This is a genomic window from Pseudomonas sp. RIT778, assembly GCF_019718735.1.
In the GTDB taxonomy this organism is placed as follows: Bacteria; Pseudomonadota; Gammaproteobacteria; order Pseudomonadales; family Pseudomonadaceae; genus Aquipseudomonas; species Aquipseudomonas aphyarum.
Genome location: NZ_JAIHBA010000004.1, coordinates 57,672 through 115,342 on the forward strand (window position 1 = coordinate 57,672; position 57,671 = coordinate 115,342).

Sequence of the window (57,671 nt, forward strand, 5' to 3'; positions counted from 1 at the left end):
GCAACCGAACCCAGTGGGGCGATTTCCTGGGCGTAGAGACAGAACCGGTTTTCCTCCAGGGCCATGTGCAGGCGCTGCACCCAGGCCATTTCGCCGAAACGCAGGGACAGTTCCGAGTCGTCGGCGTGGTAGACCTGCACCCGGTTGCGGCCCTTTTCCTTGGCCATGTAGCAAGCCATGTCGGCGGCCCGCAACGAGGCCTCGAGGGTGGTCGGGTTCTGTGCGACGTGCACCAGACCAATGCTGACGGTGGTCAGGAACGGCCGTCCCTTCCAGACGAAATGCAGGTTCTGTACGGTCTGGCGCAAGCTCTCGGCGATCTTCTCGGCCGCCTCCGGTGCGCAGTTCTCCAGCAGGATGCCGAACTCATCGCCGCCCAGCCGCGCCAGGGTGTCGCCCTCACGCAAGCCCGATTGCAGCAACGCGCAGATATGCCGCAGTAACTCATCGCCTGCCGCGTGCCCGCAGGTGTCGTTGACCAGCTTGAACTGATCGAGATCGAGGAACATCAGCGCATGTCGCCCGGCCTGCCGCGTCAGGTTATGCAGGGCCTGTTCGAGGCGGTATTCGAATTCGCGACGGTTGGCCAGGCCGGTCAGCGCATCGTGGGTGGCCTGCCACGACAGATTGGCGATGTATTGCCGCTCCTGGGTCATGTCATGCAGCACCAGCACCGTACCGCTGACCTTGCCGGCATTGCGGATCGGCGCGCCGACCAGGGTCACCGACACGGTGCTGCCGTCCAGCCGCTGAATCAGCTTCGAGTGTTCGCTGCCGCCGGTGAGCTGGCCGCTGAGAATGTGTTCGATCAGGGTCAGCCCTTCGGTCTGGGCGTTGTCATCCAGCAGGTTGAACAGCGCCGCCAACGGCAGACCGGCAGCCTGCTCGGCCTTCCAGTGAGTCAACGCCTCGGCCGCCGGGTTCATGTAGTCGATCGCCCCGCTGACATCGGTGGTGATCACCCCGTCGCCAATCGAATGCAGGGTGACGTGGGCCCGATCCTTTTCCAGTTGCAGCGCTTCGGCGAAGGCATGCCGTTGCTTGAGCAACTTGCGGGTACGCAGCAGCGCCAGCACGATCAGGCCCAGCGCGGTGGCAAGGTTGGTGAACAGCAGCAGCCGCAGAATCATCCGCGAGCCTTCACCCAAGGCATCGCTGAACGCCTTGGCGGCCGGGGTCACGCCGTCATTGATTGCAAAGATTCGGTCTTTCCAGCGGTGGATATCAGCCTCGGTGGCGGCATTGGCAGTGATACGTTGATGCATCTCCTGCGCCACGCCGTCGAGTTCCACCAGATAGGCGTCGCCCAGCGTCCAGCGGTCGATGGCGGTTTCCAGATAACTGAAGTGACGAAAGTTCAGATACAGCCAGATCAGGCTGGAAACATCATCCGGGTGGTTGCCGCCCTTGAGAATGCCCTCACGCGCCGCTTGCAGGTCGGGCGGTTGCTTGTCCAGCGCCAGGCGCAATTGATGGCCGCCCTGAGGCACGGCAATGGCGTTCTGGTATTTAAGGTAAATCGCCTCGTCGCGACTGTCAGCGTACAGGTTGAGGTAATAGATCGCGTCTTTCTGGCCCTTGGACCAAAGGCTTTCACCAGCGACATAGCCGCGAACGGCCGACAGGACGTAAAGACTCACGCCCCCCAACAAGGCTTGAAACAACACGACGGCGATAAATGGCCAGACGATGCCCAGCAACCGAGGCGTTCCGAGAGTCCGCTTTTGCTTCATGGAGTTCCTTGCGTGGTCACTGCCTGATTGTCCGTCTCTATCAGACCAACCCCCAAAGACTAGGAGGCGTTCGGGGTTCCGGCAAGCGGCGGATCCGCCTCAGTTCAGGACAAACGCCGGATAGACATATGTACAGCCACGGTCGCTGGCGGCATCGATCTACTGGGCACTTCAGGCATCCAACCCTCTGTAACGGGAATGCCTTCACAAGGAGTGTGACATGCCCTCGACGTTTTCAGCTTCAACCGACTTATCGACAACCGCAGAAACCAGCGCCATCGAGGCGCTTGGACTGGATACCGGCCCGGATATCGAATCACTGATTCCCCAACCGACCGGCCGGGACCGCAAAAGGTTCAAGGCAGCCCGAGTCGCAACACCGGCTATTACACCCGCCATGACCCTCGAACAGTACCTGGCACAACGCATCAATGAACGAATGCTCGACACGGTCAAAACCTTTTTGATCGGCAAACCTTCGCTGATCCGTCATTTGAGTGGCGATATCCTGCGGCTCGCCGACACGGACGAACTGCGCGCGACCCCTTCGGTTTTCCTCCAGCGAGTACTGAACTCCCCCGAATCACTGGACCTGACAGAACGGCTGCTGAAAAGGCTCAAATGGTTCGGTGCATCCCCCGGCGAACAGACGCCGTCGTCCGTGCGCTATCAGTTGTCATGCAAAGCCATCTGCCTGCATTTGCATGCGCCGTCTCCCGACGAGTCGCAGGAGCTCGCCGGATTCCACTGGCAAGACCCTGCTCACTGGGGCAAAAGCTACCAGACCCTGCGCAGCGATTTCGAACAGCATTTGCTGCGTACCCGACGGGTTGCCACTACCAAAGAGGCGATCCTGCTGGCCCAGGTGTTTCAACATCGCCTGTCGAAAGACTTTGCCGTGCGCGATATCCCGCCCGAGCTTCGTTACAAGACGTCGATCGTGTGGGTGAACTTCATGCACGGCGTGCTGCTGGCCGAGGTGCTTGGCCTGGATCAGTCTCAACCCTTGTCTTTCCAGCAACTGGTCAGTCTGGCTCTGGAACGCAGTGCTGGCGCCTCCCCCGCAGAGCTGGAAACAATTGCACGACTGCGAATAGGCCCCGCCCTTGAATGGGCGGTGTGCACTGGCGTCATCCCGGCGCGAGCGGCATCCGGTCACGATCAGGAAGACATCAAGCGAGCGCTGACTGCGCTGGAAGAACAAAGCGAAAACCTGAACAAGGCCGTGATGACGCTGGATTCCACCCCGCCTGACCGGATACAGATGGCCAGGGACGTGCTGGCTGACCGGTTCAGTGGTTTTACATTCAACAAGGACGGACGCAAGTTGATGTCTGCCGATCCGAGCCATAGTCATTCAAGAGCACCACTGGACCAGAAGAATCAGCAGGGCCACGACTTTCTGGATGTCTATGCAGACGGCCAGCTCGATGGCGAAAAGCGATGGATTGTCTCCATGCCCGACGGCACAACGCGATCTACCACAGCACTCCGGCTGGATGAGCAGCGCGTCCTCTACGCCGAGCGTGAAAACTCGCGGGGTGGTTATGAACGGGTAAATGCAGATGACTACAGCTGGGCCGGCAAGTCCTTGCCGGATATCAATGCGCAGTTTGAAAGCGCCTTCAACCAATATCTGGCGACGATCAGGCCGCCCTATCAGACCTTGATCGCCAGCTTGCTGACTTCACTGCCAGCGAGCGAACGCCAGGCATTGGCAATGGGTGAAATCGAGTTGTTGGGGATGCGTCGAAAATCAGTACCCAACGAACCGCCGGATCTGACCCGGGCCAGGAAGGGCTTCGTTATAAAAGTGACCCACCAGGGAAATATTGCCTACTACGAGCTGATCCCGAGTGCCGGTGTCATTCGCCTTCGACCCACCTTGAGGTTTTCAACCGTCAATGGCGTTCGGACCGAGTTTGCCTTGCACGCCACCATCCCCGGGCAAACCTATTCACCCGAGCGTGACATCAGTACTTCGTTGCTGCTCGACTGGTCGGCCCATCTCCACGGCAGGACACCTGCCGCCCGGGGGGCCTGCATCGGCTACCTCGACACCGTGGGCACTATAGCCGCAGCCTCCATGGATACCGGGACCGATGCTGCGACGCTGACATCACGACTGGACGCACTGGCCAACTACATCGCGACAAACTACCTCTACGTCGATGAAGAACACCTGCGCCAGCAAGCCCGAGGCATGACAATCTTCGACAGGCACAGGGCGAAGATCGAGAAACGGCTGGAAGTATTCGTGACGATCGTCAAAGGGTTCGTTCCTTTCTGGGGCAGCATCGAGGACCTGCTCTCCGACGATGTCAAAAGCAAAGCCCTGGGCGGGGTCGGACTCCTGTTCGACCTGGCTTCGTTCCTTTACCCGATCGGCAAATTCATCTCGGGTTCGGTGCGCCTGCTCCGCGCCGCTGCCGGCACCACTCGCATGGTCGTCAATGCAACGCTGCCGCCGTTTTCGACATTGGCCCGCCATCTCCTCACCCGCTCACTGGCGAACCTCAACCCACTGGACGGTATTCCCTCGCTGCTCAAGGGACTGGGAAGCGGTGCCGGAAAAGGGCTGCTCTTCATCGGCGGAATGAGCGTAGTCGGCATCAGAAAACTGACGGGAAAGGCCGATGGCTTCCGCCTGGTCCAGAATCTGCCACAAGCCATCGATCCCGGGGACTGGAAGCCGCTGACGAACGGTGATCAGCTCGCGACGGTCAACGGTATTGATGATGTACTCCTGCGCCATACAGACTCTTCGGGACTGGAACGCTTTCATCTGGTCGACCCGATGACCTCCCTGCCCTACGGCCCGCGCCTGCGCAACAACGGCAAAAATCTCGCACAAGGTCGATCCGGCTTCAAGACATTGCCCCCGAGCGAAACCCACGTCGTTGCGCAAGTTCCAGAAAACGCCCATGTTCGTGAAGTGCTTGAGGTCGATGGTCGAACCACGCTGCTGATTGATGACATCCCTTATCGACCGGACGGCAACCAGCTGCGCCGCGCCGACCTGATCGATGATCAGTCGCTACTCAAAGCCCTGCCCTGCAGAGTGCGGCGCATGCCGGGGTCGGACGCCTGTAAAACGAGCTATGTCACCCGCAATCCGGCCCCCACGCCAGCCAACGGCACTTACGACACGGATAAAGGCTGGGCACCCTGGTTCGGGGACAGCATTTACACCCCGGCCACAGCGGGTCGAGCGATGCTGCTCAAGTCCCTGAAAAAGAAAAGCAGACACTTGGCGGCAATAGCGTTTCAAAAAGGGATTTACGGGAGGATCAAAGTGGATATCCCCTTCGGCACCCGGAATCAGTTCGACACCTTCGAGGCCGGCGCCATCATCGTCCCCGCTATCGACGACTCAAGGCACTATGTGTTCACCCGACTGGACACCGGATCCTTCTACGTCGCCGAACTGCCCAAAGGTCAGAGCCTCACCACTCCGTTGACGCTGCGCAAGGCCAATACCCTGCCTGCCAATCTGAAGGGTGAGCTGATGACGGTGTACACCGGGTCTCTCAACGCCAACAACATGGCGAGAATCTACGGTATTCCAGCCGTAGAACGTGCCCTCGAAACCATGGAGAAAATTGCCATTCGCATTGGTGGCCATGCGAACCCGCCCGACACGCTCAAACTGCTTAAAGTCGATACCAGCCCCGGTGAAGCGGTGTTGTTCGATCATTCCACGCGCATGATCGTCAGCCGGCTGCCGAATGGTGCTGCATCCTGGTCACGTAGCAGGGATGCTTCAGACAGCTTTCGCCAACGAACCGCCGATATCTTCGATACGCTGTTTTGCGAGAAAACAATCAATGTCCGGCAGCACGCAGATCTGAAAATCAATAAGGCGATGGACAAGCTTCAAGCGCTGCTCCCTCGCAGCTATCGAGCACAGAATTCGAGAAACATCGCCTATGCAGACATCGTGACCGCTACCGGAAACCGTGAGGTCTATATAAGCGTTTCCGGCTCGCAAGGACTGACTGGCGAACTGCCGCTTTTCAAGGCGCTGCCCATGTCAGACAAAGTGATCATCGGCGACACCACCTACTTCAATATCGACTTCGACCAGACCTTCAACAGAACCTCACTGGAAGTCTCGAGCAAAGGGCAATTGGTGGCGATTCCCCATACGATAAAGGACATCGACACCTACACGCCTGCGCTGACCCGTCGGCCGACCTCTCTGGACAGCGAGGCCAAACTGATCAGTGTGCTTCGCAAGAAATACCCCGAAAACCACATGATCGCTTCGATCGACGTGGCTACAACCATGCCTCCATGCACCAGTTGTTCAGTGATCGTCAAAGAGTTTGGCTACGACGGCACGGCCAACGCACTGGAGGTGCTATGGAAATGATCTATAACCTCTGCAAATGTCCATAAAGCTTGGCGTACAACCCGCCATCGGCAATCAGTTGCTGGTGGTCGCCGTCTTCGGCCACTTGCCCGCCGTCGAACACCAGCACCCGATCCGCCTGCTTCACCGCTGACAGGCGGTGGGCGATGATCAGCGTGGTGCGGCCGTGGAGAAAGCGCGCCATGGCCTGGTGCAGGTTGTATTCGGTGGCGGCGTCGAGGGCTGACGTCGCCTCGTCGAGGATCACCACTTTCGGCTCGGCGAGGATCATCCTCGCGATGGCCAAACGTTGACGCTGACCGCCTGACAGCCGCACGCCGGAGCGGCCGACGATGCTGTCCAGGCCGTCCGGCAAGGCGCGGATGGTGGGTTCGAGCTGGGCGATTTCCAGTGCCTGCCAGCAGGCCTCATCGCTGCGGGTGCGGCCCATGGTCAGGTTGGCGCGTACGGTGTCGTTGAACAGCGCCGGATGTTGCAGCACCACCGCGACATTTTCCCGAACCGTTTCCAGGCCGATTTCCTGCTGGGACGATCCGCCGAAACGGATCGTCCCGGCCAGGGGCGTGTACAGGCCCAGCAGCAATTGCACGAGGGTACTTTTGCCGCCGCCACTAGCACCGACAATCGCCACTTTCTCACCGGGGGCGATGGACAGGTTCAACTGATCCAGCACCAGTTCGTCGCCGTAACCGAAGCTCAGACCCTGCACCTGAATGCCGACGGTATCGCGGCCCTTGAACGGGTCGACGCCGCCGGGGTATTGCGGCTCGTCGGCGCGAGCCAGCAGTTCGTTGATCCGCGACAGCGCACCGCCCGCCGCGTAATAAGCGTATTGCAGGTTCAGCAGCTGTTCGACCGGGCCGATCATGAACCACAGATAGCTGAACACCGCGAGCATCTGGCCAATCGACAGGTCAGAGAACAACACCGTCAACATGGCCGCCGCGCGGAAGATGTCGATGCCGAACTGGAACAGCAGACCACTGGCGCGGTTCGAGGCGTCGGTCTTCCACTGCGAGTTAACCGCGTAGTTGCGCACTTCCTGCGCACGCAGACCCAACCGTCCGAGGAAAAAGCCCTGCCGGTTGCCGGCTCGCACTTCCTGGATTGCATCGAGGGTTTCGCTCAGCGCCTGGGTGAAGCGCGAGGTGCTGTCGTTCTCCAGTTTCTTCAGGTGCTTGACCCGCTTGCCCAACTGCACCGTGGCGTAGATCACCAACGGGTTGAACAGCAGGATCAGCAGCGCCAGTTTCCAGTGCATCCACATCAGGATGCTGGCGGTGCCGACCAGCGTCAGCATCGCCACCAGAAAACGACTGAGGGTTTCGCCGACAAACTTGTCGAGGGTGTCGAGGTCGGTGACCAGGTGCGTGGTGACCGTGCCACTGCCCAGGCTTTCGTATTCGCCGAGGGAGATCCGTTTGAGTCGTTCAATCAAACGCACGCGAATGCGATAAACGATGTCCTTGGCCAGCCGCGCAAACAACCGCGCCTGCAACACGCCAAAACACAGGGCACTGCAACGCAGAGTCAGCGTCACCACCAGCATCAGGCCGATGTAGCCCGCCGCCTGCTGCCACATTGAGGGCAGCACATGGTTCATGACTTTCAGCGCGGCATCACCGTGGCCGAGCAGGACCTCGTCCACCAGCAACGGCAGCAGCAACGGAATCGGCACGCTGCACAGCGTCGCCAGTACGGCCACGCCGTTGGCGATCCACAGGGATTTTTTGTGATGAAGTGCCAGTCGCCGGACTTCAGCCCAGCTCAGCCGGTCGACACGCTTGACGGCTGGCGTGTCATCGGCCGGGTCAGACACAGGCCGCGCGCTCCAGCCATCGACCGAGCAACGGCGACAGTTCACTGAGCGGCTGGTAGCCGTTGGTCAGCAACGCCAGTTGGCCGTTGCGTTCGGCGAGCAGGGTCGGGAATCCGGCGATGCCCAGATCCTGCACCCAACTGAAATCGGCCTGGGTCGCCTTGTGTTGATCGGCATGATCAAACAGGGCAGCAAATTCGATGCGCGGGACGCCGGCCTTCTCCGCCAGCTCCACCAGTACGCTGGCCTGGGTGACATCGCGACCTTCAGCGTAAAACGCGTGCTGGATCAACCCGACCAGTTTCCACGCGCAATCCGGTGCCAGGCTGCGCGCGGTGACGATGGCCCGGCAGGCTGGCTCGGTGTCGTAGACAAAGCCGTCCGGCAACGCGCCTTCCAGCTTGAACGGCTGGCCGGTGGCCTCGGTGACCGCCTGCCAGTGTTCGAGAATGTAGCGCCGGGTGGTCGGCTCCAGCGCCGCACCACTGCCGGTGCGCAACCCGCCGACCACCAGGTGCAGTTCCACCCCGGCTGCCTGCGCCTGCTCCACCAATGCCTTGGCGACCGGGGCAAATCCCCAGCACCACGAACACATCGGATCCATCACATAGAGCAGGCGTGCAGACATGATTAAGCCTCGGTGGATGCTTGCTTATAGTTGTAGCCGATCGGGTGCGGCATGTTGCGCGCTTTTGCCAGTTCGATCTGTTTCTGGCGGTCGATTGCGCTGCGGCGAGTCTTCTCGCTCAGGGTGTCCCAGCAGTGCGGGCAGCTGATGCCGGCCACGTAATACTCGGAAGCGCGATCTTCAACGCTGACCGGAGTGCGGCAGGCGTGGCACTGATCGTAGTCGCCTTTGCTCAGGTCATGGCGCACGGTCACGCGGTTGTCGAAGACGAAGCAGTCGCCCTGCCATTTGGTTTCTTCCTGCGGCACTTCTTCGAGGTACTTCAGGATGCCGCCCTTGAGGTGATAAACCTCTTCGAAACCTTCGCCGAGCATGTAGCTCGAGGCTTTTTCGCAGCGAATGCCGCCGGTGCAGAACATCGCGACCTTCTTGTGCACGGCCGGATCGAAGTGTTCTTTGATGTAGTCGGGGAATTCGCGAAAACTGGTGGTTTTCGGATCGATGGCGCCTTCGAAGGTGCCGATCGAGACTTCGTAATCGTTGCGGGTGTCGATCAGCAGCACTTCCGGGTCGCTGATCAGCGCGTTCCAGTCCTGCGGTTCGACGTAGGTGCCGACCTTCTTGTTCGGGTCGACGCCTTCGACGCCCAGGGTCACGATCTCTTTCTTGAGCTTGACCTTGGTGCGATAGAACGGCTGCTCGTCGCAGTATGATTCCTTGTGATCGATGTCGACCATGCGCGGATCGTTGCGCAGCCAGGCCAGCAGGCCGTCGATGCCTTCACGGCTGCCGGAAACCGTGCCGTTGATGCCTTCTTCGGCGATCAGCAGGGTGCCTTTGATGCCGTTGTCGACCATCGCTTGCAGCAGAGGCTCGCGCAGGTTGACGTAATCTTCGAGGGTGACGAACTTGTACAGTGCCGCCACGACAATCGGTTGTGTCATGGGTATTTCTCCAGGTGGCTACCCTCGTAAAGGGTGAACCGGATGCGAAAAAAAACGCGCCGGGTAAGCGGCGCGTTGCGGATTCTAGCAAAAAACCTCAGTTCATTGCTGCAAGACTCAATGCTTGCTGCCGCCGGCACAGGTCGGCGACGCCGGAGCGACGCCTGTCTCTGCCCATTCCTGCGGGGTGTAGGTGTGCAGCGCCAACGCATGGAACTCGCCCATCAGCTCGCCGAGCGTACCGTAGACTTTCTGGTGGCGCTTGACCCGGTTCAGGCCTTCGAACTGCGCACTGACCACCACTGCCTTGAAGTGGGTCTGCAACCCGCGACTGTGCATGTGGCTTTCGTCCAGCACTTGCAGATGCTCAGGCTGAAGCAGCGCCAGCGTCGATTCGATGCGTTGTTGCATGGTCATCACGAACTCCGCTTACTTCTTCTTGGCCGGAGCCGCGCCTTTCGGTGCCAGCTCGTTGGTCATGTCGTCCAGCAGCTTGTTGACCACCGGTACGGCGCTTTCCAGCTTGGCCTGGGTCATCTGGGCCGATTGCTGAGTCAGCTGCGGCATTTTTTCCAGGACTTTCTTGCCCAGTGGCGACTGGTAGAACGCGACCAGGTCTTTGAGCTCGGACTCGCTGAAGTTGCTGGTGTAGAGCTTGACCATGTCCGGTTTCAGCTTGTTCCAGCCAATGGCCTGATCCAGAGCGGCGTTGGCCTTGGCCTGATAGGTATCCAGTACGGCTTTCTTGGATTCCGGCGCCTTGGTCTGTTCAAAACGCTGGGCGAACATCTGCTGAACCTGCATGTACACCGGAGTGCCCAGCTTGTCAGCGTGTGCCAGGGTCAGGAAAGCTTCGGCACTGGCGTTGTGGCTGGCGGTATCGGCAAGCACCTGGCCGCTGGCGCAAACCAGGGCAACCGCGGTGCAGATGGCACGAAGACGAGTCATCGAGTTTCCTTTTCAGCTAGGCGAGGTAAAACCCCAAGGGCGACCATTCTGCGCCTGAATAACGCTGCGGCTCAACCCCCGGGCCTTGCCGCGCTTGATTGGCGGGGATTTGCCGGTCAACAATCGGCCGAAGGGAACCACCCGGGCCGGCACCGGCCTAAACTGCGCAAACAGACCAACAGGAGTGTGCACGATGAGCCGTATCGAAACCGACAGCCTGGGCCAGATCGAGGTCCCGGACGACGCTTACTGGGGCGCTCAGACGCAACGCTCGCTGATCAACTTCGCCATCGGCCAGGAACGCATGCCCTTGCCGGTCCTGCACGCCCTGGCCCTGATCAAGAAAGCCGCGGCCCGGGTCAACGACCGCAACGGCGACCTGCCCGCCGACATCGCCCGCCTGATCGAACAGGCCGCCGACGAAGTGCTCGACGGCCAGCATGACGACCAGTTCCCGCTGGTGGTCTGGCAGACCGGCAGCGGCACCCAAAGTAACATGAACGCCAACGAAGTGATTGCCGGCCGCGCCAACGAACTGGCCGGCAACCCGCGCGGCGGCAAGACGCCAGTGCACCCCAACGATCACGTCAACCGCTCGCAGAGCTCCAACGACTGCTTCCCCACCGCCATGAGCATCGCTACCGCGCAAGCGGTGCAGGGCCAACTGCTGCCGGCCATCGCCGAGCTGTCGGGCGGCCTGGCCGAGCTGTCGGCGCGGCACATGAAGCTGGTGAAGACCGGTCGCACCCACATGATGGACGCCACGCCGATCACTTTCGGCCAGGAACTCTCCGGTTTTATAGCGCAGCTGGATTACGCCGAACGGGCGATTCGCGCGGCGCTACCGGCAGTCTGCGAACTGGCACAGGGCGGCACCGCTGTTGGCACCGGGCTCAACTCGCCCCACGGCTTCGGCGAAGCGATTGCCGCTGAACTGGCGGCGTTATCCGGCCTGCCGTTCGTCACCGCACCGAACAAGTTCGCTGCCCTCGCCGGCCATGAGCCGCTGACCACTCTCTCCGGCGCCCTGAAAACCCTCGCCGTGGCGCTGATGAAAATCGCCAATGATCTGCGCCTGCTGGGTTCCGGTCCGCGTGCCGGTTTTGCCGAAGTGCGCCTGCCGGCCAACGAGCCGGGCAGTTCGATAATGCCCGGCAAGGTCAACCCGACCCAGTGCGAGGCGCTGTCGATGCTCGCCTGCCAGGTGCTGGGCAATGACGTGGCGATCGGTTTTGCCGCCAGCCAGGGTCACCTGCAACTGAACGTGTTCAAACCGGTGATCATCCACAACCTGCTGCAATCGATCCGTCTGCTGGCCGATGGCTGCAGCAACTTCCAGCAGCACTGCATCGCCGGGCTTGAGCCGGACGCCGAAGTCATGGCGAAACATCTGGAACGCGGCCTGATGCTGGTAACGGCGCTGAACCCGCACATCGGCTACGACAAGTCGGCGGAAATCGCCAAAAAAGCCTACAGCGAAGGCAAGACCCTGCGCGAAGCGGCGCTGGAGCTGGGTTATCTGACCGATGAAGAGTTCGATGCCTGGGTGCGGCCGGAGAACATGATCGAGGCCGGGGCCAAGGGCTGAGATCATCAGCGTCTGTAAGTCAGTCTTCGCGAGCAAGCCCGCTCCCACCGTTGACCGCACTCCCCTGTCAGGAGTGCGGTTAAAAGTAGGAGCGGGCTTGCTCGCGAAGAACGATGACTCGGTTAACCTGCTGCCATGCGCATCCGCCGGGCCTTGAGCCCGGCAATCAGCGAAGGCCCGAGCGCCACCAGCGCCGAACCCAGCACCACCAGCACTGCCCCGCCATACCCCAGCAGATTGATCTGCTCGGCATGCACATATTCAGGCCACACCCCGGCCGCCACGGCCACCGCACCGAACGTCACCAACGGCGTGATCGCCAGCGTCGCGCTGACCCGTGAAGCTTCCCAGTGCGCCAGTGCTTCGGCAAACGCGCCGTAGGCGATCAGGGTGTTCATGCAGCACGCCAGCAGCAGCCAGCCCTGCAGCGGGCTCAGCGACAGCGCCTCAAGCGGATGCACCCAAGGCGTCAGCAACAGGGCGCAGAACAGGTAGATCACCATCATCACCTGCAGCGAATTCCACACGGTCAGCAGTTGCTTCTGCCCCAGCGCGTAAAAGGTCCAGACCGTCGAGGCCAACAGCACCAGCAACACGCCGGCGGTGTAGTCAGACAAAGAGGTGAGCAATTCAGCCAGACGCTGATTGAAGAACAGCGCAAACCCGATCAACAGCACCGCCAGCCCAATGCCCTGACCGATACTGAAGCGCTCCTTGAACACGAACAGACTGGCGATCAGCAACATGATCGGCCCCATCTGCACCACCAGTTGCGCGGTGCCGGGGCTGAGCAGGTTCAGGCCCATCAGATACAGCACGTAGTTGCCCACCAGCCCGAGCACCGCCATCAGCACCAGCCAGCCGCCCTTCGGCCCGAGCACCTTGCGGCTCGGCAAGCGTTTGGTCGCCGCCAGATAAATGAACAGACAGCCGCCGGACACCAGCAGGCGAAACCAGGTCACCGTGACCGGGTCCATCACCACCAGCACCTGCTTGAGCTTGATCGGCAGGATTCCCCACAGAAACGCCGTCAACAACGCCAGGAACATGCCGTACACCCAACGACCCGATGAAACGTGCATGAGAACCCCAAGCGCCAGAGACAGGAGCGCTCATTCTAGGCGCACAGACCCTGCCCGACACAGGGACAGTTGCGCTCCAGCCGCAAATGAAACTGTGCAGGTCGCAGCAGAAAATTGACGATGGGCCGTTGATCGGCCGGCCGGGCAAGGTAAGTGGTTCAGGCATAAGCTTCTTGGATCCAGCCCGGGACATCAATCACCAAGGAGACCCCGTCATGTTAGGCATGCGCGCCCAGGACACCGCCCCCGCCACGCGCTTTCGCAGCGACCGCGTGTGCCGGGTCAACGGCGACCTGTATTTCAGCACCCGGGAAAATACCCTCGAAGGGCCGTTCGACAGCCCCGAGAAAGCCGAGCAGGAAATCCGCGCCTACATCGCGCGGATGCAGTTGCGGGATTCTGGCAGGTAGATCCGGTCGCCCCCTTCGCGAGCAAGCTGGCTCCCACATTCGATCACATTCCTTCAATAAGAATAGGGTCAACTGTGGGAGCGAGCTTGCTCGCGAAAGCTATCGAGAGAGCAAAACAAATTCCCGGACTTAACGCACAGCCTCAAACAACCCGGTCGCGCCCATCCCGCCGCCCACGCACATGGTCACGATCCCGTAGCGCAGATTGCGCCGCTGCAACTCGCGCACCAGATGCCCGACCTGCCGTGACCCGGTCATGCCGAACGGGTGACCGATGGAAATCGAGCCGCCGTTGACGTTGTACTTCTCGTTGTCGATTTCCAGACGATCACGGGCGTACAGGCACTGCGAGGCGAACGCTTCGTTCAATTCCCACAGATCGATATCCGCCACCTGCAAGCCTTTGGCCTTGAGCAGCTTCGGCACCGAGAACACCGGGCCGATACCCATTTCGTCCGGCTCGCAACCGGCCACGGTGAACCCACGGAAAAACGCTTTCGGCTTGAGCCCCAGTTGCAGGGCCTTTTCCAGGCTCATCACCAGCGTCATCGAGGCGCCGTCGGACAACTGCGACGAGTTGCCGGCAGTCACCGAACCGTCCTCGGCGAACACCGGTTTCAACCCGGCGAGGCTTTCATAGGTGGTGTCCGGGCGGTTGCAGTCGTCATGATCTACGACGCCGTCGAGGACCTGCACTTCACCACTGTTTTTGTCTTCAACGCGGTACTTCACCGCCATCGGCACGATTTCATCGCTGAACAGGCCGGCTGCCTGCGCCTGAGCCGTGCGGATCTGACTTTGCAGCGAGTAACGATCCTGCGCCTCGCGGCTGACACCATAACGACGCGCCACCACTTCGGCGGTCTGGCCCATGGTGTAGTAGATGCCCGGGGTCTGCTGTTTGAGCAACGGGTTGATCAGGTGATCGGTGTTGACGCTTTTCAGAGTCAGGCTGATCGACTCGACGCCGCCGGCGACGATGATGTCGCTGCAACCCGACGCGATCTGGTTGGCGGCAATCGCAATCGCCTGCAAGCCTGAGGAACAAAAACGGTTGAGGGTCATGCCCGCCGTGCCGGTGCCCAATTGCGAGAGCACCGCGACGTTGCGACCGATGTTGTAGCCCTGGGCGCCTTCGTTGGAACCGGCGCCGACGATGCAATCCTCGACGCTGGCCGGGTCGATGTCGTTGCGCGAGAGCAACGCATTGACGCAATGGGCCGCCATGTCATCGGGACGGGTCTGGTTGAACTTGCCGCGAAAGGACTTGGCCAGGCCGGTCCGTACGCTGTCGACGATCACCACTTCACGCATGGCATACCTCATTGTTGCAGTCGGTTGAGAGTGGACCGAGCATAAGTCCACCCAATCGCCGACCGCGACAATCATTCACCTCGCGTATGCGGGCCCATCGGTTCAGTCCTTGTGCTTCTTGGCTCGTTTGTCGGACTTTTCGAACGCTTCTTCCAGCGCCCGGTTGATTGTGCGCAGCACCTTGACCCGGGCCCAGCGCTTGTCATTGGCCTCGACCAGGGTCCACGGCGCGATTTCGGTGCTGGTGCGGTCGACCATGTCGCCGACGGCGGCGCGATAGGCGTCCCACTTGTCGCGGTTGCGCCAGTCGTCTTCGGTGATCTTGAAGCGCTTGAACGGAATTTCTTCGCGCTCCTGGAAGCGCTCCATCTGCGTGTCCTTGTCGATCGCCAGCCAGAACTTGACCACGATCACCCCGGCATCGGCCAGTTGCTCCTCGAAGTCATTGATTTCGCCATAGGCACGCATCCAGTCGGCGGTGCTGCAAAAGCCTTCGACCCGCTCCACCAGCACCCGGCCGTACCACGAGCGGTCGAACACAGTGAATTTGCCCCGCGCCGGAATGTGCCGCCAGAAACGCCACAGATACGGCTGCGCTCGCTCTTCTTCGGTCGGTGCGGCAATCGGCACGATGCTGTATTGGCGCGGATCGAGCGCCGCCGCCACACGACGAATCGAACCGCCCTTGCCCGCCGCATCGTTACCTTCGAACACCGCCACCAGCGCGTGACGGCGCATGCGCTTGTCACGCATCAGGCCGGACAGCCGCGCCTGCTCGGTGATCAATTGCTCTTCGTAGTCTTTCTTCTCCAGACGCTGGGTCAGGTTGAGGCTGTCGAGCAGGTTCAACTGATCCACCGACGAGCCCAGCGGCTGGGCACTGACATCGTGCGGATGCACATCGGGACGCTTCAGCGCGTTTTGCAGGCCTTCGAGCAGAATCTTGCCGACCGTCAGGCTGCGGTAGTGCGGGTCGACACCCTCGATGACATGCCACGGCGCGTAATCGCGACTGGTTCGACGCAACACGCGCTCGCCGTATTTGACGAACTTGTCGTAAGTTTGCGATTGCTGCCAGTCCAGCGGACTGATGCGCCAGCTGTGCAGCGGGTCATCGGCCAGGGCCTTGAGCCGCGCCTTCATCTGTTTCTTGGACAGGTGGAACCAGAACTTGAAGATCAGCGCGCCTTCATCGCAGAACATCTTTTCCATGCGCTCGGCGCCGGCAATCGCCTGATCCAGACGTGGATCCTTGAACAACCCGTGCACCCGGCCCTGCAGCATCTGGCTGTACCAGTTGCCAAAGAAAATCCCCATCCGCCCCTTGGCCGGCAGCATCCGCCAGTAACGCCAGGCCGGTGGCCGTGCCAGCTCTTCATCGGTCTGCTGGTCGAAGGTGCGCACTTCGATCAGGCGCGGGTCCATCCACTCGTTGAGCAACTTCACCGTCTCGCCCTTGCCGGCGCCTTCGATGCCGTTGATCAAAATGATCACCGGGAAACGCTTCTGCTGCTGCAACTCGAACTGGGCTTCAAGCAACGCTTCACGCAGGGCGGGCACGGCGGCTTCGTAGGTGTCTTTGTCGATGGCGTGACCGATTTCAGCGGATTCGAACATGGGACGGCTCCTTCCAGGATTCAGCAAGACTAGCGGATTGGGCTCTGACGCGGCACAGAAATTCCCGCCGGCGGCGGATTGTCCTTGAGTGATCGTCAGCAAGGCTTGCCATGGATCAAGCGCCGCCTGCGTGATCGGCTAGAATGGCCGCCTTGTCGTTGCCGAGCCTGCCATGAAACCTGTAATGCCCCACGCCCAACTCGACTGGGATGACCAGGGACGCCCGCGTTCGCGAGTGTTCGACGATGTGTATTTTTCCGACCAGTCGGGGCTGGATGAAACCCGCTACGTGTTTCTCGAACAGAACCGTCTTGCCGAGCGTTTTGCCGCGCTGCCGGCGGGTGGGCGACTGGTGATCGGTGAAACCGGCTTCGGCACCGGGCTGAATTTCCTCTGCGCCTGGCAGTTGTTCGAACAGCATGCGGTGGCCGGTGCGCGGCTGCATTTTGTCAGCGTCGAAAAATTTCCGTTGAGCCCTGCCGACCTGCAACGGGCGCTGGCGTTGTGGCCCGACTTGAAGCTGTTCTCCGATCAGTTGCTCAAGCATTACGTGGCAATTCATCAGGGTTTTCAGCGCATTGTTCTGGATAACGGTCGTGTGACCCTGACGCTGCTGATCGGCGATGCGCTGGAGCAGTTGCCGCAACTGGACGGCCAGATCGACGCGTGGTTTCTCGACGGTTTCGCCCCGGCGAAAAACCCGGAGATGTGGACTGCCGAACTGTTCGCCGAACTGGCGAGATTGGCGGCGCCCGGTTCGACCATCAGCACGTTCACCAGCACCGGTTGGGTACGGCGCCTGCTGAACGCCGCCGGCTTCAAGATGAAGCGCACGCCGGGCATCGGCCATAAGTGGGAGATCCTGCGCGGCCAATTTCTCGGCTGGCCCGAGGACGTTGCGCCCCCCGCCGCCGAAAAACCGTGGTTCGCCCGCCCGGCTCCGTTGAGCGGTGAGCGTCGCGCCCTGGTGATCGGTGCCGGTCTGGCCGGTTGCGCCACGGCAGCCAGCCTCGCGGCGCGGGGTTGGCAAGTCAGTCTGCTGGAACGGCATGACGCGGTAGCACAGGAAGCCTCGGGCAATCCCCAAGGCGTGCTGTACCTGAAACTGTCCGCCCATGGCACCGCACTGTCGCAGTTGATCGTCAGCGGTTTCGGCTACACCCGACGCCTGCTGGAAACCCTGCAACGCGGCACCGACTGGGACGACTGCGGCGTGCTGCAACTTGCGTTCAATGAAAAGGAACGCGAGCGTCAGGCGCAACTGGCGGCCGCGTTCCCCGAAGACCTTCTGCAATGGCTTGATCAACCCGAAGCGCAGGCCCGTGCCGGGGTCGGTCTGGCCCATGGTGGTTTGTATTATCCCGAGGGCGGCTGGGTGCATCCGCCGGCGCTGTGTCAGGCGCAATCCGCACAACCGGGCGTCACGCTGCTCACCCATCAGGAAGCCGTGGAGCTGCGCAAAATCGACGGTCAGTGGCAAGCCTTCGACGGTGAACGACTGATCGCAACAGCACCCGTCGTGGTGTTGGCCGGTGCTGCCGAAATCAAGCGTTTTGCCCAGAGTGCCGACCTGCCCCTCAAGCGCATTCGCGGGCAGATCACCCGACTGGCGCAGACCGCGCAAAGTCAGGCGTTGGCCACAGTCGTGTGCGCCGAAGGTTACGTCGCACCGGCACGGCTGGGCGAACACACCCTCGGTGCCAGTTTCGATTTCAACAGCGACGACCTGACCCCGACCACCGCCGAACACCTGGGCAATCTGGCGATGCTCGAAGAAATCTCCACGGATCTGGTCGCGCGCCTGCACATCGACGAACTCGACGCCGAACGCCTTGAGGGGCGCGCCGCCTTCCGTTGCACCAGCCCCGATTACCTGCCGATTGTCGGCCCGCTCGCCGATCGCGAAGCCTTCACCGAGGCCTATCGCGCCTTGAGCAAGGATGCCCGGCAAGTGCCGGACATTCCCTGCCCGTGGCTGGATGGCCTGTACGTCAACAGTGGCCATGGTTCACGCGGGTTGATCACCGCGCCACTGTCTGGCGAGTTACTGGCCGCGTGGCTGGACAACGAACCGCTGCCGCTGCCCAGAGCCGTGGCCGAGGCCTGTCACCCCAACCGCTTCGCCCTGCGCCAGTTGATTCGCGGCAAGTGAACCGGGCGCTCCGTCCAGACGCTGTCAGTCACCGGGCACGATGCAGGTGCCCCGCTCGATCTGCTCCGCGATACGCTGGGTCAAGCGTTGCAACAGGGCGTTCTCGGTCTGTTGCTTACGCGAGGTGCACAGACCCATTTCACTCAGGTAGTCGGCAGAAGTGAGTTCCTCAGCTTTTTCGAACAGTGCCTGAACTTCCTCATGGTGAGGGGCAATGGCGTCTTCGAACTGCTGCGCGAAACGGGTTTTCAGGTAGTCACTCCAGAACGGCTGGCGAACCAGAAACTTCACCCAGCTGGAGGACAGCTCAGCCGTCTGGATTCGGTGGAGCGCCGCTATCAATTCATCACCCGTCACATCAGCCAGTTCGCTGTAACGCATATGCGCCGCCTGCCCAGGCAGGTCGAACGCCCGTGCCAGCCCCGTGCGATACGCAAGGGTCACTTCCAGAGGGTCGGGGGATCCTTGATCCCGGGCGTGTTCCGCCGCTATCAAGTCGATTTGCTCAAGCCGGAACAAGCCTCGGGCAAGCTTCATCAGGACCGTCGGGGAGACCTGCCTCTCACCGGCAAAGCGCAATACATTGCGCACATGCACGGCGACCTCCAGATGACTGAAGTTCAGCGCTGCGCTATCCGTGCAATTGATCGGGTTGGCCGCCAGATTGAAAATCTGCTCGCGCAGTTCGGCGTTGGCCTGCGTCGCCTCAAGCACCGCCCAGACCCGCCTGGACATATCCTCTCGCACGAATTCGGAGTCAGCGGTATTGCCCAGCTCCGCCAGCAAATGAAACAGGCCTTCGGCCATCGGATCGTCTTTGATCGCGTTCCATGTTTGCAGCCGCCTGGAACCCACCGTCCCTCCGGTTTCGGTCAGCCAGATCGAACGTGCCTGGTGTTCATCCAGGCGCGCGATATCGTTTTCCAGATACCCCATGCCGACCCCGATTTTCTTGCGGTAGTTCTCCAGATGAGTACTGCTGAGAGCGGAAATCGGGTTGTTGCGCAGATTGATCGTTTCACTGAAGCGCCGCGGTGTTTCAAACAGCCACTGTGGTAAATCGCGAATGTCATTGTCGCGCAGATCTACCCGATCCAGGTTCGGCAAACGGTGCAACCCCTTGGGTAGTTCCGTGGTGCGGGTATTGCGCACGCTCAGGTCAGACAGTTCGAACATCCCGCTGACGTCCACCGTCGCCCCCAGAGGGTTTTCGCTGAGGTCCAGACTTTGCAAATTGCGCATTCGCGACAATTTCACCAGGGCATGCTCGGTCATCTGAAGACGGTTGTGCATCAGGCCCAAACGCCTGAGATTCGGCATGAGCGAGACCGCCTCCGGCAACTGGGTGAGCCTGTTGCGACCCAGCTCAAGTGTCTCGAGGTTCTTGAAGGCTTTGAGGAAATACGCGACATCATTGTCCAGCTGCATGTTTTGCAGTGACAGATGCCTCACGTGATCGAAGCTCAGCCCGGGCGGCAGGATCGGCAGCTTTCCGAACCGCATGCCATCGAGCTTCAGGCCATAGGCCGGACGGTAATACTCGTCGGGCAGTAAAACCAGCCGGCGAAAACTGTCTTCGATCTCGTACGCCACGAGATGCCGGCATTCGCGCACTTCACTCGATATCCCGCCCTGAGCCTTGATGGCCGCGGCATCGTCCATCCAGGTATCGAGCACCTCTCGCAGGCGCGCCAGGTCATCCTGCAATTGCCTGACCCGAAGTGCGCGTGTCAGATGGTCTGCGCCCAACTGATCAAGAAACTCCCGGGCCTGAATATCGGAAAACAAGGGGTAGAGTTTTTTCACCTTGCGCAACAGGCGTTGCGGATGATGCGTGGCTTCAGCGGGTGGATCGGAAAGCCTGCATGCCGGTTCAGGGGCCGGTGGCTCGAACCTGTCGCCGTTCAAGACGCGGTTACAGCCCTCACGCTCATCCAGAGCGGTGTCGAGTAACCGGCTTCGCAAACGCCAACTGTCTTCGGGCTTGGCCTCTGCCAGTCCAATTGCCTTGGCCTGCGCAGGAGAAAGGCCTTTGAGGATCGCCTGATAGAGGCTGTCCGTCCCCTGGGTTTTTCCGAGTGATCGAGCCTGGCTGTCAAACGCCTCATAGCCCTCATCGAGCCTGACCAGCGTCAGCGAATTTCCGGCAGTGAGCGGTTTCTTGCCGAGGGTCTCAAGCAGGTCTCCCTTGAGTGACTTCGCCCGTAGTTCCAGGTAAAGCTGCGGATCCCAACCCTCGAGTTGCGGCAACAAGCCGATGGCCAGTTTTTCGGTGTCGGCATTGGCGACTTCAGCCAGGTAGAACCCGGTCAGCGCCCGATCCAGGCGAACATTGTTGGTGGCCTCGCTCAACCGTTGCGCAATGCCCATGGGCACTCGTCCGGTGGTGCGCAGAAGCGTGCGCTCGACGCTCGAAGCCTGACGAATCAGTTCCCGCGCATAACGCGTCGGTACGTCGGGATACGCCGCTCTGATCTTGAGCACCTCACTGTCCAGGGTCAGGTCATAGCGCCGGTACAGGTGATCGAACGTCGAACGACGATCAGCCTTGACCGCCGCGCCGATGACTTTCGCCAGTTTCACCCCCCGATCGGTCAGCGCAACGTCAGCGCCGACCAGAGCCTCGACCTCTTTGGGGTACAGACCGTCGATGACGGTCTGCAGCAACTCGCCCTTCCCCAACTGATCGTTGCTGACAATGACGCTCAGGGTGTCATCTTCAATCGAGCCGGGAGGAAAGGTCTCGGTGATCTCCCCTTTTTCATCAACGACCTCGATGTAGCGATCCTGCGGCCAACCGGAAAGCCTTGGCAGCGCCTGCAACTGTTCCTGGACATGCCGTGCATCGGTCGCTTCGCCACGCTCCATGGCGGCAACGAAGTCACGCACCCGGCGCTCGAGAGCGAACCGCTCGATCATGTCTCGTAAACGAGGCGTTATTGGCAGACTGTCATCGCTCAGGCGATGCAGTTCGTCGAAGCGCGTATCGGTCAGCCGCCGGATCATCTCCAGGCGACTGTCGTCGAAACGCGCCAACCGCGGATCGATGCGTTTGAGGGTATAGGCGCCGGACCATCGCTCGCTCGGCTCCGAGGCATGACGCCAGCCGCCGTGTCGGCTGGGCTTGAGCGTCGGCGCATACGCCTGTGGACGGACAGGGTGCTGAATCCGCCAGATCTTCGAAGCCGGATCCAGCGCCACGGCATAGGTGCGGTCGTCGATACGGGCGAAAGTCTTGCCGTCAGCCTGATACAAGCCTGTCGCGTCCGGTTCGAGGCCCTCCTCGACAGGCAGAGGCTGTTCATAGGCGCTCAGTTGCGGCTTCCATAATCGGGACTGACCACTGCGGTCGAGAATGGCGGTAAAGGGCTGAAAGAAATCCGGGTGTTTTTGAACGGTCTTGATCGCCAGGGACTTCAAGACCTTGACGCCGGCACCCACGGCGGCCATCAGGGCAAGGTTTTCCGCAACACTGAGCAGGTGTGAAAAGGCTTCCTGGCGGTCGCCGCGATTCCAGTCCTCGATTCCCTCGTACACTTCGGCGAGCATTTGCCCGATCGCGACACCCATCATCAGTTGCCCCAGTACCGGAACGACGAACCCCGCCACGTTGGCGATCGTCATACCGACTTCCAGATACTGGATCAAACGTTTCTTGCGCTCCTCCTCATCGACATCGGCAGTCGGCACGGCAAGCGCACGGGCGTCGAGTTGCAGTTTGCCGACATGACTTTTGAGCATGAAATCGAACAGCGGGCCGGGCATTTCCAATTGTTTGACGTGCCCCAGGCTATCGGTCTCCGCAAACGTCTTGAAAAACTCGACCTTGTCGACTTCGCCGATGCAGTGGGTGAAGTAGCTTTTGTAACTGCCGACTCCCAGTTTGAACTCCAGATATGCGATGAACGCCGTGAAACTCGCGTACTCGTAGAGGGGCTGATCAGGTTCCCCGGGCATGTACACCAGACACCATTGATCCGGATCCAGCTCGACCGATTTTTCGGAGAAGACCACAACACCCCAGAGGCAACTGTCGAGCGCTTCAATGCCCTGCATGATCAGCGGTCGCCCCTTGAACTGAAGGCTTTTGGCATCAGCTATGCCACCGGCGTCGATCAGGCGCTGAACCGTCTGAAAACCGTCCCGGGAGACGTGTTCCTTCATCAGCGCCAGGTGCAGATCCAGTTGCAGCATCTGCTTTTTCATCACCGAAATATTGCGAACCATCGTACCGGTGGCGACCCGACTGCCATTGACTTCCCTGACTCCGAACACCTGCTGGAAATGCTCCTGATACAGCCGCCCCAGATCCAGCTCCCGGCAGAGCGCGGCGAACGCCGGCGGGGTCAGACCGGGGACGCCGTCAGGTGCGCTGGCAATGCGCACGAAGCTGCCTTCGGGGAAGTAATCGGCTTGCGCCTCGTCTTGCGTGAAGTTCTGCATCGCTGCTTCCAGCAGCGTCGGGGTAGCCGACGGCATGACCTTCGCTCCGCCGCCCGGTGGCGTTACCGGCTCGCAACCGCAATAGCTTCCCGGTAACTCGAGGTGGTCTTTCTCGACATCGAACACAGCTGACCAGCGTTTGGTCAGGGCGTATTTCAATTGCGCGATGCAAAAGCTTTTCAGCGACTGCAGCCGGCTCAAGTCTGTCTCGACCTGGGCCTGGATGGCGTGCAGGTCACAGGCGGTCTTGTCCAGTGCCGCCAATGTGTCGGCACTGGCATTGAGCAGCACGGAGGGGAAGTTTTTCTGCAAGGCCGTGGCGGTGTCCAGATCGCCGGTGGCTTCCAGCAAAAAGCTCAGTTTCTGTTTTTCCGTAAGGGCGATCGGTGCGATCGACGCGGGTGTAGTGGACATGGGCAATATTCCTTTATTGCTGTTGAGTCCCTTCCACCCTATCGATCCCGCCGCCGAATAAAAAACACGAATAACTGCCCGTTCGGGCCGGGAAACAACCAGCAATCCGTATGTTTCGAATATTTATCTACTACCTCCCCCTTCACCCAAGCTGTTAATGGGCCACCGGTCAGGCCAACACGCTTATAACTGATCGTTCTAAAACTCCCACATCCGCACCGGGTCAGTTTCTGGGTACCGGCCATTTCGGCGCGGTGCAGCGACACCCTCCCCAACGGAAAAACCGGTAAGGACTTTATGTGCGGATTAGCTGGCGAGTTACGTTTTGATCAACAACCTGCAGACCTTGCAGCCATCGAGCGAATCACCCATCACCTGGCGCCTCGCGGCCCCGACGCGTGGGGCTTTCATGCTCAGGGGCCGATTGCCTTGGGCCATCGACGCCTGAAAATCATGGACCTGTCGGACGGCTCGGCGCAGCCGATGATCGACAGCCAACTGGGCCTGTCCCTGGCCTTCAACGGCGCGATCTACAACTTCCCGGAACTGCGCGCCGAACTTGAAGCGCTCGGTTATGCGTTCTACTCCGGCGGCGACACCGAAGTGCTGCTCAAGGGTTATCACGCCTGGGGCGAAGCGCTGCTGCCGAAACTCAACGGCATGTTTGCCTTCGCCATCTGGGAGCGCGATGCCCAGCGCCTGTTCATCGCCCGCGACCGCCTCGGTGTGAAGCCGCTGTACCTGTCGCGCACCGGCCAGCGTTTGCGCTTTGCCTCGGCCCTGCCCGCGCTGCTCAAGGGCGGTGACATCAACCCGATCCTCGATCCGGTGGCGCTCAACCATTACCTGAATTTCCACGCCGTGGTGCCTGCGCCGCGCACCTTGCTGGCGGGCATTGAAAAGTTGCCGCCCGCGAGCTGGATGCGCATTGAAGCGGACGGCACCACCGAGCAGAAAACCTGGTGGACCCTGCCCTACGGCCCACACGACGACGAGAAAAACCTGACCCTGGAAGACTGGCGAGACCGCGTGCTCGACAGCACCCGCGAAGCCGTGGCGATCCGCCAAAGGGCGGCGGTGGATGTTGGTGTACTGCTTTCCGGCGGCGTCGATTCAAGCATGCTCGTCGGCCTGTTGCGAGAAGTTGGCGTGGAGAACCTGTCGACCTTTTCCATCGGTTTCCAGGATGCCGGTGGCGAGCGCGGTGACGAGTTCCAGTATTCCGATCTGATCGCCAAGCATTACGGCACCCAGCATCACCAACTGCGTATCGACGAAAAAGAGATCATCGAACAACTGCCCGCCGCGTTCCGCGCCATGAGCGAGCCGATGGTCAGCCACGACTGCATCGCCTTCTATCTGCTGTCCCGCGAGGTGGCCAAGCATTGCAAGGTGGTGCAGAGCGGCCAGGGCGCCGACGAGTTGTTCGCCGGTTATCACTGGTATCCGCAGGTCGACGGCGCCGCCGATCCGTATGCGGCCTATCGCGAGGCGTTTTTCGACCGCAGCTACGACGACTACGCCGCCACGGTGCAGCCGAAATGGCTGACCGCCAATGACGCTGCCGGTGACTTCGTGAAGGAACATTTCGCACAGCCCGGCGCCGATGCGGCGGTCGACAAGGCCCTGCGCCTGGACAGCACGGTGATGCTGGTGGACGACCCGGTCAAACGCGTCGACAACATGACCATGGCCTGGGGCCTGGAGGCGCGTACGCCGTTTCTCGACTATCGACTGGTGGAATTGTCGGCCCGTGTTCCCGGCAAATTCAAACTGCCGGACGGCGGCAAGCAGGTCTTGAAAGAAGCCGCGCGACTGGTCATCCCGAGCGAAGTAATCGACCGCAAGAAAGGTTACTTCCCGGTGCCGGGCCTCAAACATTTGCAGGGCGATACCCTGAACTGGGTGCGCGAACTGCTGCTCGATCCGAGTCAGGATCGCGGCCTGTTCAACCCCGCCATGCTCGACAAATTGCTGACCGATCCACAAGGCCAGTTGACCCCGTTGCGCGGCTCCAAGCTGTGGCAACTGGCGGCCCTGAATCTGTGGCTCAGCGAACAAGGAATCTGATCGATGAAACCTCACGCCACGGCTTACAGCCAACGGCTGCTGCGCGGTCAGACACCGTCCTACGAACGCTTGCAGGCGCGTCTGGCCGAGGACGGCAGCGAGCCGGCCGCCGAGCCGATTGCGGTGCATTGCGGCTGGGGCCGGTTGCTGATCGGCCACACTTTTCCCGATCCGGCCAGCCTTGCGCGGGAACTGCTCAACGAACAGCCGGGCGAGCGCGACATTTCCTTGTACGTCGCCGCGCCGCAGCAGATTCTCGGCCTGGAACCGACCCAACTGTTTCTCGACCCGTCCGACACTCTGCGCTTGTGGTTCAGTGATTATCGTCAGGCCACCCGGGTGTTTCGTGGTTTTCGCATTCGCCGTGCGCAAAGTGACGCGGACTGGCAGGCTATCAATCAGCTGTATCAGGCGCGCGGCATGCTGCCGATCGATGCCACCCTGCTCACCCCGCACCATCAGGGCGGCCCGGTGTACTGGCTGGCGGAAGACGACGACAGCGGCGCGGTGATCGGCAGCGTCATGGGCCTCAATCACCAGAAGGCTTACAACGACCCGGAAAACGGCAGCAGCCTGTGGTGCCTGGCGGTCGACCCGCAGTGCTCGCGTCCCGGTGTCGGTGAAGTATTGGTGCGCCATCTGATCGAGCATTTCATGAGTCGCGGTCTGAGCTACCTCGATCTGTCGGTGCTGCATGACAACCGGCAGGCGAAAAATCTCTACGCCAAACTCGGTTTTCGCAACCTGCCGACGTTCGCCATCAAGCGCAAGAACGGCATCAATCAGCCGTTGTTCCTCGGCCCCGGGCCGGAGGCGCAGTTCAACCCTTATGCGCGGATCATCGTCGAGGAAGCCCATCGGCGCGGCATCGACGTGCAAGTGGATGACGCCGACGCCGGGCTGTTCACTCTCAGTCACGGCGGGCGCCGGGTGCGTTGCCGTGAATCCCTCAGCGACCTGACCAGCGCCATCAGCATGAACCTGTGCCAGGACAAGAGCCTGACTCATAACGTGCTGAAAGCTGCCGGGTTGAATGTGCCGTCACAACAGTTGGCGGGGAATGCGGACGACAATCTGGCGTTTCTCGACGAGTACCAGCGCGTGGTGGTCAAACCGCTGGATGGCGAACAGGGCCAAGGCGTGGCGGTGGATCTGCAGACCATCGAGGACGTGCAGCAGGCCATCGAAGCCGCCAAACAGTTTGACACTCGCGTGCTGCTCGAAAGCTTCCACGAGGGCTTCGACCTGCGGATTCTGGTGATCGGTTTCGAGGTGGTCGCAGCGGCGATCCGCCGGCCGGCGGAAGTGGTCGGCGACGGTCATCATTCCATCGGCGCGCTGATCGAAGCCCAGAGCCGGCGACGGCAAGCGGCAACCAGCGGCGAAAGCAAAATCCCGCTGGACCACGAAACCCAGCGAACCCTGCACGCGGCCGGTTACGACTACAGCAGCATCCTGCCGGCGGGTGAGCATCTGTTCGTGCGGCGCACGGCGAACCTGCACACCGGCGGCACGCTGGAAGACGTCACGGCGATTCTGCACCCGACCCTGGCCGAGGCCGCCGTGCGCGCGGCCCGGGCGCTGGAAATCCCGATGGTCGGCCTCGACCTGATGGTGCCGGCGGCGGATCAAACGGCGTACGTGTTCATCGAAGCCAACGAGCGGGCGGGTCTCGCCAACCACGAGCCGCAACCGACGGCGGAGCGGTTTGTCGATCTGTTGTTTCCGCACAGTCAGCCGGCTGTCTCTTGATCACCTGGTGTCTGTATTGACGCCTTCGCGAGCAAGCTCGCTCCCACAGGGTATCGCTGCTTATGTGGGAGCGAGCTTGCTCGCGAAGAGGCCGAACCAGACACCACAAATTTCCCTCATCGAAACCGTCGATGCGCCCAACTCATCAGGAGTTTCCATGACAACGAACATTCCCGAACCGGATCTGAACTACCTGCAGAAAGTCCTGCTGGAAATGCTCGCCATTCCCAGCCCTACCGGATTCACCGACACCATCGTGCGTTACGTCGCCGAGCGTCTGGAGGAACTTGGCATTCCCTTTGAGATGACACGTCGCGGCACGATACGCGCCACTCTCAAGGGCAAGAAAAACAGCCCCGACCGTGCGGTATCGGCGCATCTGGACACCATCGGCGCCGCCGTGCGCGCGGTGAAAGACAACGGGCGACTGACCCTGGCGCCGGTAGGCTGCTGGTCGAGCCGGTTCGCCGAGGGTAGCCGCGTCAGCCTGTTCACCGACAACGGTGTGATTCGCGGCAGCGTGTTGCCATTGATGGCTTCCGGGCATGCCTTCAATACAGCCGTGGACGAGATGCCGATCAGTTGGGATCACGTCGAGCTGCGTCTGGACGCCTACTGCGCGACCCGCGCCGATTGTGATTCGCTGGGCATCAGCGTGGGTGATGTGGTGGCGTTCGATCCGCTGCCGGAATTCACCGAAAGTGGCCACATAAGCGCCCGCCATCTGGACGACAAGGCCGGCGTCGCCGCTCTGCTGGCAGCGCTGAAAGCCATCGTCGACAGCGGTCAGGAGTTGATGATCGATTGCCATCCGCTGTTCACCATCACCGAGGAAACCGGCAGCGGCGCAGCGGCCGCGTTACCGTGGGACGTCAGCGAGTTCGTCGGCATCGACATCGCCCCGGTCGCGCCGGGCCAGCACTCCAGCGAACATGCGGTGAGCGTGGCGATGCAGGATTCCGGCGGGCCTTACGACTATCACCTGTCGCGCCACCTGTTGCGCCTTGCCGGTGAGCACGAACTGCCGGTGCGCCGCGACCTGTTCCGCTATTACTTCAGCGACGCCCATTCGGCGGTCACTGCAGGTCACGACATTCGCACCGCCCTGCTCGCCTTCGGCTGCGACGCAACCCACGGCTACGAACGCACGCACATCGACAGCCTCGCGGCGCTCAGTCGCTTGTTGGGGGCGTACATTCTGAGTCCGCCGGTATTTGCCAGCGATGCGCAACCGGCCACTGGATCACTGGACCGCTTCAGTCATCAGATCGAACACGAAACGCAGATGGAGAGCGACACCCGTGTGCCATCGGTGGACAGCCTGGTGGGGCAACGCTCGGACAGTTGAGTCTGGCCCTCGGCGATCATTCGCCGTAGCATCCCGACATTGATTTAGCCGAGGTGCCCATGCTGATTCCCTACGACGCGCTCGAAGTCGACACCCTCACCCGCCTGATCGAGGATTTCGTCACCCGCGACGGTACCGACAACGGTGACGACACGCCGCTGGAAACCCGCGTACTGCGGGTTCGCCAGGCGCTGACCAAAGGCCAGGCGCTCATCGTTTTCGATCCGGAAAGCGAGCAATGCCAGTTGATGCTCAAGCACGACGTGCCCAAGCACCTGTTCGACTGAAAACGGTCAGCGGCCCTTGCCGCTGGCCTGTTTGCGCTGAATCCGTTCGTAGACCTCGGCGCGATGCACGCCGACCTGCTCCGGCGCTTCGACGCCGAACCGCACGCTGGAGCCGTTGACCGCCAGAACGCGCAGAGTGATGTTGTCGCCGATGGAAATCAGTTCACCGACAACACGGCTGAGTACAAGCATGGGGGGGGTGTCCTTCAAGGTTTGCGAGCCTTGAAGATGCGCGGGTTTCGACCGCCCTACAATGCACGCCGGGCAATTCAGTCATTCCCTACGCATCAGGTCGCGCAAGCCTTCAGACGTTTCCTTCAGGCCTGCAAGATTCAGCTCGCGGAAAACCGTGGCCCGAACAGGATCACACTGGCCCCGATCACACACAGCGCCACACCGATCCAGTCCGAACCCAACGGGCGGATGCGCTCGACCACCGCCAGCCAGCCAATCGAAGCAATGATGTAGATGCCACCGTAAGCGGCATAGGCGCGACCAGCGTAGGTCGCTTCGACACGCGTCAACAACAGCGCAAAGAGAGTCAAGCTGATCAGCGCGGGAATCACCCACAGGGCGCTCTTGCCCTGGCGCAGCCACATCCAGAACGCGAAACAGCCGGCGATTTCAAACAGCGCGGCGAGGAAGAACCACAGGTAATTAAGCATGCAAGACATCTCGTCAGGGTGACTGTTGCGGCCACCCTAACGATGCTGCGAACCCCGGGCAAGTTCAGCCGTTGTTCTGTCTGGCCTTGGCGCGCATCTTTTCAGCCATCGCGGTCATTTCGTTATACAGCAACTGCGGGTTTTTCTGTTTAATCGCCCAGGCCATACGGCCTTGTTCATGGGGCAGGATCATGAACTCGCCGGCTGCGACTTGCTGGTAGATGTAGTCGGCAATATCGCTGGCGGTGATGGGCGAACTTTCCAGCAACTTGCCGACCTGGGCTTTCATCGCCGGCGTCGGGCCACGGAAAGAATCCAGCAGATTGGTCTGGAAGAATGACGGGCAGACCACATGAACCCCGACTTCCTGTTGGGCCAGTTCGATCAACAGGCTTTCGGACAACGCCACCACACCGGCCTTGGCCACGTTGTAGTTGCTCATCGCCGGGCCCTGCATCAGTGCGGCCATCGAGGCGATGTTGATGATCTTGCCCTTGCTCTGTTCCAGCAGCGGCAGAAACGCCTTGCAGCCCTTGACCACGCCCATCAGGTTGATCGCGATCTGCCAGTCCCAGTCCTCCAGCGACAGTTCGCTGAAGAAACCGCCCGAGGCCACGCCGGCGTTGTTGACGATGATGTCGATGCCGCCAAGTTTCACTTCGCAGGCCTGGGCAAACGCGGTGAGCTGGCTGTAATCACGCACGTCGCAGCGCTGGATGAAACCGTCGCCGCCGGCTTCGCGGACCAGTTTCAGGGTCTCTTGCAAACCTGGCTCGCTGACGTCGGACAAGGCCAGTTGCCAGCCTTCACGCGCCCAGCGCAGCGCGATTTCGCGACCCAGGCCTGAGCCCGCGCCAGTGATCATCATGCGATTTTGCATAGCAGACAGCCTTGTTGTTCCGGGGAAGATGCGCGGAGTGTAGCGAAGGATCCGCAGCGACCCACGCTCCATCAGATTGCTGAATGGCGAGGGCAAACCGCGACAACAAACGAAATAAGCACGCGAGCCAAATACCTTAAAAAAACATTGAATTTTCTTTCATGCGCACCAGTCGGAATTTGTAAGCCGTCTGGATTTAGTTCAACTTCCAGCCGCCCTTGAACACCAAGACTTCACAGACACTATCAACAAGGAAATAGACATGGGCACAATTCTAATCATTATCCTGATCCTGTTGCTGATCGGTGGTCTGCCGGTCTTCCCGCACTCCAGAAGTTGGGGTTATGGCCCTTCGGGCATTATCGGTGTGGTGCTGGTAGTACTGTTGGTGCTGTTGTTACTCGGTCGGATATGACTGTTTGACCGACAAAAAAAAGAGGCCCTTCAAGGGCCTCTTTTTTATTGCGCCGAATGATCAGTCCGGCTTGCCGTTAATCACACCGGCGGTGTTGTCGATCAGGCTCTTGGTGGCCGTTTGCAGGAACGCTTCGAGCTTGAGTTTCAGCTCGGCAGTGCGCGGTGCATCCGGTACCACTTCGGCGTGCGGGTTCGCGCCCAGTTCGTACTGATAGATCTTCGGTGCCATTTCCTTCTCTTTCGGCAGCACCAGGATCTGGTCGGCGGTGACGATGGCGGTGGTCTGCTCGCTGCCCGACGGCTTGATCACACCGAAACCGGTGTCACCCTGCGGCAGGTTCAGCAGATCGCGGCCCCAGCACTGATGGCGCACTTCGCCGCCGAGGCGACCCATGATGGTCGGCACGATGTCGATCTGCGTACCCACGGTGTGGTCACGAGTACCGAATTTTTCCTGGATGCCCGGTGCGATCATCAGCATCGGCACGTTGAAACGGCCCAGGTCCATTTCGGTGATCTGACGCTCGTTGCCGAAGCCGTGGTCGCCGACGATGACGAACAGGGTTTCCTTGAAGTACGGCTCCTTGCGGGCCTTCTCGAAGAACTGACCCAGCGCCCAGTCCGAATAACGCATGGCGGTCAGGTGCTCGTTGAGCGGGCCACGGTCAGTCACGCGCTCGACTGGCAACGGCGTCGGCAAGGCATACGGCGTGTGGTTGGACAGGGTCTGCAGCAGCGCGTAGAACGGCTTGCCGTTTTCGCGCGCCTTGAGCTCCACCAGACCACGGTCGAACATGTCCTGGTCGGACACGCCCCAGGTCGGATCGGAGAACACCGGGTTCACGAAGTCGTTGCGGCCGACGAAGTTGGTCATGCCCTGGTTGCTGAAGAAACCGGACTGGTTGTCCCAGGCAAAGTCGCCGTTGTAGACGTACACGTCGTCATAGTCACGAGCGCTGAGCAACTGCGGCAGGCCGGACAGTTTGTGGCTGCCTTCCGGGGTCTGCATCAGGTATTCGAAACCCGGCAGGTTCGGGAAGCAGGCCATGGTGGCGAACATGCCCTGGTGGGTATGGGTGCCGTTGGAGAAGAAACGGTCGAACAGCAGGCCTTCCTTCGACAGCTTGTCGAGGTACGGCGTGATGTTGCCCGGCGCGCCCAGTGCGCCCACCGAGTGACCGGCCATGCTTTCCATCAGGATCACGACGACGTTCTTGATCGGCAGGGTCTTGTCGGCAGGCGGCGTGTATTCACGACGCACGGCGGCGATATCGGCATCCACCAGTTTGTCGTCCGACGTCATGAGCATTTCGCGAACCACTTTCTGCGCCTGATCCTGCGGCAGCGTGGCTTTCCAGATGTTGTCGCGATCCTCGCCCATCCGGTCCTTGGCCGCCGCGATCAGCGACAGCGTGCCGTTGAGGCCGAGCTGGTTGGCGAAGTTCGAATCGGTGGTGTACACGTCACCCCAGCGCAGTGGCGGGCCTTGACGCAGGGTGCCGCGAGCGGCGACCACACAAATCAGCAGGCACACCACGAACACCGCCAGACGCGCATACCATGGCGCCACTTGACGGGTGCCGACGTTGCCACCGCTGAACGGGCCACGCGGACGGGTCAGACGGTCGGCGCCCTTGAACGCCAGGGTCAGGATCAGCGTGCCCACGGCCCACGCCAGCAGGTAGCGCACCACCGGGAAACCGTACCAGAGCATGCTCATCACGGTTTTCGGGTCTTCCTTCACGTACTGGAACACCAGGCCGTTGAGGCGCTGGTGGAACTCGCGATAGAAGTCCATCTCCATCAGGCCGAGGAACAGCGCGATGCTCGAAGCGACGGTCAGCCACAGACGGAAGAACCCGCGCGCCGCCATGGCCCGGGCACTGAACAGCGCCAGCACCAGCGGAATGCAGACATACACCACCAGGCGAATATCGAAGCGCAGGCCGTTGGCGAAGGCTTCGAGGAAGGTCGAGGCCGGGGTGTCGAGGATCATCTCGCGGTTGTAGACCAGCAGCGCGAGGCGCAGCACGGAAAACATCACCATCATGACCAGCGCGCACAGGAGCGTGTAGGCCAGATGCGATTTGACGGTCGGTTGCAGCAGGCGACTGGAAGATCGCTGCTGACTCAGGGCGTCCGGGTTTGCCATGTCGTTTTAGGACCCATTGGAAGTTGAAGTTGCAAAAATTCAGCTGCGCCCTGCCCTCTGTTGGCCATTCCAGGCCCCGGGGCTTGCGCGGAGCGCAAATGTTGCACGATCACCGGCGGCATTGCCATTGATTAGTGCCCGTTGCCGGACGCTTTCATTCAAGGCACGGCGCACCGGGACAGGTGCAGACAGCGCGGGCGAATTGTCTTGGAGACTTTGTGAAAATTTCGTCCAACGCATATCTGGAAACACAATAAACCTGGAAAACAAAACGCCCCGAGTTGTTCGGGGCGTTTACAGATGAACGCGTTAATTACTTCTCGGCGCGTTCTTTCAAGGCTTTCAGGGTGTTGAACGGTGCATCGACCACAAACTTGTTGGCGATCATCGACGGCACGCTGCCGCCCGGCTCGGTGTGAACCTGATAGGTCACTTCAACCTGATCGCCTTTTGGTACGAACTTCCAGAAGCCTTTGACTTGAGCAACCCGCACAAAACCTTTTTCTTCAGGCAGGTACTTCGGCACGCCTTCCAGGTTACGGGTCAGGCTGCCATCGGCGCCTTCAACAGTGGTGACATGCAGGATCGAATCGCGCGGAGTCACCGGCCATGGGGTGTTGAACTGGGTGTAGGTCCAGCTCTGGTCGCCTTCGTGCTTGAGCAGTTTCTGGGTCTTGCATTCGTGAATCCAGGCGCAGGCACCGGAAACGTCTTCCTGCAAGGCGCGCAGTTTGGCGATGGTGGTCTTCATCACGGTCACGCCCTGATAAGACTTGTAGTCCGAACCCGGCACTTCGCTCAGGGAGACCTTGATGCCGTCCTCGTTCTTGGCGACTTTCCAGTCTTCAGCCTGGGCGGCCGAGGTGGCCAGCACGGCCGTCAAACCACACAACACAGCGATACGATGCAGCGAACCCATAGTCTTATTCCTTATTGTTGAAGTTCCGTTCGTTTGACACATCACGCCGCCGTCATCTGCTCCCACCAGCCGAGCAGTCTGATCGCGTCTTCCTGGCTGCTGCCGCAGACTTCGGGATCGGCCTTGAATCCTGAGCAGACCGCCGGACGTTCCGGTCGGCCGAAAATGTTGCACAGGTTATCGACCGACAACTGAACGCAGCGTTCACCGGCAGGTTTGCCATCGGGCATGCCTGGAATCGGCGAACTGATGGAAGGGGCAATGCAGCAGGCGCCACAGCCTTCACGGCATTTCATGACGACGCATTCCTCGCAGCGGGCAATGTGTTAAAGGGACGCGGAACAGGGTAACCGCTTAAACGGCTGTTTTAAATTGCCTGAACCGGGGTTTTTACGCAGAAACGAAAGTGACTGACCAGTCTCCGACAAAGCGTCTGGTCTGCGGGTCACCGACGGGGACGATTTATTGCTTGAACTCGAAATCCAGCGCCGCGCCTTCGACTTCCCGGCGCTCTTCGTTACGCAGCTGCAACTGCATTTCGTTGCTGAGCAAACGGCCGTTGAGCTGGAACCCGCTGTTCTTGTCGCCGAACATCTGCGGCAGGATCGGTTCGCGCTTGGGCAGCGTCACGGAGCCAGGAGGCTTCAACTCCTGAACCATGTCTTTGGGAAGACTCAAATCGAGCTTCGCGGACGGCAATGGCGTCTTGGCCACTTCTTTCGCCGACTTCGACTTGGAAGCGACCGGAGCGCGCTTCTTGGCGGGAGCAGCCTTTTTCTGCGGTGCTTTTTTCGCTGGAACGGTTTTCTTGGCCGTGACCGGTTTTTTCGCGGCGGCAGCGGCCGGCGTCTTTTCCTGAGCCGCGGCCGCCATGGCGCCAGGCACATGGCCCATCATCAACAGGCAGAGCACAACCCAGACGGCAGAAAATTTCGCTTTCATGAACCCAACGAAGCTAACGGCAGAGGGCCATATGCTCGCCTGTTGGACGCCACATGACAAGCTCCGCCATTGTTTCAAAATCCGCCGGCCATCTCCTGGCAGAGCTGTGTCGCCAGCATTCCGAGGGTCATCAGCGCCCGTTCCGCCTCGCGATTCCACGGGATGCCACAGTTCAACCGGATGCAGTGGTTGAACTGTTCCGTGTTGCTGAAGATCAGGCCCGGCGCAATGCTGATGCCCTGTTGCAGCGCCCGCACGTGCAATTCCTGGGTATTGACCCGCCCTGGCAGACTGACCCACAGAATGAATCCGCCGGTGGGCCGGGTCATCTGCGTGCCTTCGGGAAAGTACTGCTGGACTGCCAGTTGAAACGCGCTGAGATTTTTTCGGTACTCCTGGCGGATGTACCTTAAATGCCGGTCATAGCCGCCGTTTTCCAGGTACGCCGCGATGGCCATTTGCGTGACGCTGCACGCCGAATGGGTGCTGAAAGTCTGCAAGCGCTGGATTTCCTGCTGGTACTTGCCGGCGATCATCCAGCCGATGCGCACACCGGGCGATAATGTCTTGGAAAAACTCGAGCAGTAGATCACCCGATCGAGCCGGTCGTAGGCCTTGAGCGACTTGGTACGGCCCTGCTCGAACATCAGCTCGCCATAGATGTCGTCTTCGACGATCTGGATGTCGAAGTCCGAGGCCAGTCTCAGCAATTGCTTCTGCCGTTCTTCCGGCATGGTGCCGCCGAGTGGATTGCTCAGACGAGTGGTCAGCACCAGCGCCTTGATCGACCATTGGTTGGCCGCCAGTTGCAGGGCTTCGAGGCTCATGCCGGTGGCAGGATCGCTTGGAATCTCGATGACTTTCAGGCCCAGCAGGTCAGCCAGTTGCAGCAACCCGTAATAGGTGGGGGATTCGGCGGCGATCAGGTCGCCGGGGCGGGTCAGCACTCGCAACGACATCTGCAATGCGTCGACACAGCCGTGGGTGATCACCACTTCCGACGGGTCAACCACCACACCTGCATCACGCATGCGAATCGCCACCTGCCGGCGCAGCGGCTCGAAACCCGGGCTGAACATGTAGCTGAACGCCCGAGGGCTGTGAAAGCGGGTGACTTTGGCCAGTTGCTGATGCAGGGCGCGCACCGGCAGGTAATCGACACTCGGCACCGCCGCACCCAGCGGGAACACGCCTTCACGACGGGATTCGACCAGCACTTGCTGAATGATGCTGCTGCGGGTGACCAGGCCTGGCCGTTCGACCCGGGCGATGTCCGGCGTGGGCGCCGTCAGTGCGGGAGTCTGGTGCACGTAGTAACCGGACTGCGGCCGCGCGCGGATCAGGCCCTGATCCTCGAGGTTGGCGTAAGCCTGCAATACGGTGGCATGGCTGACGTTGAGCTGCGAACTCATCTTGCGCACCGAAGGCACGCGCTCGCCCGGTTGATAGACGCCACGGCGGATATCTTCGGCCAGCTGTTGAGCAATACGTTGGTAGAGCAAGAGATTGGTCATGACGCAGCACTCGATTTCACGGGCGTTTTATTCTTGTGTGAAACAATACCGGAACAGTTTGGAAGTGTACTGGGACAGTTGCCATATTAGTCAACCATACAGTGCTGTGTCGGTTAAATCTGTACTGCTTTGTGAGGTAATCGACAGACGTAAAAAAGCCCGGTGCTGCCTGACAGCCCGGGCTTTCCAGTAACGCCACCCTCAGCGGGCGGCGCCGAGCTGGCCTTTTTCGTCGGAGAACACGATTTCCACTCGACGGTTCTGCGCACGCCCACGCTCGGAAGCGTTGGCGTCCACCGGATATTCGTCGCCGTAGCCTTCGACCTGAATGCGTTTTTCGTCGATGCCCAGGTCCGTCAGCACGTCAGCCACCGACTGCGCGCGATCACGGGACAGCTTGAGGTTTTCCTGCTTGCCGCCGGTGCTGTCGGTGTAGCCCTCGATGCGCACGATGCGTTTCGGGTTGAGTTGCAGGAACTGCACGATCTTCAGCACCACGCGGTTGGCCGAGTTTTTCAGCTCGGCTTCACCGGTATCGAACAGCACGTCACCGAGGGTCATCACCAGACCACGATCGGTCTGGGTGGTGGCCAGCGCGACGATCTGCTCTTCCAGCCATTTGCCCTGCTGTTGCACGCTCAGCAGTTTGGACTCGCGCAAGGCCAGTTGCAGGCGCTGGCGCTCCAGCTCCAGCTTCGCCACACGCTCTTCGTTGAGCACCTGATTGGTGTGCTCACGGGCGATTTCGCTGTAGCGCTGGCTCAGGTAGGCGTAATGCACCACGTCCGAGCCACTGCCCCAGTACGTCGACAGACGATCGGCACGGGCCAGGGACTCACCGGCGCGGATCACGTCTTTCGGCGCGATACGCAGCACGTTGGAATCTTCCTTGACCTTCTGGAAGTCGGTGCTGGCCTGCTGCAATGCGGATTCGCTGTGCTGACCGGCGCAGCCGTAAAGACTGGCGCAACCGGCGAGGATCAGAGTGCCGAGGGCTTTGGACTTCAGGCTCATTGGGCATCCCCCAGTTGCTTGCGCAGTCGGACGATGCGGGTGTTGAGCACGTTCACTTGCTCTTCGCTCTTCTGGGTCAACACTTTGGCTTCCGCCAGACGTGCGTCGAGTTCGGCCTGTTCGAATCGCATCCGCGCATTCTTGTAGGACTCACCCGCCATGCTGCCTTTGGCCCGGTTGAACTTGTCTTCTGCCAGTTTCATTTCCGGCACGTCTTCGGCGGTGGCGCCCACGGCTTTGGCTTGCTCAAGGGCCTGCTCGGTCAGGCGCATTTGTTCGTTGGGTGCCGGATCGCTGGCGCAACCGGCCAGGGCCAGAACGGCCATGGCCGCGAAAAGAAGTCGATTACTCACTAAGAATCCCTACTGTTTTGGGGCGCTGACAGGTGGTTGCGGCGGCTGTTGCTGCTGCGCCTTCCATCGCTCGATGTTGCGTTGCAGCGCGGCTTCCGTCAGGCCGGACGCGGGCAATTCTGTCATCTTTTTGGCCAGCTGTCCGCGCAACCACGGATCGTTGCAGGCCGAGTTGTGCGAAACCGCGAGGAACAGACCGGGCCGGTCGATGGGTTGTTCAAAAGCCAGCAGATCATTGGCCATGCCCAGTGCCTGCGCGGCCGCCATGCCCGAGTAGCGACCGGCGAGTACATATTCCACCTCGCCCAGCAGAAGTTTCTGAAACGCCTGGGTCAGGTTTGCCGTACGGGTCAGGGTCAATTGCTGCTCGGCGAAAGTGCCGAATGCCGGGGTCATTCGAGACTTTTCCGACAAGCCTCCTTGATGGCCCTGGAGATCCTTCGCTTCGCTGTAGACCAGAGTCGACCCCTTGCGGGTCCAAACTAGATAGTCGTTTTCCAGCAACGGCGGGTGTATATAGTCGAGGTTTTCTAGCTCGTTGAAGGTCAGCGGCGCGTCAGCCAGCATGTCCATGCGCCCGCTGCGCACTTCGTCGAGGGCCTGGGAACGCTTGCCGGCGTACAGCAGATCGACTTTGATCCCCAGCTCTTTCGCCACCTGTTGCAACAGGTCGGCGCTGGCACCGATCAGTTGTTTGGGGTTCTGCGGATCCTGCCAGAGATACGGCGGTGCATCCGGGCTGCCGGTGACGACCAGCCGCTCGCATTTGCCCGCCGCCACCGACAGGCCCGGCAACAATGCCAGCCCCAGCAACCACGAGCAGCCCAACCGACGATGCAGATCCATGGCGAAACGCTCCCACTCAAATCCGAGACAAAAAAAAAGCCCGACCAAAAGGTCGGGCTCTTTATAAGTGAAGCGGCCGAATTAGACCAGCTTCTCCAGCTCAGGTACGGCTTCGAACAGATCCGCCACCAGGCCGTAATCGGCCACCTGGAAGATCGGCGCTTCTTCGTCCTTGTTGATCGCAACGATCACTTTGGAGTCTTTCATGCCGGCCAGGTGCTGGATCGCGCCGGAAATACCGACGGCGATGTACAGCTGTGGCGCAACGATCTTGCCGGTCTGACCGACCTGCATGTCGTTCGGTACGAAACCTGCGTCGACCGCGGCGCGGGATGCACCCACAGCAGCACCCAGCTTGTCGGCCAGAGCGTACAGGTGTTTGAAGTTGTCGCCGTTCTGCATGCCGCGGCCGCCGGAAACGACGATCTTGGCAGCGGTCAGCTCAGGACGATCGGACTTGGCCAGTTCTTCGCTGACGAAGCTGGAAGTGCCGGCGTTGTGAGCAGCGGCAACGGATTCAACGGCAGCCGAACCACCTTCAGCGGCAACCGGGTCGAAACCGGTGGCACGCACGGTGATCACTTTGATCGCAGCGGTCGATTGCACGGTAGCGATGGCGTTACCGGCGTAGATCGGACGCTTGAAGGTATCAGCGCTTTCTACCGAGATGATCTCGGAGATCTGGTCAACGTCCAGCTGGGCAGCAACGCGCGGCAGGATGTTTTTGCCGTTGGAAGTGGCGGCAGCCAGGATGTGGCTGTAGCCAGCGCCCAGCTCTGCTACCAGAGGAGCAACGTTTTCCGGCAGCTGATGCGCGTAGGCAGCATTGTCAGCGTTCAGGACTTTGCTCACGCCAGCGATTTTCGCGGCGGCTTCAGCCACGGCGCCAGCGCCCTGGCCTGCAACCAGAACGTGGATGTCGCCGCCGATTTTGGCAGCGGCAGCCACGGTGTTCAGGGTGGCCGGAGCCAGCACCTTGTTGTCGTGTTCGGCGATTACCAAGATAGTCATGATCAGATTACCTTCGCTTCGTTTTTCAGTTTCTCGACCAGTTCAGCCACCGACTTGACCTTGATGCCCGCGCTGCGTGCAGCCGGCGCTTCGACTTTCAGGGTCTTGTTGGTGGAGGCGGTGGAAACGCCCAAAGCGTCCGGAGTCAGCGTCTCGAGAGGCTTCTTCTTGGCTTTCATGATGTTTGGCAGGGACGCGTAGCGCGGCTCGTTCAAACGCAGGTCGGTGGTGACGATCGCTGGCAGTTTCAGGGAAACGGTCTGCGCGCCGCCGTCGATTTCGCGGGTCACGGCAACGCTGTCGCCGGAGACTTCGACTTTCGAGGCGAAAGTGCCCTGACCGTAGCCGCTCAGTGCAGCGAGCATCTGGCCGGTCTGGTTGTTGTCGCTGTCGATGGCCTGTTTGCCCAGGATCACCAGTTGAGGCTGTTCCTTGTCGACCACAGCCTTGAGCAGCTTGGCCACGGCCAGGGAAGTCAGGTCTTCAGCGGATTCGACGAGGATGGCGCGGTCGGCACCCAGAGCCAGTGCGGTACGCAGCTGTTCCTGAGCGGTGGACGGGCCGATGGAGACGACGACGATTTCAGTCGCAACGCCTTTTTCTTTCAGGCGTACGGCTTCTTCCACTGCGATTTCGCAGAACGGGTTCATCGACATCTTGACGTTGGCGAGGTCTACGCCGGAATTGTCCGCCTTGACGCGAACCTTGACGTTGTAATCCACAACGCGTTTGACAGCTACAAGAACCTTCATGGATTCCTCGTTACTCTCCGGTGAAAAGAAAGTCGCCTAGGCGAACCTGGCGGTTGATGCTCATCGGGCACAAGGGCACCTCTAAAAACGCCGGCTGAGCGGGATGACCGTTCGTCAGTCGTGACCGACGAGTCATGCCGCTTCGCGGTGTGTAAACTGCGCGCCGAACCTGCGCTGCGCATCACCGGTTACCGCCTACGCCCTGTCTTTAGAGGTGCTCTTGAAACCACCATTCAGCCTACGGCGAGCGCAAAACCGCCCGTATCTTGACCGGAACGCCCATTCTGGTCAATACGCCAAAATGCCCTGTCATAAGCCGCGCTTCTTTGATTTCTCTGGGCTGGAGCCGATTCAAACAAACGTTTGTATTGGACGCTAGGAGTGGTGTAGATATAATGCGCCGCCTAGAGAGAAAGGTGGTTTGCCCATTATTAGCCTTGACGTTAACGTAAAGGCAATAACGGATACGACACCGAACCTCCAAATTAGAAAAAAAACTGTTGAGCCTTGAGTAGGAGATAGCCTGTGGAACGCGAATACATGGAATTCGACGTGGTCATCGTCGGTGCCGGCCCCGCTGGCCTGTCCGCCGCCTGCCGTCTGAAGCAGAAGGCCGCCGAAGCCGGTAAGGAAATCAGCGTCTGCGTGGTCGAAAAAGGCTCCGAAGTCGGCGCGCACATCCTGTCCGGTGCCGTATTCGAACCACGTGCCCTGAACGAACTGTTCCCGGACTGGAAAGAACTCGGCGCTCCGCTGAACACGCCAGTCACCCGCGATGACATTTTCGTGCTGAAAAACGCCGAAAGCGCGCAGAAAATTCCTGACTTCTTTGTGCCCAAGACCATGCACAACGAAGGCAACTACATTATCTCCCTCGGCAACCTGTGCCGCTGGCTCGCTCAGCAGGCCGAAAACCTGGGCGTGGAAATCTACCCGGGCTTCGCCGCTCAGGAAGCGCTGATCGATGAAAACGGCGTGGTACGCGGGATCATCACCGGCGACCTCGGCGTAGACCGCGAAGGTCATCCGAAAGAAGGCCTGTACACCCCAGGCATGGAACTGCGTGGCAAATACACGCTGTTCGCCGAAGGTTGCCGTGGTCACATCGGCAAGCAACTGATCAAGCGCTACAACCTCGACAGTGATGCCGACGCCCAGCACTACGGCATCGGCCTGAAGGAAATCTGGGAAATCGACCCGTCCAAACACCAGCCAGGCCTGGTGGTGCACACCGCCGGTTGGCCGATGGACATCATGGGCACCGAGAACACCGGCGGTTCCTTCCTCTATCACCTGGAAAACAACCAGGTGGTGGTCGGTCTGATCGTCGATCTTTCCTACAGCAACACCTACCTGTCGCCGTTCGACGAATTCCAGCGCCTCAAGCATCACCCGGTACTCAAGCAGTACCTGGAAGGCGGCAAGCGCATCAGCTACGGCGCACGTGCAATCTGCAAAGGTGGCCTGAACTCGCTGCCGAAGATGGTGTTCAAGGGCGGCGCGCTGATCGGTTGCGACCTCGGCACCCTGAACTTCGCCAAGATCAAGGGCAGCCACACCGCGATGAAGTCCGGCATGCTCGCCGCTGAATCCGTGGCTGATGCGCTGTTCGCTGAAAAGGACGGCACCGAAGAGCTGACCACTTACGTTGACGCCTTCAAGAAGAGCTGGCTCTACGAAGAACTGTTCGCCAGCCGCAACTTCGGCCCGGCGATCCACAAGTTCGGCGCCATCGTCGGCGGCGGTTTCAACTGGCTGGATCAGAACATCTTCGGCGGCAAACTGCCGTTCACCCTGCACGACACCAAGCCTGACTACGCCTGCCTCAAGCTCGCGGCCGACTGCAAGAAGATCGACTACCCGAAACCCGACGGCAAGATCAGCTTCGACAAGCTGAGCTCGGTGTTCATCTCCGGTACCAACCATGAAGAAGAACAGCCGTGCCACCTGAAACTGACCGACCCGACTATCCCGCTGAGCAAGAACCTGCCGCTGTACGACGAGCCGGCACAGCGCTACTGCCCGGCCGGTGTGTATGAAGTGATCACCAAGGAAGACGGCGAGAAGCGCTTCCAGATCAACGCCCAGAACTGCGTGCACTGCAAGACCTGTGACATCAAGGACCCTTCGCAGAACATCACCTGGGTGACGCCGGAAGGCGCCGGCGGCCCGACCTACCCGAACATGTAAGTCGAATTGCTGAACATCAAGGCTCCCGAAACGGGGGCCTTTTTGTTGCCCGCGATTTGCTGAAGATCAAGCCGCTCGCTCATCCCCAGGGCTGCGCTCGAAATAGCGTTTGTACTCGCGACTGAACTGCGACGTGCTCTGATACCCCACCCGATGCGCCACCTGCGCCACTCCCAGTCCTTCGGCGATCAACAACGTCTGCGCCTTCAATAAACGTAAACGCTTCAGATACTGCACCGGCGACAGCAACGTGCTGCGTTTGAAATGCTCATGAAAGGTCGAAACGCTCATGTTCGCGCAACTGGCCAGCGTCTCGACGTTCAACGGTTCGGTGTAGTGCGAGTGCAAATGGCTGATCGAAGCCGCCACCCGGGCAAACTGACCCTGCTGCTCCACCAATGCCCGCAGCACATCGGCCTGGGGACCGCGCAAGGCTACGAACAACAACTCCCGCACCCGCGCCGGCCCGAGAATCTGGCACTCCAGCGGATCGTGCAGACAGCGCAGCAAGCGTTCGACGCAACCGCGCATGTCATCGTCGAGCACCACCGAAGTCATCGACTCCGGTGTCTGCGCCGGAATATGCCGCCCCGGCGCCAGCCCCATGGCCAGCACCAGTTCACCGAGCAGCACCCGGTCGATCGCCACCGACACGCCGAGCAACGGCGCGTCCGGCAACGCGTAGGTCTCGCACTCGAACGGCACCGGCAACGCCTGAATCAGGTAATGCCCGGCGCCGTACTCCATGGTGCGCGGCCCCAGATACGCCAGTTTGCTGCCTTGGGCGATGATCATCAGGCTCGGTTCATAAATGTGCGGACCACGGGCGACATCGCAACTGGCGCGCAACACCTGCACGCCCGGCAGCCCGGTCTGGCTGTAACCATCGCGCAGCGCCAGCGGTTCGATCAGCGAAACCAGGGTGGCGTTGGCATCAAGGTGACGGGTCAATTGCATCGGGTAGCTCTTCAGAAAAAATCACGAAAAAAGGGATGAAAGCATCATCGCAGATCCTTTTGCCAATGCGACCGATCAACCCCGCATGCCGGAGGATTAGGCATGACACCCGGAGGAATCGCCATGGCCGGACGACCGGACGGCGCCCAGAATGCGCCGCCTCACTTGTCACTGCTTTTGCGAGGTTTCACATGTACACCGCCATCGGCTATGCCGCTCAAACGGCCACCACGCCCCTCGCCCCGATGAAGTTCGAACGCCGCAGCCCACGGGCCGACGACGTCGCCATCGAAATTCTGTACTGCGGCGTCTGCCACTCCGACATCCACCAGGCGCGCAACGAATGGGGCATCGCCGTTTACCCGTTGATGCCCGGCCACGAGATCGTCGGAAAAGTCACCGCCGTCGGTGCGAATGTCACCAAGCACAAGGTCGGCGATCTGGTCGGCGTCGGCTGCATGGTCGACTCCTGCCGCACCTGCGAAGCCTGCCAGTCGAACCTCGAGCAATACTGCCTCGAAGGCCCGACCATGACCTACGCCACTCCGGACCGGGTCGATGGCAGCAACACCATGGGCGGTTATTCGGACAGCATCGTGGTCAGCGAGCACTTCGTGGTGCGCATTCCAGAGAAGCTGGATCTGGCGGCTGCCGCACCGATTCTCTGCGCTGGCATCACCACTTACTCGCCGCTCAAGCACTACGGCGTGAAGGCCGGCGACAAGGTCGGGATTCTGGGCATGGGCGGCCTCGGCCACATGGGCATCAAGTTCGCCAAGGCCATGGGCGCTGAAGTGACGTTGTTCACCCGCTCGGCGAGCAAGGCCGAGGAAGGTCGTCGTCAGGGCGCCGATCATGTGATCGTGTCCACCGACGAAGAGCAGATGAAAGCTGCAGCCGGTCGTTTCGACTTCCTGCTGGACACCATTCCGGTGCAGCACGATCTCAACCCGTACCTCGACACCCTGCGCTTCGACGGCGTGCACATTCTGGTGGGCCTGATCGAACCGATCGATCCGCCGGTTCACGCCGCGAAACTGGTGCTGGGTCGTCGCGTATTGGCCGGTTCGTTGATCGGTGGCGTCGCTGAAACCCAGGAAGTGCTGGATTTCTGCGCCGAGCACAACATCAGCTGCGACATCGAAATGCTCGACATCCGCCAGATCAACGAAGCCTACGCCCGCATGATCGCCGGCGACGTGAAGTATCGTTTCGTCATCGACATGGCGACTCTGAAGCTCTGATTCCTCAGACCTTCAAGCCTAGCTCCGCCGAGAGCCGGGCTGTGACCCCTTTGATCAGGGGAATCAGCTCGGCCATTTTTTCCAGCGGCATGTACGGCACGGTGCTGGCGATGCTGATCGCCGCGACGATGCGCTTGCTCGCGTCGCGGATCGGCGCCGCCACGCAACGGATCGACGGCTCGTTGTCTTCCAGATCGAACGCGTAGCCGCCGGCCACGTATTCGGTCATCCGCTGCTCCAGCTGCTCCCACGACTGCTGGGGATGCTGCGGCCAGAACTGACTTTTCCCACCCGCCGGCAGACTGATGTCGTACAGACGCTGCCAGTCCTGCGGCGCGTCATCCAGCATCAAGGCCTTGCCGATCCCGGTCCGCGCCAACGGCATGCGATGGCCGACCCGCGAGCGCATTTCCGGGCCGTTGCGTCCCGGATTCTTCAGCAAATAAAGCACCTCGTCGCCTTCGCGAATCCCCAAGTGAACGGTGTCGCCGGTCAGCGCCGACAACTCGTCCAGATACGGACCGGCCAGGGTCACCAGCGGCAACTCTTCGCGCGCCTGGAAACCCAGTTCGATCAGCTTCGGCCCCAGCAGATAACCGACTTGCGGCACGACGCGCAGGTAGCGCTCGTCCACCAGACAACTGGCCAGACGATGAGTGGTACTGCGCGTGGTACCGATCAGGCGGGCAATCTCTTTGAGATCGCGGGCGCCACTGGCGACGGCCTGCACCACACCCAACCCGCGAAGCAGGGTCTGGGTGCCGGTCGGCGCGGCGTCCTTGGCGGTTTTTGGGGCGTCTTCCTGCATATCCAGCCTTTAGCGTTGAGCGAGGGAACGGGCGGCATTATGGTCGCCCGGCATGGCCGACTACAACTCGATGCGCTCGACCTTGCCCACCAGCAGCACGTAGGACAAAGCACCAATCAATGCCAGAACCGCGATGTAGGTGATCGCCGGTGCGAACGAATCGCCGCTGGCCAGGAAGCCGATGACAATCGGCGTGGCAATCGCCGACAGGTTGCCGATGAAGTTGAACACCCCGCCGGTCAAGCCCAGTAACCGCGCCGGCGCCAGTGTCGAGACCAGAGACCAGGTGATCGACGCCAGCCCATTGCCGAAAAACGCCAGCGCCAAAAAGGCAATCACCAACGGCGTCGATTCGACGAAGTTGGCGCCGATGATCGAGGTGGAAATCAGCAGCCCGCCAATGATCGGCAGCTTGCGTGCAAACCCGACGGTGCAGCCGCGACGGATCAGGAAGTCGGAGAAGAACCCGGAGCACAGCACGCCGATGAACGCGGCGAGAAACGGCAGCGACGCCAGCAGGCCGGACTTGATGAAGTCCATTCCGCGATACTTCACCAGGTAGGTCGGGAACCAGGTCAGGAAAAACCACAGCGTCGAATTCAGGCAGAACTGGCCGAGGTAGATCCCCCACAACTTGCGTTTGCTCAGGACGATGCCGAGATCGGTCCAGCTGAATTTTGCCCTCACCTTGGCGGTTTCGGCGGCGATATCCACCAGCCCGCCGCCCTCGCGGATCAGATCGATTTCGCCTTGGTTGGCGCCTTTGAAATCACGCGGTTCGCGATACACCGCGTACCAGATCGCCGCCCAGACAATGCCCACCGCGCCGGTCGCGACAAACACCATGTGCCAGCCAAACTCATGTTGCAGCCACGCCAGCACCGGGGTCAGAAACGCCAGCCCGACAAACTGCCCGGAGGTATAGAAGCCGATGGCCGTGGCCCGCTCACGCTCGGGAAACCAGGTCGTCACCACGCGGCTGTTGATCGGATACGCCGGTGCTTCCAGCGCACCGACCGCCATGCGCAGCACGAACAGGGCGATGAAACTGGCGGCGAAACCGAGCATCACCGTGGCCAGCGACCACAACAGCAGCGCAACGCTGTACAGGATGCGCGGTGGCACCCGATCCACCAGCCAGCCGCCGGGGATCTGCATGGCGGCGTAGGTCCAGCCGAAGGCGGAAAAGATCAGCCCGACGTGCACCGGGTCGATGCCCAGATCCGTCGTCAGTGCCGGGGCGGCAATCGACAGGTTGCTGCGGTCGAGGTAGTTGATGACCACGGTGATGAACAGCAACACCATGATGAAAAATCGCTTGCGGCTGGGCGTGACTAACGTCGCTTGCCCGGTGAGGGTTTGCGGTTGCATGGGGAGCGCCTCTTCTTATGTTTATTGAGGTCGGGGGTTGTTGGCGAGATCGTTCCCACGCTCCGCGTGGGAATGCAGCCCGGGACGCTCTGCGTCCCAAGAGCGGACGCAGAACGTCCATTGAGGCATTCCCACGCGGGCGGTTCGACGCCTCGACGTGGGAACGATCTCTTAGAAGGAAATCAGCGACTCACCACTCGGCAAAACTGCCATCGGCATGACGCCAGATCGGGTTGCGCCAGCGGTGGCCGACCGCCGCGCGTTCGATCACGTATTCCTCGTTGATCTCGATGCCCAGGCCCGGGCCGTTCGGGATTTTCACGAAGCCTTTGTCGTAGTCGAACACCCGCGGATCCTTCACATAATCGAGCAGGTCATTGCTCTCGTTGTAATGGATGCCCAGGCTCTGCTCCTGGATAAACGCGTTGTAACAAGCGGCGTCCAGTTGCAGACACGCGGCCAGCGCAATCGGCCCCAGCGGGCAGTGCAGTGCCAGCGCCACGTCGTAGGCTTCAGCCATGTTGGCGATCTTGCGGGTCTCGGTGATGCCGCCGGCGTGGGAGGCATCCGGCTGGATGATGTCGACGTAACCTTCGCTCAACACCCGTTTAAAGTCCCACCGCGAAAACAGCCGCTCGCCGAGGGCAATCGGGGTGCTGGTCAGCGGTGCCAGTTCTTTCAGCGCTTCGTAGTTTTCGCTGAGCACCGGCTCTTCGATGAACATCAGTTTGTACGGGTCGAGTTCCTTCATCAGCACCTTGGCCATGGGTTTGTGCACCCGGCCATGGAAGTCGACGCCGATGCCGACGTTCGGCCCGACCGCATCACGTACGGCGGCAACGTTGGCAAGCGCCAGATCGACTTTTTCGAAGGTATCGAGAAATTGCAGCTCTTCGGTGCCGTTCATTTTCACCGCTGTGAAACCACGGCCCACCGCCTCTTTCGCAGCTCGCGCGGTGTCCGCCGGACGGTCGCCGCCGATCCACGAATACACTCGGATCTTGTCCCGCACCTGGCCGCCGAGCAGGTCGCTGACCGACACGCCCAGCGCCTTGCCCTTGATGTCCCACAGCGCCTGATCGATGCCGGCCAGTGCGCTCATGTGGATTGCGCCGCCGCGGTAGAAGCCGCCGCGATACAGCACAGTCCAGATGTCTTCGATATTGCGTGGGTCTTTGCCGATCAGGTAGTCGGACAATTCCTCAACCGCTGCGGCAACCGTGTGGGCCCGACCCTCGACCACGGGCTCGCCCCAACCGGTCACGCCCTCGTCGGTTTCGACTTTCAGGAAGCACCAGCGCGGCGGGACGATGAAGGTGGTGAGTTTGATGATTTTCATCTGCTTGTCTCTCTTGTTAGATGCAGCGCACGCAGCGCCGGAAAAGTCTTAGCGAAGGGCTTTCCAGGCCGCCACGTAGGCCTTGGCATTGACCGCCACTTGCTCAGTCGTCAGGCCCGGTTTGAACAGCCCGGACCCGAGGCCGAAGCCTTTGACGCCGGCGTCGATGAACGCCTGCATGTTGTCCGGCGTGATGCCGCCGACCGGCGCCAGAATCGTCCCGACCGGCAACACCGCCAGCCAGGCTTTCACCACCGCCGGGCCCATCTGTTCGGCCGGGAACAGCTTGAGAATGTCCGCGCCCTCCTCCAGTGCCGCGAAGGCTTCGGTCGGTGTGGCGACGCCCGGCGACAGGTACAGCCCCGCCGCTTTCGCTGCCCGCAACACCTTGGCATCGCTATGAGGCATGACGATCACCTGGCCGCCGGCCTCCTTTACCAATTCCACTTGTTCCGGGGTCAGCACCGTGCCGGCACCAATCAGGCAATCGGCGGGCAAAGTCTTACGCAGGATGCGAATACTTTCGTACGGTGCAGGGGAATTGAGCGGTACTTCAATGACGCGAAATCCGGCCGCATACAGGACTTCTCCGACAGCGGCCGCTTCCTGCGGATGCAGGCCGCGTAGGATCGCGATCAGACCGTTTTGCGCCAGTGCTTGCTTGAGCATGTCAGGCCTCCAGTCAGGGTTAACGGGATGAGGAATCGATCAGTCCGGCGGCGAGCGCCAGTTGCCACAGACCACGTTCGGTGGCTTGCTCGGCCAGGGTCACCCGGGCGAAACCGCAGGCGTCGAGGGCACGGCTGTAACGGGCGCACAACTGCGCGTTGCCGATGAGGATGATCGAAGGAAGATGTGTGCTGTTGCGCCGACGTCGTTGCACGGCGGCCAGCGCCGTCAGTTCATGGCCGATCAGCAGGCCGGACAGATAGTCCGGTTGCGCGGTGGCGCCGAGTTCACCGGTCAGGCCCAGGCTGCGGGCGCTGAACAGGGTCGACAGCACGCCGATTTCGCCTTCTGCCGACAACGCCACCTGCACGCCGCGATCAAACGCCTCGGCATCGAACGTCGCGCTGTGCTGTTGGGTACGGCCGAGAATGCTGTGTTCGCTGAGTACGGCGAACACTTCGCCGGTCATGAAGGTGTCGAAACGGGTGATGCAGCCGTCGGCCACTTCCACCCATTTCGAATGACTGCCCGGCAGGCCGATCAGCAGATCATTGCCCGCCTCGACCGGCAGATTCTGCAGGACGCCGAGTACCTGGGTTTCTTCGCCGCGCATCACGTTCGGCAGCGTCGAGCGCTGAATCACACCCGGCACGATGTGCACATCAACACCGCGAAGACTGCGAACGGTTTGCAGGGATTTTCCGAGATCGGCCACGTTGGCCGGCGTATCGCGGTAGGACGCTTCGCGCCAGCCCTGGGCGCTGCCGACCATGCCGCAGGCAATCACCGGCAAGTCGGGCTGCGCGTCGAGCCAGTCGCCACAGGCCTCGTCGAACGCCAGTTCAAAACCGTCGGAGCATTCACGACCGTTGATGACCCGCGGCGTCTTCGGCAACTGCATGATCCCGAACGACAGCGACCGCTGCGCCAGCACCTGCCCGCCCGCCGCGAGTTTGTAAGCACGTAGTGAGGTCGTCCCCCAATCGAGCGCGATCAATTGCGCCAGCATCGCTTCACCTGTTTTGTTATTGGCAGTGAGTGAGCTGGACTATAGACCCGGGCACAACAAAATCTCAATATATAAATATCATTCCCACATTATGGGGCGCTGGCAAAAAAATATCGCAGGCAGAAACAGTGCCTTCAGAGAAATTCAACTTCCCTGCAGGAGCCGTCTCGGGCTGCGATATTCCTGGCGCGGCTCAGTTGCCCTCGGCAAACTCGCGCAACACCTTGCCATCCATGCGGTAACGCACCCACTCTTCCTGCGGCTGGGCACCAAGGGATTTGTAGAACTCGATGGCTGGAGTGTTCCAGTCCAGCACGCTCCATTCGAAGCGGCCACAGTCGTTGGCGCAGGCGATTTTCGCGAGGTGACGCAGCAGGGTTTTGCCAGCGCCGCCGCCTCGTTGTTCGGGGGTGATGTAGAGGTCTTCGAGGTACAGGCAGTTGCTGCCCAGCCAGGTCGAATAGCTGAAGAAGAACACCGCAAAACCGATCGGTACGCCGTCGCGCAGGCAGATCAGACCGTGGGCGGTGGCGCCTTCGCTGAACAGGCTGCGCTCGATGTCGGCAACGCTGGCGATGACTTCGTGACGGGCCTTTTCGAAGTCTGCCAATTCGGTGATGAACGCGAGGATTTGCGGTGCATCGCTGGGGGTCGCCGGGCGGATTTCGATCGTCATGGACGGGCCTTGTCGGAAAAAGGAAAACGCCATACTAAGGCGGCGCGCGGCGCTCGTCACATGGCAATCCACGGATTAGGCTAGCGCGGCCGATGACTCGCAAGGACTCCCATGAACAATCTCGTTTTTTCACATCTCACGGAGCTCGCCGCCGAACTGCTGCCCCACGCGCTGGAACCGTCGGAAGACGGCGCTCATGATCTGTCGCATCTGCAACGGGTCTGGCACAACGCGCGCACCTTGCAGGCCGAGGAAGGTGGCGACCTTGAAGTGCTGCTCGCTGCAGTGTTGCTGCACGATTGTGTGGCCGTGGAAAAGAACTCGCCGCTGCGTTCACAGGCATCACGCCTGGCAGCGGAAAAAGCCTCGAAGGTGCTGGCGAACATGCATTGGCCCGAAGCCAAAATCGACGCCGTTACCCACGCCATCGAGGCCCACAGCTTTTCCGCAAACATCGCCCCGCTCACCCTCGAAGCGCGACTGGTGCAGGACGCCGACCGTCTCGACTCCCTCGGCATGCTCGGCGTCGCCCGCACCTTTTACACCGCCGGACGCATGGGCAGCGCGCTGTACGACCCGCAAGATCCCGAGGCCCGGGAAAGGGACTACGACGACAAGCGATTCTGCCTCGACCATTTCCAGACCAAACTGCTGCACCTCGCCGACGGTTTCCAGACCGTTGCCGGTCAACGTCTGGCACAGCTCCGTCATCGACGCTTGAAAGGTTTCATGGAGCAATTCAAGGAAGAGATCGGCCTCGAAAGCGCTCAGCCCTTCTGAACCGTTCGTCGATCATCAGGCACCAATCTTTCACGAGGGCAGACCAAAAGGAGGTAAGGATTTCAATCACTGGAGACACCCTATGATCTCGTCAAGGTTGACTGCACTCGTATTCGCTACCCTCCTCAGCCCGGCGGTATTCGCCGCCTCGACCACCGCTGCCGGTACCGGGCCGACCGATCCGGTTACCCAGCCAAGAGCCCCCGCCATCAACAGTGCCCCCGGTATGAATACCGACGGTTCGGGTGTACCGCTGATCAATCAGCCACCCGCGACGGGAACCGATCCTCGCACCCAGGGCAGCGATCCCGGTCGCCAAGGCGGCATGAACACCCCCGACGCTCCGGCCGCCCCCGACAACGCCGGCCCCGGCGTCGGCTCGAAAACCACCACGGGTGGTTCGGGCTCTGAAGGCGCAGGACAGTGATCCGTGCTTCATCCACGCAACGTGTCTTATCCACTTCCTTGAAGAGGTAACCATGAACGTCGATAAAAACCTGGAAAAAGAAGTCCTCACCCGCCTGTTGCATGCCCACCCAAGCGGCCTCGGCAAAGAGGTGCTGGACAATTATCGCGGCGAGAAAGTCGTGGCCAGTGCCCTCGCCGCCCTGCAGGAGCGTGGACTGATTCACCACGGACACATCACTTGCAATGAAGCCGGAGAGCATTCGCTGAATCTGCCGATCAAGCTCAGCGCTGCAGGGGTGGAAGCGGCGCGCAAGCTCGATACCTGACGCTTGCGGTCACTGGCGCAGGCAGTGTTCGAATGCATTGCCTGCGCCGGTTCATACCGAGATTCATCCAACCACCAGGAGACTCGCCATGCCTCGTGGAAGCAAAGCCAAATACACTGAAGAACAGAAGCGCAAAGCCGAACACATCGAAGACAGCTATCAAAACAAAGGGATGTCCAAGGACGAAGCCGAGGCCCGCGCCTGGGCGACAGTGAACAAACAGTCCGGCGGCGGCGAGAAGGCCGGAGGTTCCGGGCGTCGGAAACCGGCCAATGCCAAGGCCGAGGATCGCAAGGAATCAGCGCGGCGCGCGGCGGTGAGTCGTGAGGGACATTCGCGCGATAGCAAGGCTTCACGCGAAGTGCAGACGGTCGACAGTCTGCGTAAGGAGGCCCGGGAGCGGAAGATTCCCGGGCGTTCGTCGATGCGTAAAGATGAGTTGATTGCGGCGTTGCGCAGAGCCGGCTAGGTCCAGACTGGACGTAACGCCTGAAGGCCTTATCGCTGGCAAGCCAGCTCCCACAGAAATCAAAGTGCTCGCAAAAACTGCGCCCCCTACTGAAACCTGTGGGAGCTGGCTTGCCAGCGATTGCGATCGTTCAGTCAGTGCATTTTTTGCTGATCAGCACATCAACCTCCGCAGTGCCAGGAGCGGTCGCCGGGCCCCAGCGAGTGACCGCTAACGCAGCCGCAGCGTTGGCGCGCCGGGCGGCTTCGTGAGCGGCCAGTCCTTGTGCCAGCCCGGCGACGAATACGCCTGCATGCGCGTCGCCCGCGCCGTTGCTGTCCACCGCCTGCACCTTGAAACCCGGCACATGCTGGCGTTCGCCGCGCTGATGAATCCAGCAACCCTGCGGGCCATCGCGTACCACCATCAAAACTTCCTGTGGCAGATGCACGGCCAATCGGTCCAGCGCGGTTTCAATGTCAGCCGCGCCCGTGAAACGCAGCGCCTCGACGCGGTTGCTGGTCCACACATCAATGCGCGGCAGTAACGCCTGCATCATCGGTGAGTCCGGCGATTCCACCAGCGGACCTGGATCGAACACCACGTTGATCGTCTTCGGCAGCGCCAGCGTCCAGTCCAGCAACGCCTGGGCCTTGCCGCTGTGCAGCAGGCTGTAACCGCTGACGTAGACGTAGTCCCCCGTCTCGGCGGCGACGCTGTTCAGCTCCGCTGCCGTCACCTCACCTTCCGCGCCGATGTAGGAGATGAAACTGCGCTCGGCCGACGCATCGGTCAGCGCCACGCAGATGCCGGTGTCACGTTCTGCAGGTTGTTCGATGCCGATGCGGATGCCTTCGGCGTTCATCGCCTGCCGCGCCAGATCGCCGAATCGGCCGCTACCGTGGCGACCGAGATAGACCACCGGCAAGCCATTACGCGCGGCGGCAGCCATCACATTGAAGCCGCCGCCGGCTTCGAAACTGGCGGACTGCGCCAGCACGTCGCCGCCGATTTGCGGCAGCGCATCCACGGCCATGACCAGGTCGATGATGACCTGGCCGGTGTGCAACATCTTAGGCATGAGCATTCTCGGATTGCGCGGCGCGGCGATCTCTCGCCCCGCCGAGTACGAAGTAAATGCCGCCGGCGACCACGAACGTCACGATCCAGCCGAGGCCGTTGTGGCCCAGCCACGAATCGGACAGGAAGCCCTTGAACCAGACGTTCTCGGCGGTGGTGCCGATGGTGGTGAAACTGAAGCCCAGCACGATCGCGATTGCCCATGCGCCGAACGCGCGCCATTCGATGCCGCCGCTGTACCAGTAGGCGCTGCTCGGGCTGACGTCGAGCAGGTCTTTCGGGCTGTAGTAGTGACGGTGAATCAGGTCGACCACGAAGATCCCGACCCACGCGGTGATCGGCACTGCCAGCAGGGAAATGAAGGTGATGAACGGGCCGTAGAAGCTGTCGGCGATCAGCATGAAGTAGATCGAACCGGCGAATATCGCAACGATGTCGACCACTACCGCGTACACGCGCTTGACCTTCAGGCCGAGGGTCAGCGTGGTCAGGCCGGCGGAGTACACCGACAGGTTGTTCGACAACAGCAGGCCGCCGAATGCGGTGATCAGGTACGGCACGGCCATCCAGGTCGGCAGCATGTCGCGGATCGCCACGATCGGGTCAGTCGCCGACGCCAGGTCGTTGTTGCCCACCGACAGCAGGCCGCCGAGGGTGATCAACAGCACCAGCGGAATCCCCGCGCCGAACGCCGCCGAAGCGACCAGGCGCACGGCTTTGACGCTGCGATGCTGATAGCGCGACATGTCGGCGCCAGCATTTGCCCAGCCGATCCCGGTGCCGGCGGCCATGGTGCCGATGCCGATGATCATCGCGCTGATCGGCGCTGGTGTGGCGTTGAACACCGCGCTCCAGTCGATGGTCGCGCAGAGGAAGCCGCCGACCAGAATGTTCAGCGCGCCGAACACGTAGGTCGCCCACTTCTGGATCACCAGCAACGTGGCGTGGCCGAGGCCGGACACCGACAGGGTCAGCAGCACGAAAATCGCGATGAAGATCAGGGTCAGCACCGGCGCGCTTTTGGCTTCCACCGGCGAGCCGAACAGGATCGAGCACAACGACAGCAGCACGAATGCGGCCGTGGTGGTGTTGACGGTTTCCCAGCCCAGGCGCGACATCAGCGAGACCAGCGTCGGGCCGATATTGCCGCGCACACCGAAGATCGCCCGCGACAGGGTCAGGCTCGGCGCACGACCGCGACGGCCGGCAATCGAGATGATCCCCACCACCGCGAACGAACCGGCAGCGCCGAGAATCGCGACAATGATCGCCTGCCAGATCGCCAGGCCGCGAAAGGCAACCAGCGTGGCGCCCAGCGGCAGGCCGAGGATGGAAATGTTGGCAGCGAACCAGACCCAGAACAGTTGCAGCGGATGGCCGTTGCACTCGCCTTCCGGCACCGGCTCGATGCCCCGGGTTTCCAGTTGCCCGGCGCTTTGCCCGGCGTTCGATGAACTCATGAAAAATGCTCCTGTTTGCCTTTATTGTGGTTGTGGCAATGACGCAGAACGACGAGACATCCCGCCCTTCCTGGGCCTGTCTGCGCGATCCATTGCGGGTGAATATTCAGGGTTTGTGGTGCGCCTTTCGCGAGCAAGCTCGCTCCCACATTTTAATTTGTGGTGTTCACACAGCCCCTGTGGGAGCGAGCTTGCTCGCGAAGGCGTCAGTCCAATCAGCGCAAGGCCAAAAGCCCTGTCACCAACGGTTCCAGCTCCAGACCATTGACGGCCTTCACCGTCTCGATCATCGGCGCCGGCCAGCTCTGCAGACCCAGGCAGGCCCCGAGCATGGCGCCGAGAATCGCGGCGATGGTGTCGGTGTCGCCACCCAGGCTCGCGGCCATGCACAGCGCATCAAATGGCGTCATTTCACCGACCGCGACTTGCTGCGCGAGGGCGAACGACACCACCACCGATTCCTGCGACGCCACCGAGGTGCCGATCACGTCGTACAGCAGATCCGCGAGCAACACCGGGTCGCTCTCGACACTGATGCTGCGCGCCCAACTGATCCGCGAGGCGATGCGCCCGCCGGCCACCCAGTGGCCGTGCGATTCAGCTTGCTGGGCGATCTGCTGGCCGAGGTTCAGCGCCTCGCCCAGATCCAGACCGTTGATGCCGGCCGAAACCACCGCCGCCACCGCCGCCGCGCTGGAAATCCCCAGCGTGGTGTTGTGAGTGACCTGACAGGCCTGCACCACCGCCGCGATAAAGCGTTCGGGGTCGGCGACATCCGCCGCGATGCCCACCGGGGTGATGCGCATCGCTGCGCCGTTGGTGGTGCCATAACGCCCGGCCTCTTCCGGCGAATGGCCGGCGAGGATCATTTCGATCGCACGTTTGGTCGACGGGCCGAGCAAATCCTGCGAGCCCTTGGCCTGCATCTCGGCTTCCCATTCGATCAGCCGTTGCGCGAGCACCGCCGGTTCGATCCGGCCCTTGCCTTCAACCAGCAACTCGCCGACCAGAATCGCCTGTTCGGTGTCGTCGGTGATCGAGCCTTTGGGCATGTTCGCGGCAATCGGCTGCAAGGGGCCGGCGTCCTGCAGGTCGGTGATCTGGCCGAAGCGCTGCTTGATGGTTTCGCGGTTCAGGGATTGGGTCGGCATGCCCAGCGCGTCGCCGAGGGCCAGGCCGTAAAACGCGCCCAAGGCACGGTCGAGGGCGGTCATTTCGATTCTCCAAATTGCAGGTGCAGGCGGAAATGCACCGGGTCGAGCAGGCTTTCGACCTGTTCCATGAAACGGTTCTGCCGGTCGTAGGTGGTGCGCAATGCCTTGAGGAACACCGTGCCTTCTGGGCGGCCGAGCAGTTCGGCGTCCACGGCGTTGAGCGGTTCGGCACCGATCCACTGATCGCCGCGCTCGCCGATGTAACCGTAGGCGGCCAGGGTGATGGTCAGGGAGTTATCGATCAGGCCCACTCGCGGCAGGCTTTCCAGGCCTCCGCTGGCGGGCATCAGAGAGCGTTCAAGGGACACCGCCGTGCCGTCGTTGGAACGGCGGCGACGTTCGAGAAGAATGAATTGATCGGAGCCGAAACGCGCAAGCAGATCCGCACGTGTCACGGCCTCCAGACGCAGCACGTCGGTATTGATCATCGCCCCGCTGTCGGCCAGGGCCTGGGCCCAGCCGCTGCGCTGGTCGAGCACCACCCCGTCAAACGTGACGATGGAGCCGACCCCGCTTTGCGTGGCGATGTAATTGCGCCGCTTCAGTTCGGCCAGCGCTTCGCGCAACGTGCCACGGCTGACGTTGAATTCCTGAGCCAACTGATGCTCGCCGGGCAACAGAAAGCCGTCCTCCATGAGACCGCTTTCGATGCGTCGGACGAGCTCGTCGACCACCCGTTGTTTCTTGTCAAATCGTACCTGTCTAATCATGTACAAAGTGATACCCGAAACAAGACAGGGCGAGCAAGGAGTATTTATCTGGAAGTGACGGAAGGTTCGGTAGACAGGATGAACTGTGGGAGCGAGCTTGCTCGCGATAAGGCCTGCACATCCGACATCAAAGTGTCGGATCTACCGCTATCGCGAGCAAGCTCGCTCCCACAGGGTATTGCGGATTACCGTTGCTTGAGTCGGTCGATAACCACAGCCAACAACAAAATCGACCCTCGAATCACATACTGATAAAACGTGTCGATATTCTTCAGGTTCATCGCATTCTCGATAATCGCCAGAATCAACACCCCGGCAATCACATGCCGAATCATCCCGATCCCGCCACTCAGCGACACCCCGCCCAACACGCAAGCCGAAATCACCGTCAGCTCAAAACCCTGCCCGATCATCGGCTGACCCGAAGTCATCCGCGAAGCCAGAATCACCCCCGCCAGCGCACCGATCACCCCATGCACTGCGAAGATGATGATCTTCGTGCGATCGACATTCACCCCTGCCAGCAGCGCCGCTTCCTGGTTGCCGCCGATGGCCATGGTGTTGCGTCCGTAGGTCGTGTAATTCAGCAACCA

50 protein-coding genes (2 of these 50 cut by a window edge) are annotated in these 57,671 nt (G+C 61.0%); 15 read left to right on the forward strand and 35 right to left on the reverse strand.

From position 1 onward, the window contains the following. On the reverse strand, positions 1–1,733 hold the 5' portion of the coding sequence (locus tag K5E37_RS03370) for an EAL domain-containing protein (RefSeq protein WP_007950901.1). Its footprint begins 730 nt before the window's first position; the window shows 1,733 of its 2,463 coding nt (coding positions 1–1,733); its start codon is at positions 1,731–1,733; the stop codon falls past the left edge of the window. Between the two features lie 220 nt (positions 1,734–1,953). On the opposite strand from K5E37_RS03370, the gene K5E37_RS03375 reads away from it, so the two are divergent. Next, positions 1,954–6,108: a deaminase domain-containing protein gene (locus K5E37_RS03375; protein ID WP_221533140.1), complete on the forward strand. Its 4,155-nt coding sequence runs from the start codon at positions 1,954–1,956 to the stop codon at positions 6,106–6,108. Between the two features lies 1 nt (position 6,109). On the opposite strand, the gene K5E37_RS03380 is transcribed toward K5E37_RS03375, so the two are convergent. From K5E37_RS03380 to K5E37_RS03400, 5 genes are all read right to left on the reverse strand, one after another. Next, on the reverse strand, positions 6,110–7,927 hold the full coding sequence (locus K5E37_RS03380; protein ID WP_108562942.1) for an ABC transporter ATP-binding protein: 1,818 nt from the start codon (positions 7,925–7,927) through the stop codon (positions 6,110–6,112). After that, positions 7,920–8,522 (reverse strand): DsbA family protein, encoded by a 603-nt coding sequence (locus K5E37_RS03385; RefSeq protein ID WP_176504858.1) that lies wholly within the window; start codon positions 8,520–8,522, stop codon positions 7,920–7,922. The genes K5E37_RS03380 and K5E37_RS03385 overlap by 8 nt, the downstream gene beginning before the upstream one ends. A gap of 35 nt (positions 8,523–8,557) precedes the next feature. After that, positions 8,558–9,499 carry a rhodanese-related sulfurtransferase gene (locus tag K5E37_RS03390; protein ID WP_221533141.1) on the reverse strand — a complete coding sequence of 314 codons (942 nt, stop codon included), beginning with the start codon at positions 9,497–9,499 and terminating at the stop codon, positions 8,558–8,560. Positions 9,500–9,616: 117 nt separating this feature from the next. Beyond that, positions 9,617–9,916: a BolA family transcriptional regulator gene (locus K5E37_RS03395; RefSeq protein WP_007950896.1), complete on the reverse strand. Its 300-nt coding sequence runs from the start codon at positions 9,914–9,916 to the stop codon at positions 9,617–9,619. A 12-nt stretch (positions 9,917–9,928) separates the two neighbouring features. Next, on the reverse strand, positions 9,929–10,447 hold the full coding sequence (locus K5E37_RS03400) for a DUF2059 domain-containing protein (protein WP_007950895.1): 519 nt from the start codon (positions 10,445–10,447) through the stop codon (positions 9,929–9,931). A gap of 193 nt (positions 10,448–10,640) precedes the next feature. Between K5E37_RS03400 and K5E37_RS03405 the strand changes: the two genes are divergently transcribed. Continuing rightward, complete coding sequence (locus K5E37_RS03405; protein ID WP_085607253.1) at positions 10,641–12,035, forward strand: class II fumarate hydratase; 1,395 nt, start codon at positions 10,641–10,643, stop codon at positions 12,033–12,035. 122 nt (positions 12,036–12,157) lie between these two features. On the opposite strand, the gene K5E37_RS03410 is transcribed toward K5E37_RS03405, so the two are convergent. Next, the gene (locus K5E37_RS03410) at positions 12,158–13,117 is read right to left on the reverse strand and encodes a DMT family transporter (protein WP_221533142.1); all 960 of its coding nucleotides are present in this window, start codon (positions 13,115–13,117) and stop codon (positions 12,158–12,160) included. 215 nt (positions 13,118–13,332) lie between these two features. Here K5E37_RS03410 and K5E37_RS03415 point away from each other — a divergent pair, with 215 nt between their 5' ends. Beyond that, the gene (locus tag K5E37_RS03415) at positions 13,333–13,527 is read left to right on the forward strand and encodes a DUF6316 family protein (RefSeq protein WP_221533143.1); all 195 of its coding nucleotides are present in this window, start codon (positions 13,333–13,335) and stop codon (positions 13,525–13,527) included. Positions 13,528–13,656: 129 nt separating this feature from the next. Here K5E37_RS03415 and K5E37_RS03420 read toward each other — a convergent pair whose 3' ends face one another. Both K5E37_RS03420 and pap read right to left on the reverse strand, forming a co-directional pair. Next, positions 13,657–14,841 carry a thiolase family protein gene (locus K5E37_RS03420; RefSeq protein WP_221533144.1) on the reverse strand — a complete coding sequence of 395 codons (1,185 nt, stop codon included), beginning with the start codon at positions 14,839–14,841 and terminating at the stop codon, positions 13,657–13,659. 102 nt (positions 14,842–14,943) lie between these two features. Beyond that, positions 14,944–16,458, reverse strand: coding sequence for a polyphosphate:AMP phosphotransferase (gene pap, locus K5E37_RS03425; protein ID WP_221533145.1), 1,515 nt, complete (start codon positions 16,456–16,458; stop codon positions 14,944–14,946). Between the two features lie 172 nt (positions 16,459–16,630). Here pap and mnmC point away from each other — a divergent pair, with 172 nt between their 5' ends. Next, positions 16,631–18,610 (forward strand): bifunctional tRNA (5-methylaminomethyl-2-thiouridine)(34)-methyltransferase MnmD/FAD-dependent 5-carboxymethylaminomethyl-2-thiouridine(34) oxidoreductase MnmC, encoded by a 1,980-nt coding sequence (mnmC, locus tag K5E37_RS03430; protein ID WP_221533146.1) that lies wholly within the window; start codon positions 16,631–16,633, stop codon positions 18,608–18,610. Positions 18,611–18,634: 24 nt separating this feature from the next. On the opposite strand, the gene K5E37_RS03435 is transcribed toward mnmC, so the two are convergent. Continuing rightward, the gene (locus tag K5E37_RS03435; protein ID WP_221533147.1) at positions 18,635–23,467 is read right to left on the reverse strand and encodes an NEL-type E3 ubiquitin ligase domain-containing protein; all 4,833 of its coding nucleotides are present in this window, start codon (positions 23,465–23,467) and stop codon (positions 18,635–18,637) included. A gap of 297 nt (positions 23,468–23,764) precedes the next feature. Between K5E37_RS03435 and K5E37_RS03440 the strand changes: the two genes are divergently transcribed. From K5E37_RS03440 to K5E37_RS03455, 4 genes are all read left to right on the forward strand, one after another. Further along, on the forward strand, positions 23,765–25,537 hold the full coding sequence (locus tag K5E37_RS03440; protein ID WP_085607268.1) for an N-acetylglutaminylglutamine amidotransferase: 1,773 nt from the start codon (positions 23,765–23,767) through the stop codon (positions 25,535–25,537). Between the two features lie 3 nt (positions 25,538–25,540). After that, positions 25,541–27,289: an N-acetylglutaminylglutamine synthetase gene (ngg, locus tag K5E37_RS03445; RefSeq protein WP_221533148.1), complete on the forward strand. Its 1,749-nt coding sequence runs from the start codon at positions 25,541–25,543 to the stop codon at positions 27,287–27,289. A gap of 157 nt (positions 27,290–27,446) precedes the next feature. After that, positions 27,447–28,637 carry an osmoprotectant NAGGN system M42 family peptidase gene (locus tag K5E37_RS03450; RefSeq protein WP_085683500.1) on the forward strand — a complete coding sequence of 397 codons (1,191 nt, stop codon included), beginning with the start codon at positions 27,447–27,449 and terminating at the stop codon, positions 28,635–28,637. Positions 28,638–28,696: 59 nt separating this feature from the next. Next, positions 28,697–28,924 (forward strand): YheU family protein, encoded by a 228-nt coding sequence (locus K5E37_RS03455; RefSeq protein WP_003192759.1) that lies wholly within the window; start codon positions 28,697–28,699, stop codon positions 28,922–28,924. Positions 28,925–28,930: 6 nt separating this feature from the next. Here the strand turns inward: K5E37_RS03455 and csrA are convergent, their stop codons facing one another. From csrA to K5E37_RS03470, 3 genes are all read right to left on the reverse strand, one after another. Further along, a complete protein-coding gene (csrA, locus tag K5E37_RS03460) occupies positions 28,931–29,116 on the reverse strand; it encodes a carbon storage regulator CsrA (protein ID WP_007950875.1) in 186 nt (61 codons plus the stop codon). Between the two features lie 140 nt (positions 29,117–29,256). Continuing rightward, entirely contained in the window at positions 29,257–29,589 is a 333-nt protein-coding gene (locus K5E37_RS03465) for a YnfA family protein (RefSeq protein ID WP_007950874.1), read from the reverse strand. 64 nt (positions 29,590–29,653) lie between these two features. Then, on the reverse strand, positions 29,654–30,469 hold the full coding sequence (locus K5E37_RS03470) for an SDR family oxidoreductase (protein WP_221533149.1): 816 nt from the start codon (positions 30,467–30,469) through the stop codon (positions 29,654–29,656). Between the two features lie 256 nt (positions 30,470–30,725). Between K5E37_RS03470 and K5E37_RS03475 the strand changes: the two genes are divergently transcribed. After that, entirely contained in the window at positions 30,726–30,884 is a 159-nt protein-coding gene (locus tag K5E37_RS03475; protein ID WP_169432680.1) for a DUF3309 family protein, read from the forward strand. A 60-nt stretch (positions 30,885–30,944) separates the two neighbouring features. Here the strand turns inward: K5E37_RS03475 and K5E37_RS03480 are convergent, their stop codons facing one another. The 10 genes from K5E37_RS03480 to K5E37_RS03525 all read right to left on the reverse strand — a co-directional run bounded on the left by K5E37_RS03480 (position 30,945) and on the right by K5E37_RS03525 (position 40,389). Beyond that, complete coding sequence (locus tag K5E37_RS03480; RefSeq protein WP_127799270.1) at positions 30,945–33,038, reverse strand: LTA synthase family protein; 2,094 nt, start codon at positions 33,036–33,038, stop codon at positions 30,945–30,947. Between the two features lie 313 nt (positions 33,039–33,351). After that, positions 33,352–33,957: an START domain-containing protein gene (locus tag K5E37_RS03485; protein WP_007950871.1), complete on the reverse strand. Its 606-nt coding sequence runs from the start codon at positions 33,955–33,957 to the stop codon at positions 33,352–33,354. A 41-nt stretch (positions 33,958–33,998) separates the two neighbouring features. Then, a complete protein-coding gene (locus K5E37_RS03490; RefSeq protein ID WP_007950870.1) occupies positions 33,999–34,253 on the reverse strand; it encodes a YkgJ family cysteine cluster protein in 255 nt (84 codons plus the stop codon). Positions 34,254–34,419: 166 nt separating this feature from the next. Next, on the reverse strand, positions 34,420–34,899 hold the full coding sequence (locus K5E37_RS03495) for a translation initiation factor 2 (RefSeq protein WP_085607276.1): 480 nt from the start codon (positions 34,897–34,899) through the stop codon (positions 34,420–34,422). A 74-nt stretch (positions 34,900–34,973) separates the two neighbouring features. Further along, positions 34,974–36,413, reverse strand: a complete 1,440-nt coding sequence (locus tag K5E37_RS03500) for a PLP-dependent aminotransferase family protein (RefSeq protein ID WP_007950868.1) — start codon at positions 36,411–36,413, stop codon at positions 34,974–34,976. 201 nt (positions 36,414–36,614) lie between these two features. Further along, entirely contained in the window at positions 36,615–37,427 is an 813-nt protein-coding gene (locus K5E37_RS03505; RefSeq protein WP_007950867.1) for an OmpA family protein, read from the reverse strand. Beyond that, positions 37,424–37,780 (reverse strand): DUF4398 domain-containing protein, encoded by a 357-nt coding sequence (locus tag K5E37_RS03510; RefSeq protein ID WP_170929392.1) that lies wholly within the window; start codon positions 37,778–37,780, stop codon positions 37,424–37,426. The genes K5E37_RS03505 and K5E37_RS03510 overlap by 4 nt, the downstream gene beginning before the upstream one ends. 9 nt (positions 37,781–37,789) lie before the next feature. Continuing rightward, positions 37,790–38,626: an ABC transporter substrate-binding protein gene (locus K5E37_RS03515; RefSeq protein ID WP_085607278.1), complete on the reverse strand. Its 837-nt coding sequence runs from the start codon at positions 38,624–38,626 to the stop codon at positions 37,790–37,792. Between the two features lie 81 nt (positions 38,627–38,707). After that, on the reverse strand, positions 38,708–39,637 hold the full coding sequence (locus K5E37_RS03520; RefSeq protein ID WP_007950863.1) for an electron transfer flavoprotein subunit alpha/FixB family protein: 930 nt from the start codon (positions 39,635–39,637) through the stop codon (positions 38,708–38,710). Between the two features lie 2 nt (positions 39,638–39,639). After that, positions 39,640–40,389, reverse strand: a complete 750-nt coding sequence (locus tag K5E37_RS03525; RefSeq protein WP_007950859.1) for an electron transfer flavoprotein subunit beta/FixA family protein — start codon at positions 40,387–40,389, stop codon at positions 39,640–39,642. 525 nt (positions 40,390–40,914) lie between these two features. On the opposite strand from K5E37_RS03525, the gene K5E37_RS03530 reads away from it, so the two are divergent. Beyond that, positions 40,915–42,579, forward strand: a complete 1,665-nt coding sequence (locus K5E37_RS03530) for an electron transfer flavoprotein-ubiquinone oxidoreductase (protein WP_085607280.1) — start codon at positions 40,915–40,917, stop codon at positions 42,577–42,579. A 66-nt stretch (positions 42,580–42,645) separates the two neighbouring features. Here the strand turns inward: K5E37_RS03530 and K5E37_RS03535 are convergent, their stop codons facing one another. Continuing rightward, the gene (locus K5E37_RS03535; protein ID WP_007950856.1) at positions 42,646–43,536 is read right to left on the reverse strand and encodes an AraC family transcriptional regulator; all 891 of its coding nucleotides are present in this window, start codon (positions 43,534–43,536) and stop codon (positions 42,646–42,648) included. Between the two features lie 191 nt (positions 43,537–43,727). On the opposite strand from K5E37_RS03535, the gene K5E37_RS03540 reads away from it, so the two are divergent. Beyond that, on the forward strand, positions 43,728–44,780 hold the full coding sequence (locus tag K5E37_RS03540; protein WP_011335405.1) for an NAD(P)-dependent alcohol dehydrogenase: 1,053 nt from the start codon (positions 43,728–43,730) through the stop codon (positions 44,778–44,780). A gap of 4 nt (positions 44,781–44,784) precedes the next feature. On the opposite strand, the gene K5E37_RS03545 is transcribed toward K5E37_RS03540, so the two are convergent. The 6 genes from K5E37_RS03545 to K5E37_RS03570 form a co-directional block, all read right to left on the reverse strand. Further along, on the reverse strand, positions 44,785–45,588 hold the full coding sequence (locus K5E37_RS03545; protein WP_007950852.1) for an IclR family transcriptional regulator: 804 nt from the start codon (positions 45,586–45,588) through the stop codon (positions 44,785–44,787). 60 nt (positions 45,589–45,648) lie between these two features. Then, positions 45,649–46,959, reverse strand: coding sequence for an MFS transporter (locus K5E37_RS03550; RefSeq protein WP_085607282.1), 1,311 nt, complete (start codon positions 46,957–46,959; stop codon positions 45,649–45,651). A gap of 190 nt (positions 46,960–47,149) precedes the next feature. After that, a complete protein-coding gene (dgoD, locus tag K5E37_RS03555; RefSeq protein ID WP_085607284.1) occupies positions 47,150–48,298 on the reverse strand; it encodes a galactonate dehydratase in 1,149 nt (382 codons plus the stop codon). Positions 48,299–48,346: 48 nt separating this feature from the next. Further along, positions 48,347–48,967 (reverse strand): 2-dehydro-3-deoxy-6-phosphogalactonate aldolase, encoded by a 621-nt coding sequence (locus tag K5E37_RS03560; RefSeq protein WP_085607286.1) that lies wholly within the window; start codon positions 48,965–48,967, stop codon positions 48,347–48,349. Positions 48,968–48,986: 19 nt separating this feature from the next. After that, positions 48,987–49,976 (reverse strand): 2-dehydro-3-deoxygalactonokinase, encoded by a 990-nt coding sequence (locus tag K5E37_RS03565; RefSeq protein ID WP_085607288.1) that lies wholly within the window; start codon positions 49,974–49,976, stop codon positions 48,987–48,989. Positions 49,977–50,169: 193 nt separating this feature from the next. After that, complete coding sequence (locus K5E37_RS03570) at positions 50,170–50,652, reverse strand: GNAT family N-acetyltransferase (RefSeq protein ID WP_007950842.1); 483 nt, start codon at positions 50,650–50,652, stop codon at positions 50,170–50,172. Positions 50,653–50,763: 111 nt separating this feature from the next. Here K5E37_RS03570 and K5E37_RS03575 point away from each other — a divergent pair, with 111 nt between their 5' ends. The 4 genes from K5E37_RS03575 to K5E37_RS03590 all read left to right on the forward strand — a co-directional run bounded on the left by K5E37_RS03575 (position 50,764) and on the right by K5E37_RS03590 (position 52,635). Then, a complete protein-coding gene (locus K5E37_RS03575) occupies positions 50,764–51,432 on the forward strand; it encodes an HD domain-containing protein (protein ID WP_221533150.1) in 669 nt (222 codons plus the stop codon). 82 nt (positions 51,433–51,514) lie between these two features. Continuing rightward, positions 51,515–51,859 (forward strand): hypothetical protein, encoded by a 345-nt coding sequence (locus tag K5E37_RS03580; RefSeq protein ID WP_039770633.1) that lies wholly within the window; start codon positions 51,515–51,517, stop codon positions 51,857–51,859. A gap of 52 nt (positions 51,860–51,911) precedes the next feature. After that, the gene (locus tag K5E37_RS03585) at positions 51,912–52,166 is read left to right on the forward strand and encodes a hypothetical protein (RefSeq protein WP_011335416.1); all 255 of its coding nucleotides are present in this window, start codon (positions 51,912–51,914) and stop codon (positions 52,164–52,166) included. An 88-nt stretch (positions 52,167–52,254) separates the two neighbouring features. After that, the gene (locus K5E37_RS03590) at positions 52,255–52,635 is read left to right on the forward strand and encodes a Rho termination factor N-terminal domain-containing protein (RefSeq protein WP_085607302.1); all 381 of its coding nucleotides are present in this window, start codon (positions 52,255–52,257) and stop codon (positions 52,633–52,635) included. A 130-nt stretch (positions 52,636–52,765) separates the two neighbouring features. Here K5E37_RS03590 and K5E37_RS03595 read toward each other — a convergent pair whose 3' ends face one another. From K5E37_RS03595 to araH, 5 genes are all read right to left on the reverse strand, one after another. After that, positions 52,766–53,695, reverse strand: coding sequence for a PfkB family carbohydrate kinase (locus tag K5E37_RS03595; protein ID WP_221533151.1), 930 nt, complete (start codon positions 53,693–53,695; stop codon positions 52,766–52,768). Further along, positions 53,688–55,154 carry a cytosine permease gene (locus tag K5E37_RS03600; protein WP_221533152.1) on the reverse strand — a complete coding sequence of 489 codons (1,467 nt, stop codon included), beginning with the start codon at positions 55,152–55,154 and terminating at the stop codon, positions 53,688–53,690. The genes K5E37_RS03595 and K5E37_RS03600 overlap by 8 nt, the downstream gene beginning before the upstream one ends. Before the next feature lie 215 nt (positions 55,155–55,369). Next, positions 55,370–56,368, reverse strand: a complete 999-nt coding sequence (locus tag K5E37_RS03605) for an ADP-ribosylglycohydrolase family protein (protein ID WP_007950831.1) — start codon at positions 56,366–56,368, stop codon at positions 55,370–55,372. Next, positions 56,365–57,078, reverse strand: a complete 714-nt coding sequence (locus K5E37_RS03610; protein WP_085607311.1) for a GntR family transcriptional regulator — start codon at positions 57,076–57,078, stop codon at positions 56,365–56,367. Before K5E37_RS03610 ends, K5E37_RS03605 begins: the two co-directional genes overlap by 4 nt. Positions 57,079–57,263: 185 nt before the next feature. Beyond that, positions 57,264–57,671, reverse strand: partial view of an L-arabinose ABC transporter permease AraH gene (araH, locus tag K5E37_RS03615; protein WP_011335422.1) — the 3' portion only. The gene runs 561 nt beyond the window's last position; the window shows 408 of its 969 coding nt (coding positions 562–969); the start codon falls outside the window, past its right edge; it ends in the stop codon at positions 57,264–57,266.

Coding starts and splice junctions, on each gene's coding strand:
- K5E37_RS03375 (WP_221533140.1), top strand. CDS start 1,954: ATGCCCTCGACGTTTTCAGCTTCAACCGACTTATCGACAACCGCAGAA.
- K5E37_RS03385 (WP_176504858.1), bottom strand. CDS start 8,522: ATGTGTTCGTGGTGCTGGGGATTTGCCCCGGTCGCCAAGGCATTGGTG.
- K5E37_RS03390 (WP_221533141.1), bottom strand. CDS start 9,499: ATGACACAACCGATTGTCGTGGCGGCACTGTACAAGTTCGTCACCCTC.
- K5E37_RS03395 (WP_007950896.1), bottom strand. CDS start 9,916: ATGACCATGCAACAACGCATCGAATCGACGCTGGCGCTGCTTCAGCCT.
- K5E37_RS03400 (WP_007950895.1), bottom strand. CDS start 10,447: ATGACTCGTCTTCGTGCCATCTGCACCGCGGTTGCCCTGGTTTGCGCC.
- K5E37_RS03405 (WP_085607253.1), top strand. CDS start 10,641: ATGAGCCGTATCGAAACCGACAGCCTGGGCCAGATCGAGGTCCCGGAC.
- K5E37_RS03410 (WP_221533142.1), bottom strand. CDS start 13,117: ATGCACGTTTCATCGGGTCGTTGGGTGTACGGCATGTTCCTGGCGTTG.
- K5E37_RS03415 (WP_221533143.1), top strand. CDS start 13,333: ATGTTAGGCATGCGCGCCCAGGACACCGCCCCCGCCACGCGCTTTCGC.
- K5E37_RS03420 (WP_221533144.1), bottom strand. CDS start 14,841: ATGCGTGAAGTGGTGATCGTCGACAGCGTACGGACCGGCCTGGCCAAG.
- pap (WP_221533145.1), bottom strand. CDS start 16,458: ATGTTCGAATCCGCTGAAATCGGTCACGCCATCGACAAAGACACCTAC.
- mnmC (WP_221533146.1), top strand. CDS start 16,631: ATGAAACCTGTAATGCCCCACGCCCAACTCGACTGGGATGACCAGGGA.
- K5E37_RS03435 (WP_221533147.1), bottom strand. CDS start 23,467: ATGTCCACTACACCCGCGTCGATCGCACCGATCGCCCTTACGGAAAAA.
- K5E37_RS03440 (WP_085607268.1), top strand. CDS start 23,765: ATGTGCGGATTAGCTGGCGAGTTACGTTTTGATCAACAACCTGCAGAC.
- ngg (WP_221533148.1), top strand. CDS start 25,541: ATGAAACCTCACGCCACGGCTTACAGCCAACGGCTGCTGCGCGGTCAG.
- K5E37_RS03450 (WP_085683500.1), top strand. CDS start 27,447: ATGACAACGAACATTCCCGAACCGGATCTGAACTACCTGCAGAAAGTC.
- K5E37_RS03455 (WP_003192759.1), top strand. CDS start 28,697: ATGCTGATTCCCTACGACGCGCTCGAAGTCGACACCCTCACCCGCCTG.
- csrA (WP_007950875.1), bottom strand. CDS start 29,116: ATGCTTGTACTCAGCCGTGTTGTCGGTGAACTGATTTCCATCGGCGAC.
- K5E37_RS03465 (WP_007950874.1), bottom strand. CDS start 29,589: ATGCTTAATTACCTGTGGTTCTTCCTCGCCGCGCTGTTTGAAATCGCC.
- K5E37_RS03470 (WP_221533149.1), bottom strand. CDS start 30,469: ATGCAAAATCGCATGATGATCACTGGCGCGGGCTCAGGCCTGGGTCGC.
- K5E37_RS03480 (WP_127799270.1), bottom strand. CDS start 33,038: ATGGCAAACCCGGACGCCCTGAGTCAGCAGCGATCTTCCAGTCGCCTG.
- K5E37_RS03485 (WP_007950871.1), bottom strand. CDS start 33,957: ATGGGTTCGCTGCATCGTATCGCTGTGTTGTGTGGTTTGACGGCCGTG.
- K5E37_RS03490 (WP_007950870.1), bottom strand. CDS start 34,253: ATGAAATGCCGTGAAGGCTGTGGCGCCTGCTGCATTGCCCCTTCCATC.
- K5E37_RS03495 (WP_085607276.1), bottom strand. CDS start 34,899: ATGAAAGCGAAATTTTCTGCCGTCTGGGTTGTGCTCTGCCTGTTGATG.
- K5E37_RS03500 (WP_007950868.1), bottom strand. CDS start 36,413: ATGACCAATCTCTTGCTCTACCAACGTATTGCTCAACAGCTGGCCGAA.
- K5E37_RS03505 (WP_007950867.1), bottom strand. CDS start 37,427: ATGAGCCTGAAGTCCAAAGCCCTCGGCACTCTGATCCTCGCCGGTTGC.
- K5E37_RS03515 (WP_085607278.1), bottom strand. CDS start 38,626: ATGGATCTGCATCGTCGGTTGGGCTGCTCGTGGTTGCTGGGGCTGGCA.
- K5E37_RS03520 (WP_007950863.1), bottom strand. CDS start 39,637: ATGACTATCTTGGTAATCGCCGAACACGACAACAAGGTGCTGGCTCCG.
- K5E37_RS03525 (WP_007950859.1), bottom strand. CDS start 40,389: ATGAAGGTTCTTGTAGCTGTCAAACGCGTTGTGGATTACAACGTCAAG.
- K5E37_RS03535 (WP_007950856.1), bottom strand. CDS start 43,536: ATGCAATTGACCCGTCACCTTGATGCCAACGCCACCCTGGTTTCGCTG.
- K5E37_RS03540 (WP_011335405.1), top strand. CDS start 43,728: ATGTACACCGCCATCGGCTATGCCGCTCAAACGGCCACCACGCCCCTC.
- K5E37_RS03545 (WP_007950852.1), bottom strand. CDS start 45,588: ATGCAGGAAGACGCCCCAAAAACCGCCAAGGACGCCGCGCCGACCGGC.
- K5E37_RS03550 (WP_085607282.1), bottom strand. CDS start 46,959: ATGCAACCGCAAACCCTCACCGGGCAAGCGACGTTAGTCACGCCCAGC.
- dgoD (WP_085607284.1), bottom strand. CDS start 48,298: ATGAAAATCATCAAACTCACCACCTTCATCGTCCCGCCGCGCTGGTGC.
- K5E37_RS03560 (WP_085607286.1), bottom strand. CDS start 48,967: ATGCTCAAGCAAGCACTGGCGCAAAACGGTCTGATCGCGATCCTACGC.
- K5E37_RS03565 (WP_085607288.1), bottom strand. CDS start 49,976: ATGCTGGCGCAATTGATCGCGCTCGATTGGGGGACGACCTCACTACGT.
- K5E37_RS03570 (WP_007950842.1), bottom strand. CDS start 50,652: ATGACGATCGAAATCCGCCCGGCGACCCCCAGCGATGCACCGCAAATC.
- K5E37_RS03575 (WP_221533150.1), top strand. CDS start 50,764: ATGAACAATCTCGTTTTTTCACATCTCACGGAGCTCGCCGCCGAACTG.
- K5E37_RS03580 (WP_039770633.1), top strand. CDS start 51,515: ATGATCTCGTCAAGGTTGACTGCACTCGTATTCGCTACCCTCCTCAGC.
- K5E37_RS03585 (WP_011335416.1), top strand. CDS start 51,912: ATGAACGTCGATAAAAACCTGGAAAAAGAAGTCCTCACCCGCCTGTTG.
- K5E37_RS03590 (WP_085607302.1), top strand. CDS start 52,255: ATGCCTCGTGGAAGCAAAGCCAAATACACTGAAGAACAGAAGCGCAAA.
- K5E37_RS03595 (WP_221533151.1), bottom strand. CDS start 53,695: ATGCCTAAGATGTTGCACACCGGCCAGGTCATCATCGACCTGGTCATG.
- K5E37_RS03600 (WP_221533152.1), bottom strand. CDS start 55,154: ATGAGTTCATCGAACGCCGGGCAAAGCGCCGGGCAACTGGAAACCCGG.
- K5E37_RS03605 (WP_007950831.1), bottom strand. CDS start 56,368: ATGACCGCCCTCGACCGTGCCTTGGGCGCGTTTTACGGCCTGGCCCTC.
- K5E37_RS03610 (WP_085607311.1), bottom strand. CDS start 57,078: ATGATTAGACAGGTACGATTTGACAAGAAACAACGGGTGGTCGACGAG.